This is a genomic window from uncultured Nocardioides sp. (genome assembly GCF_947488025.1).
Lineage (GTDB): Bacteria > Actinomycetota > Actinomycetes > Propionibacteriales > Nocardioidaceae > Nocardioides.
On sequence record NZ_CANKYS010000005.1, the window covers coordinates 1 to 54,896 of the forward strand.

Below are 54,896 nucleotides of genomic sequence, written 5' to 3' on the forward strand. Positions count from 1 at the left end.
TACCTCTTCGACGTACTCCCTGACATGACTCCATCCTTCCCAAGGAACGGAGTCTCCGGACTCGCCGGGGCGGTTCACCAAGATTGGCTGGACCGAAGATGGAGCGCTTGGAGTGATCCAGCTTGAGGTCGTCTCTCCCGGGCACGACGTAGAGCCCCAGATCGTCCTGAACCACAGTGGCTGGGCAGCATACGGGGGACGCCTTCCGACCGGTGTCAGCAAGGCCCGGGTCACGAACTACAGCAAGGACGGCGGCGGGCACGCTGTGATTGTCGAACGCTTCGACGGACTCTCTGTCGCCATCGACGCCGCAGCCACCTGGGGCAACAACGCTGCGCCCGGCTCGCCACCCACAACCGACCTTCCAGGGGTCAAGAAGCTGGTCCAACTCGCAGCAGACCCCGCACTGACCCTCCCGAAACTGTGACCTGACCTGACACCCGAGCCTCCACTGACCCAGGACCGGTCAACGGGTGATGCCCGGCTCGCCGTGGTGCGGCTCGGCCGCGACCTGGTCGCCACCAGCTCAGTCAGCGTCGTGAAGAGCGACCTGTGCCGCAAGCCGAACCGCCACTGGTGAAGCCGCGGGACGGCGCGCTCGTCGCTGCTCAAGGGTCCCGGATGACCCGTCCGGTGAGGTTCTCGGTGACGGCTCCCCATCCGGCACGTGACACGCGATCCCATCGCGGCTTCTCTGAACCTGAGTGTCCGCACAGGCTCAAGGACGTTGCGTATGCTCAGGTTCGTCGCAGAACCGTCAAAATTCGCGCGAACTTCTAAAGAGCGGCCTCGATGGCCTCGTTGGTGTAGTAGAGCTTCTTCTCCAGCGGGTGGAGCACCGTCTGGACCTTGTAGGTCGCGTCTCCGATGCACCACAGCGCGCGACCCTTGTCCTGCATCGCCCATCCGGAGACGAGGTCCTGGGCGATCGGGCCGAGCCCGAGCATGGAGTCGAGCTCGCGGGCGACACGGGGCTTCTGGGCGCCGAGGATCTTGATGTCGGCCAGCTCGAGGAGGTCCTTGGCGATCATCGCGGCCTGGGAGTCAGCGTCGCCGACCGAGAGCAGGTCGGAGGGCTTGTGGAGGTTGCAGAACTGGATGTCGCCGCCCTTGCCGGCCATGCCGCGGGAGAGCCGCAGGTCGGCGTCGAAGCTCGCCACCGCGGCGGTTCCCAGACGCATCTGCTTCCAGACCTCGTCGCGGACGACGATGCGCAGGTCGCCGGGCTCGGCGATCTCTCGCAGCCCGCGGCCCCAGGAGTTCATGCACAGCAGGGCGATGCCCACCGCCTCGTCGCCCAGGCCGTCGAGCCGGGAGAGGCTGAACGACTGGATCGGGGCGCGCCAGTCGACCTCGATGTTCGTGAAGTCGTCGAAGAGGCCGGCCAGGGTGCCGGTGACCAGCTCGCCGAGCGCGTTGCGCAGCAGCCGGGTCTCGTCGACGAACTGGCGGGTGTTCGCGTACTCGCAGGCGCGGACGAGCTCCTCGGTGGGGTTGCGCAGCAGGTCCCATAGCCGCGGGATGGTGGTCTCCTGGAGCACTGTGTGTCCGGCGGCGTAGCCGGTGAGGATCGCCAGGGCGTTGCGGACGACGTCGCTCTCGTCGGGGCCGAACGGCACCCGCCGCTCGTCGTCAATCTTCATGGACCCGACCAGGCCGCGGACCAGGACAAGCCAGCGCTTGAAGATGATCGTGGTGCGCCGCTGGGCCTCCTCGGCCGAGAGCTTCTCCCAGCCGTCGCCGAGCGGGCCCATGGACAGCGGGTTGACCCGGGCCCAGAAGCCGGGGGCGATGACGAAGGGGTCGACACCGAGCGCGCGGCACAGGGACTCGTACTCGTCCTTGACGTCGCCCGTGACCAGGGTGCGGTAGCCGAAGGGCATCATCCGGGTGCAGAACGCCTTGGTAGTGCCGGACTTGCCGCTTCCCGGTTTGGCGAACTGGAAGATGTTCGGGTTGGTCGCCGGCACGTGGTCGCACAGCACCCAGCCGAACGGGTCGCAGTAGAACGAGCCGCCGGAGAGCTGGTCGACGCCCATCTGCGCCCCGGTCGGGGGCAGCGCGGGCGCGGAGACGAACGGCCAGAACACCGGCGCCTGGTCGCTGGTCATCCGCCAGGCCTGTGCCGGGGCTTTCGCGGCCACCCAGCCGCGGCCACGACGGGCGGCGCCGCGGCGGGCGGAGTATTTGAAGATCCGGGGCTCCTTGGCCTCCGGCTCGAGGGCGGGGATCGTGGGCAGGTCGTGACCGAAGTCCGACAGCAGGGCGGCCATGTCGCGGCCGCCACGGCGGTTGCGCCGCGTGGTGGTGGTCATCAGGCGTCTCCGCTCCGGGTCAGGCTCGCGCCGAGCGGGATGGTCGAGGCGGCGAACCCGGTGTCCTGGGCGAGGTCGAGGCGCAGCGGCGCGAACCCAGCGCGGCGGACCGAAGCGTCCAGTCGTCGGCCGAACTCGGTGATCCGCAGCGTCTTGGGGACGGTGACCGTGCACACCGCGTAGGGGCGGCTGAGCGAGTTGCCGCGGGCCAGCTTGGCGTCGAGACCGCGGGCCTTGTGGGCTTCGTCGCGCTGCTTGGCGCGTGTCTTGCGGCCGAGCTTCTCGTTCATGCCCTCGGCCAGGTCGGCGGCCCACTCGGCGTTGCCGGACTGCCGGTCGGCCTTGGACTGGGACACGATCGGGTAGGCGACCACGAACGAGCGCCGCTCCCCCGACTCGCTGGGGGTGAGGATCGGCGCGAGTGCGCCCATCGCCACGCCGCGGGTGGGCAGCTTGATGGTCGCGCTGACCGAGTTCCAGGCGTCGTGGCTGTAGTGCCGCACCGTCGCGTCGGCGCCCGAGGGGCCAGCCAGCGCCCAGGGGACGTCGGCGTTCACGCCCGGGTCCTTCTCGCGCATGGCCAGGGCCTCGACGATGCCGGCCCGGTCGCCGGGAGCGAACCCGGTCCGGCAGGCCAGGGCGAGCTCCGGTGAGGTGAGCCAGCGGACCGAGGTCATCCCGAGCGGGCCGCGCAGCTGGGCCTCGATCTCGGCCATGAGCAGGTAGAGCTCGCGGCAGCGTCCCTCGAAGCCGCCGCCGGACTCCTTGGCCGACCGGGCGATCCGGGTCTCGGGGACGACGATGGTCACGAACGTCTCGGTGCGCACCGACGCCTGGGTGAGGCCGTGGGCCAGGTCGCTGTTGACGACCTCGGACAGTTCGGGGGCGTTGGCCCTGCGGTGCTTGCTGACCCACAGGTCGCGTTCGGCGCCGTCCTCGGGGACGGTGCGGACCATGAAGAGAATCTCGTCGACCTTCTCGGTGCGGCCGGCGACGTCGAGGAGGCCGGCCAGCGCCTCGCCGTAGCGGTTGCGCTCCTCGGTGTCCTTCATGCCGATGCCCGGATGCACGATCGCGGCGGTGACTGCCCACGTCTTGGTCGCGTGATCCTGGATGACCGCGACGCGCTGCAGCTGCGAGCCATGCGGCGGGCCGTCGTGGATCTGGATCCCCTGCAGCACGCCGGGCAGGTCGGGGGTGTCGAGGTCCTCGGCCCGGCCCTGGGTGGCCTTGGCCTTAAACGAGGTCCAGCCGAGCAGCCCGCCGACGGCGTACGCCGTCGAGGCGAACACCCAGCCGGTGGCCGAGCGGCCCCGGACCGGCACCACGGTGATGGCCAGCAGGAAGAGCCAGACCAGGGCGAACAGGAACGCGGAGAACCAGGCTCCGCGGCTGATCGCCCAGAACGCCGGCAGGCTGGCCACCGCCAGGAACATCAGTTGGCCTCCGGAGAGGCCGAAGAACCAGCCGATGCGGTCGCGCTGGTAGTCGGCGTAGACGGTCATCGTCGGCTTCCTTCCGGGTCAATGAGGTCGTTGGGTGTCGTCAGGGGCTCGAGGCGGAGTGGGCGGCGCATCGCTACACCGCCACCGGGGGAATCCCGCCGGCAGCCGCGCCGGCACCACCTGCCCCGCCGGCCGCTCCCCCACCGCCGGCGGCCGGGGTCTTGGGGGCAGCTCCGGCTCCCCCAGCACCGCCCTGGCCACCGCCCGAGCCGCCACCAGGTGCACCGCCGGTGGGCAGTGTCGGAGGTGTCGGCGGAGCCGGTGGGGTCGGCGGGGTCGGCAGCGGCTGGTCGTCGTCGCCGCTGTTCTGCGAGCCGGGGTGCGTGCCGCCGCTCTGCCCGCCCGACTGGCCTCCGGACTGACGTCCACCCATGCCGCTGAAGTCGGGTCCGAAGGTGCTCTGCCCGACACCGGTCTGGTTCGTCTCGTCCGACATCAGCGAGGTGGCCTTGGCGCCGGCGGAGTTGATCCAGCCCATGCCGGTCGACAGCGCCTGCCCGACCGGGCCGAAGCTGCCGAGGAAGCCCTGAGTCGACTTGTTGAACCGGTCGCCGGTCGAGGCCTCGGCGCTCTGCTCACCCGAGGAGCGGCCATTGGCGTCCGTGGTCGACGCGGCCGACGAGCCACCGCTGGCACCGCCGCCGCCGAGCAGGCCCTGGAGGCCGCCCTGGATGGCCATGCCCTGCCGGAACGATGCCCCGCTGGGGGTGCCGGGGTCGACGAAGGCCAGGAGCTTGAACAGCGCCAGGGGTGCCACGACGCTGATCAGGATCGTCATCACCGACGGCAGGGCGGTGCCGAAGGCCTTGGCGGTGCCGTCGGCCAGGTGGGCGGCGACTCCGTTGGCGAACTGCACGCCAATCCCCAGCACCATCACCATCAGCACCGGGGTGAACGCCGCGGCGTGGAACCACCGCAGCGACTTCCAGAACCAGGAGCGGGTGAAGTCCGAGACCAGGCCCGCAGCTGAGAGCGGACCGGTGGCGGTCAGCACCAGCAGCGACGCGGCGCGGGCCAGGTAGACCAGGACGTGACCGATCGCGGCCAGCCACAAGAAGATCCCGAGGAAGGCCAGCGCAGTGGCCACGCCGGCGTCCGTGATGTCGTCGACGCCGAGTCCGCCCAGCGGATCCCAGTCGGGCCAGGTCTGCACCTTGAGCAGCGACTTCATCAGCGCCTTGGTGATCGCGCCGCAGGCCGCGACGATCATCACGCAGTAGCCGAACCAGCACGCACACACCACGACGAACTGGCCGGCGCCGATGAACGCCCGCGCAAGGCCCTTCCCGTCGCGCTTGAAGGCCGCGGCACCGAGCTGGACCGTCGCCAAGATGACCACCAGGGCGAGCGCGAGCCAGAGGGCGAAGGCGTAGACGTCCTTGCCGGGTCCGTCGGCGCGCAGGTCGGGTGTCAGGAACAGCTCGCTGAACGTGAGCACGATGCGCAGCACGAACAGGCCAGAGTTCCAGACCGCGAGCATCGCAGCGGTCCAGGCGTCGGCCGCGGCCTTGGCGATGACGTCCCCGATCGCCTCGAACGGGTTGGGGATGTCCCCAAGGCCGGGGATGCCGCCACCGAACAGGTCCCCCACGTTCGGGAGGCCCGGGATCCCGGGCAGGCCCGGGATCCCGGGGAGGCCGACCCCGGGGAGTCCGCCGTCGCAGATCGCGTCGAGGATGCCGCAGCCGTCCGGGAGCAGCCCGGTGGCGCCGTCGAGGACGTCCCCGGCGCCGTTGAGCAGGTTGCCGGCGTTGTCCTTGACCTCACCGGCGGCGTCTGTGCCGCAGTCGATCGGGTCCTTGGCGCAGTCGGCGGCGTCGCCGCCGAGGTCGCACAGCGCGTCGGGGCCGGGGCAACCCATCTTGACGTTGCGGGCTGGCATCTGGCCGGCGGCCGCGACCGGCGAGACCGCCGCCGAGGTGGCCATGCCTCCTGCCTTGCTGGCGGCCGGCCCTGCGGCCGCCGCGGCGGGCGGCTGCAGCGCGGTGGCGGCACCAAGGAGCGTGGTGAGGACGAGGACCGCCAGCGTGGCGATCCCCAGCCGGGTCAACCGGGCGGCGACGGCGGCGGTCACTGGGGTGCTCCGTTGATCGGGATCCAGCCGGCCTGCTTGTACTCAGGGGTGCCCGGCGCGACCGCCTTGGGTTGGCCCTCGGAGACCAGGTGGTTGATGTCCTCGTCACTGCCCTGGACCAGGCGCCAGTCCCCGACGCCGTCGACCTCGGTCCACCGCATCAGCTGGGTTCCGGCGTAGAGGCCGTCGCTGACCTTGCCGCCGGCGGTAGTGAGGGTGACGTAGCTGAGCAGGTTCACCGCGTAGTAGCCGGTGTCGAGCTGCTCAAGGGTGTAGGCGATCGGCGTCACGGCGTAGGACGCCGGCGGCGGGACGTCGCCTTCCTTCGGTACGCCGGCCTGCTGGCGGCGCAGCGCGACGGCATCGTGTGCGCGCTGCTCGAAGACCGCCTTGTCGTCGGGGTCGGCGTACAGGCCGGCCACACTGACTGCCTGGTCGTAGTCGAATCCGAGCTGTGCCTTGGCGACCTCGACTTGCAGCGCGACGGCGCCCAAGTCGGTCTGCGGGAACCGGGTCGGATGGCCGTCGACCAACTCTGCGCCGGTCGGGATCACGACGCCGTCCGCGGGAGCGGTCTCCGGGGCGACCTGCTCGACCGAGATGTTCTGCGCGCCCTGGCTCGAGGAGTCTCCGGAGGTCACGTCGATGCCGCCGTTGTCGTCGCTGCGGCTGCGCGCTCCGAGCCACACGGCGGTGGCCACCAGGACGGCGATCACCACCAGCACGCCCACACGCAGCAGGGTGGTGCGGGGCTCTCCCATCGGGCCGTGGATCCGGTTGCTCATCTCGTTGCGCATGTCAGCGCTCCCCTTCCGTGTCGCCGGGGTCGATGGGTTCGGTGGTGTCGTCGGCGGACCAGGTGAGCCAGCCCGCCTCGTGGGCGAGCTGGGTGCCGGGCCAGGTCGCGGGTGCGGGTGCCGGCGGGGTGCCGGGGGCGACCATCCAGCGGCCGCCGACCCACTGCATGCGCTCGCAGTGCGCGAAGGCGATCTGGCCCTCCGACTTGTAGGTCGCGCTGACCTTCATCAGCACGCAGACCGTCGTCCAGTCGGGGCCGTCGGTTCCCTTGACCAGCGCGGCGGCCGGCTCGAGGGAGACCGAGGCGCTGGGGTCCTTGACCTCGCCCATGCCGGTGCTGGAGAGGAAGGCCCGGACGCTGGCGGTGATCCACCAGTCCTCGGCGCGGACCCCGCCGGGCAGCGCCCAGGCGTTGTAGACCTCCTCGGCGGTGCTCAGGCTCATCGACTGCAGCACCGCGAGGTCGATCTGGGCGAGCTGGCCGATCGCGCCCTCCGGGGTGGGCGGGAACCCGGTCATCACGAACGCGGGTCCGCTGACGCCGGTCCCGGTCGGGATCTTGATCTCCGGCGCCTTGGCACTGGTGGTCTCGCCCGGGAAGGCGGCGCTCTCGGGCACGGTCAGCATCGGCTCGGCCGCGATGTCGTCGCGGTGCGCGGCACCGCGGGCCACCGTCGAGCGCTCGGTCTCCCCGGTGGCCACGCCGGTGTTCGCCCTGGCCTCGTCACCGATGCCGGCGATCGCCAGGTAGACCGCGTACGCGAGGCCGCCGAGCAGTAGCACAGCCACGGCGACGGCGGCGGCCAGGATGCCGAGCAGCCGGCGCCGGCTCCACTCGCTGGTGCCTTCTGCCTTCTTCGTGGCTGCGCGCCGCATCAGATGCAGCCCTTGCCGAGGATCCCGTTGAGCATCCCGGGGAGCACCAGGTAGGCGATCGCGCAGGCGAACACGACCACCACCGAGATCACGCCGACCTTGGAGGCGTGCGGCAGGGAGAACACTCGGCCGGCGATGATCGCGCCGATCGCGATGATGATGCCGAGACCGAACAGGACGATGACGCCCCACAGCACGTAGCTGGTGATCTCGTTGGTGGGGCCGACAGCACCCGGGGGCGCCTTCGGGCAGACAGCCATCACGGTGGTTGCGGTTGCGGTCATGACCTCCATGGGTGGACTTCCTTTCTGGGTTGCTGACCCCGGGCGGGTCAGGCGCTTTCGCTGGTGTCGGTGGGCAGATGTGCGGGCTCGAGCAGCTGACGTGCTGCCGAGATCAGGGGGGCCGGGACGGGTCGGGAGTCCAGGCCGTTGACCGCGAGCTCGCGGTCCTCGGGGATCTCCACGCACAGGTCCGCGGCCAGGGCGCGGCGGACGGCGGGGCCGCCGGCGTGCTCGAGACCGCGCGGCCACTTCTTGCGGCGGGGCCCGCGGACGGCGAGGACGATCTGCTCGGGCTGCCAGTAGCCGGCCAGCAGGTCCATGGCGACTCCGGCGCGACGCATCCCGGGGACGGTGGCGGTGGTGACCAGGACGATCTGGTCGGCGGCGCGGACGGCTTCGGCCATCCAGCAGTCGGTGGCCAGCAGCTGGCCGGCCTCCCAGCCGATGTCGAGAATGGTCAGCTGGGTCTCGTTCTGTGCCTCGGTGGGCAGCGGGACCTCTTCGACGCCGGCGAGGACCTCGCTGGCGCGCTCGAGCAGGACGTGGTCGCGCTTGCCCTGACGCCACTCCGTCGGGTGCAGGCCGAGCTCGGCGGTGCTCGCCGCGGCGAGTCCGGAGGCGGTGACCGAGCAGCACTCGATGACTCGGACCGGGGCGGCTGCCGCGAGGCCGGTGGCCAGGGCGACGGTGCTCGCGCCGACCGAGCCTGCGGATCCGATCACGGCGATGGTGTGCTCGCCGTCGGCCGGTGACCAGTTGTCCTCGGCGGCGGTGCCGCGGCCGCGGAGGCCCTTGCCGGCGCCGGGAGCGGTGCGGAACTCGCCGGCGTTCAGTGCGTGCCAGGCGCGCTTGAGCTCGTCGACGCCGAGCGGGCGGCTCGGGCTCTGGGTGCTCACTGGGCCTCCCCGAGGGTGCCGCGGCGGAACTCGAGCGCGGCGCGGACCTCGGCCGGGGTCAGGGTCGCCAGCTGCGCCTTCGCGGCCTGGACTTTGTGCAGCTGGGCGACGCAGCCGGTCAGCTGCTCGATCGCCTCGATCTCGCGGCCGGCGATAGCGAACAGCGCGGCGATCTGCTCCGGCGTCCGGGTCTCGCCGTCGTGGGTGTTTGTCATGGGCTTCACCACCTCCAGTCGCCTATGTGTCGCGGGGTGGCGCGTGCGATCACTTCCCGGCTTATTCGTCATGACCGAACTTCCTCGGGGCGGCCGCGGCGAGGGCGCGCACGGTGCGAGATCCGTGGCGACGGACGGTTGCCTCAGAGACCCCGATGCGGGGCGCGACCCGGCTGGACACCTCGTTGCTGAGCAGGCCGCCGTACCCGCGCGCCAGCCTGCGGGTCTCGACTAGGTCGGCCTCCTCGACCAGGCACAGCAGCAGGTACCGGTCGGCGGGGCTGATGACCTTGTGGTCGCAGGCCCACGCAAGTAGCTCCAGGAGCTCCTCGGTGGCCGACGGCTCCTCCTGCTCGGGTCCGGCGTCGGCGAGGATCTCGGGGCGGTGGAACAGTGCGCCGGTGACCCGCTCGGTCGGCATCTCGGCCGAGTAGCCGGCACCGCCGTCCGCGCTCGTCAGGTCGCCGGCCGAGAAGGACTCGACGAGGGTGGTGTTGGCCCAGGTGCGGTCGGCGCGGGACACGTAGAAGAAGTCGCCGACCTCGCAAAGGACACCGACCCGGGTGTTGATCAAGATGTTGGCCGCGACCTTGCGGGTACGGCGCCACTTGAAGGTGCGGACCTCGATCCACAGCTGCGAGGCCACGAGCTCGTCGACCCGCTCGACTGCTGACCAGGTGCCGGCCATGACCGGCTGGCTGTCGCGGAAGACCTCGCGTGGCGGGAGGGTGCTCAGCCAGCCCGCGAGCCGGCAGGCGCCGGGCAGCAGGCACTTGGCCAGAGCGGCCGCAGCGGCGATGTCGTCGCCGCCGTCGGGGGCCGCCAGCATGGCCAGCGCGAGGAGGACCTGGTCGGAGGTTTCGTGGTCCACTGTCGGTAGCCAGGAGCGGAGGTCGTCGAAGTTGTCGACCACACCGAGGCGCGGATCGGCGGCCACCCAGGCCGGCCACTTCTGGCGGGCCTGGTCGAGCAGTTCGCTGTTGTCGTCGAGGCCGAGCTGGTCGCCCACACTCATCGCGCTCGCTCCTTTCGTCCGTGGCTGTGCACGGCAGAAAGGTCGCGAGCGGGCGTCCCCGGATCCGTCCCCCCAAACCCCTGATTTCGAGGGGGGATGCCTGCTCGACGGGGATACGGTCGTTGCGTTTGCGCAGGTCAGAGCGGGGGGACGCCCCCGTCCCCCCGAAAAATGAAAAAGTTCCCAGCCGACCCTTGCGCGGCCTTCTTGTCGAGATGCAGCGAACTTTGACAAGTCGCTGTCAATGTCAAGATCTACCTAAGGGGTAGACATTGGGGTTCGCCCGAGCGGCACGCTTGTCACCTGTGGCGCCACGTCACAGAAGCGAGCCCTCCCAGAAGGGATGGGCCTACGGTTCGATCATGTACCCGCCACCCGATGGGCAGGACCTCACCGAAGAACAGGCTCGCGAGCTCGATGACACGTTCCTCGCTTCGGACCCGTTCCAATACTTCAGCTCGCGCATTGCCTCGCTGCTGACATGGCACGAGGGCGCACCCATGTCGGACGTCCCCTTGCCGGAGCCTGAGCCCGGCAGCATCCGCGCCGAGTTCAACCAGTACCTGCAACGCCCCGCCGCCGACGGACCGTTCAAGGACCTTGACGTGCATGCGCAGGTGGCCGCCGACGCGCTCGCGGTCCGCCACCACGCCGCCGAAGCCCTCTTGCGGCTTGCGTGCGCCCGTCTTGCCCCTTCGATGGGCGCCGCCGTGAGGTGTCTGTGGGCGGAGATCGCCGCGGGACCGACACAGATCGCAGAGGTCATCGAGCGCCTGAATGCAAGTGCCCAGGAAGCGGACCCGGGCGAGCGGATGCTCCGCGCGCTGGTTGAACCCGGCAGACTCGAGACTGCTCGCGACAGCCCTGAGATCGTCGATGCCTGCAACGTCCTCGTCGAGTGGCTCGGCTACGCGGCACGGCTGCTCAGCCCGGCCGAGATCGACCTCCAGGCAGGTCACAACAAGGTCAAGCATGGCCTCGCCGTCCGGGCCAGGTCCGACATGCGGGTCACTTTCCTGACGACACCCCCTAACGCGGACGGCTCGGTTCCACTCAGCGCACTCACCGGACCCGACGCGATCGACATCTTCGACCAGCCCGTCCTCGAGCTCCTCGCTCGCGGCCCCAAGGTCGATGGGCACCGTCAAGGCCTGGAGATCACCCAACTCCGCCTCAAGCCGTCGGCACTGCTCGCCGAGGCCTACATGCTCGCCATGGCGCACGGAGCGCTATTTCATGTCGCGGCCGTGGAGCACTTCAAAGACCGCGACGACCTCCGTGAGTACCAGTTGCCGCCACCGTTCCCCGGCTACCCGGTCGGCGGCCCGAGGCCCAAGAACATCGACGCTCACGCGCCGCTTGGGATGCGCTTCCCGCTGACCACGCCACCCGGAGGCGGCCAAGTCAGACGCGAGGCTGGCATCGGTTTCCGCGACCGCTTCCAGATCCTCGACATCGACCACGCCAACCGCAGCAGCGGTCGCGTCGTCGATGGCTGAGTGAACGACTGTCCAGGCCCGCCTTCCGACGTGAGGCGGCTACCTCCCTTCGTGCCTCCGACGCGCCCGGAACGCAGGGCCACCGACCGGCAGCTCGCCCGCACGATGTCGGGCCGGGAACCGCCAGACGACGACGGCTCGGCACGCGACGGAGAAGTCCTCGGGCTTGTCGGGAGTGCCTGGGAGAATGGGCGGGACGAGGGAGGAGCAGCGTGACCGCCGAAAGTGACGACCAGGACGCGGGCATAGCCGTGCCCGGGGACGAGAGTGCCCAGGACACGACCGACGGGGGCACGCCGGTGCTCGATCTGGACACGCTCGACGACCTCACCGACGACGAGGCCGCCGAGGTCGCCGCAGCTGCGGCCCGTGCCCTGGCCATCACCGAGGGCTCACGGGAACGGCTCGGCGAACTCGTCCAGCAGGCGGTTGCACCGCAGATCGGCGAGACCACCAGGCGCATCAGCGAACTCAACGCCGGCAGTGCCTACAAGTCCATCCTCGCGAGCGGTGCGCTTGCGCAGACCAAGACGCTGAGCGAGCTCGTCGCCGGCAGCGCGTACAAGTCCATCTTGGAGAGCAACGCCTTGGCGCGGACGAACGCGCTGAGCGGATTCGCGGAGGTACTCGGACGGTCCACCGCAGACCGCGCTGCGTTCTCCTTGGCGTCCGGTCTGAGGGCGTCGGACTCGGTCACCTCGGTCATCGGGAAGCTCATGGCTGATACCGAGGGCCTCGGCATTGCCAGGAGCACCCTCGCGGCGACCGTGGGGGAGTCGCTGAAGGGGTTCAGGGCCGCGGATCTCGGTCTGACCGCGTCCTCCACCCTGGCAGCGTTCGCCAAGGACCTCGGCCCGAAGGCCGACGTCTCCGGTTTCCAGGCCGCGCTCGGGCAGTCCGAGGCCGTCCGTAGCATCTTCAACGGGCTCGCCGGCACCGAGATCGCCCGCACCCGCTCCCTGGCTATGCAGCAGCTCGTCGCCACCAGCGGCATCGCCGACCTCATCGGCAGCGACAAGATGGTCGCTTCTTGGCGGCAGTCCCTGCTGTCCGAGGCGACCGTCCGCTCCCTCATCGGCACGATGGCCGTCCCTGAGACCGGCGCGTCGCTCCTGCGCGACATCGTCGCCGCGAACACGGCTACCGCCCGGGTCGTAGGCCGCTATGCCGAACTCAACAAGGCCTCGGTCCTCGCCCCGACGGTCAGCGCCCGCCCGACCCGCGAGCTCCGGTCGTTCCTCGCCGGAATGTCGGTCGCACCCGACCTCGACGAGCTCACCTTCGCTGTCCGGGCCAGCAGGAGCGTCGCCGGCATCGCCGCTGCCGACCTCCTGGTCGCAGACGGCACCATCGAGGACGAAGCCGGCGAGCTGTTCGAGGCCGAGATCGTCGAACCGTGGCTCAACGGCCCCGAAGCGTTGCGCGGCTTGCTGTTCTCCCGTCTCGGCGCGCTCGACCCGCACGTCCCTGACCTGCTCCGCGGCGCCTGGGCACAAGTCGAGCAGGACGGCCCCGCCGCGACCTCGATGGCGTCGCACGCCGTCCAGGAAGCCATCGACCGGACCCTCCGCGCTCTCGCGCCGTCCGACCTCGTCCTGCGGCTCTTCGCCGCAGGGCGCCTCCCGAAGAACTCCGTGCACGAGAAGAACGGCGAGCGCCACCCCACCCGTGCCGGCCGCATCGCGGCCGCGCTCCACGAGCGCCACGCCGGCGAGACCAAGCTCATCGCCGCGCAGGCCAAGGCCATCGCCGCATCGGTGGCGTACCTCACTGAGAGCCTTCAGGGCGGCAAGCACGCCTCCAACGGCACCGTCGGTCTCGTCCGCACCTGGCTGGTCTCAGTCGAGGCGACCTTCACCCAACTGCTTTACGAACCTGGCGACGGCTGAGCGGCGGACTACTTCGACTTCGACACTAGGTCCGTCCCCCGCATTGAGCCGAGCAGGTTCCCGCGCCCGAGCGACCGCCATCCCCGTTCACCTGTGATGGGATACGACCCGTGGTCGAGTCGCACGCCCCGGCGCTGGAGATGTTGTGGGAGGCGCACGACCCCGATGAGGCGCTCGACGGAAGGTTCGGCTTCAGCGATCGCGAGTCAGCGACTCGCTGGGTAGCCGCCATGCTGAACGAGCACTGGGGTGTACGGATCCAGTCCTGCGATCGGATCGTGATGAGCGACCACAACGCCTTGGCCTGGGTTCATACGCCGTCCGGGCGCATGCTCGCGAAGTGGTCGGTCGTGCCTCGCCGTTTCCAGCAGCTGTCGGAAATGGCGCGGCTCACGCGCTGGCTGGATGACCGCGGCCTGCCAGTATCAGCCCCGGTTCCGGCCACGGATGGGCGCCTCCAGGTCGAGGTCGACGGAGTCTCGATGGGCCTCCAGCACGAGATCAGGGGCGACCTACTCGACACCACCGATCAGCGCCAGGTGCGAGCGGCCGGAGCGGTCTTGGCCGAGCTGCACGACGCGTTGGCGGCATACCCCGACAACGACCGCGGCGCTGGGCTCGAACGCCCGTCTGAGCCGCTAACGGCCCGGATCACCAGCTGGCTCGACTCCGGCGCCGAGCACCTACCCGCGACAGCTCGCGACACCCTGCGCCGGCTGGTTGTCTGCGCACCACCCAACCGCCTACCGATGCAGCTTGTCCACGGTGACTTCCGCTCCGCCAATATCCTGTACGCCGGGGCCGAGGTCGCCGCGATCCTCGACTTCGAGGAAGCCGGGTTCGACCACCGCGTCGTCGAGCTGGCCCGGTCAGCGGTCATGCTCAGCACGCGCTTCCGGAACTGGGGACCCGTCTCCGGCGAGGTCCGCGCGGAGTTCCTGTCCGGCTACCAATGCGCACGTCAACTCACTCCCGTCGAGGCCGGCTGGTGGGATGCCCTCGTGCTCTGGCACGCCCTCGCGCTGGTCCCTCCCGGCGGCGACCCCACCGGATGGGGACCGTCGGCGCTGAGCCACCTGGCCGACCTGACGAACCGACAACTTTGACCACGGCCGCCATCAGAGCCGGTTTCGGCCAAGTGCGTCGCCTGCGGTCCGTCAAACCTCGCGGTATCTCGACACTTGTCGAGATGCAGCGAGCTTCTCCAAAACGGCCGCTGTGCTTTTCAACACTGGCTCGCTCGACATTCCCGGTCGTCGCGCGCTGGAGTGCAGCGCGCGAGCGGAGGCAGCGGTGCTGCCCGCGCTTTGGTCAAGCGGCGGCCGGATGAGGGTGCCGGGCGGCCGAGGAACCCACCTCACTCGTGACGTGAGGTCCGGGCACCGTTTACCGGATCAGCCGCAGATAGCGTGCGCTGTGGCCATCCGGAACTGCCGCGATCCGCGCACTTTGACGAGGGGCGTCCGCGGCCCCGGTGTTGTCAAAGTAGCCCGCGTGGGGTTCGCCGATCCTCTTCTGTGCATCTCGACACTTCTTCTCTCATGCGCGGTCGAGCGGCCCCGGCCGGCAGTCGACGCGGCGCCGGTCCGGCGCCGGCGCAGCTTCTCCCCGACCCGGCCGACGTGAGATTCTGGATGTCCTGCGTTGCTCGATCGGCCGTGCTCTACTAGGCGCCGAAGCCCCAGGTGACCCGAGACGCCTGGGGCTTTCCCCTTCGCAAAGGTGGCCCGCGCAGGCCGGATACTCGCCGCCGGCCGGGCTCGATCCGAGGCCCTTAGAACGAGAACAGGTCCCCGTCGTGCTCCGAGGACGGGGACCTGTCTCCTGTGGTCGCTGAGTGACTACCGCCCGCTCACTGGGTCAGCACCTGGGCCTCACCGATTCGGATAGGAAGCGCGTCGGTGGTCAGGTCGAACTCGATGGTTCCGGACTGCCCGCCGCCGGTCCACTCGACGACCCAGTGGCTCGTGGCGGTGACCTGGTAGGCCCCATCGGGCTGGTCCGTCGACATCTTCTCGTAGCGGTGCCCACACGTCGGCGAGTCCTGCTTGCCGTAGTGGTCGGCGTACGGGGTGCCCTCGCCTGTGCAGGTCACGGTGGTCCCGTCGCCCATGTCCCAGACGATGTTGGCGACGCTGGCGGTGGCACTGACCGACACCGACCCCTCGCTGGCCGATGCAGTGATCGGGCCGAACGTGTCGTCCGTCGGGCTGTCGACCCACATCCACACCGGCAGCCCGACAAGGCCAACCCGGTTCGGACCCGATTCGGGGACGATGCCGATCTGGATGGGATCCAGGTCCATCGAGGCGATCGCGCGCTGAGCGAGGACCACAGGGTCGATGGTGACTTCGCCGTTCTGGATCCAGACGGGATCCCACGAGGATCCTGGAGGCGGCCAATAGCAGATGTGCCACGCACCGTCCTGGTTCGTCTGACCGGGCGGCGGCTGAGCGCCCTCGCCACCCGGGTCCCAGACATCGCCCACCCAGCATTGGTGGCTGCTGCTCCACACCGAACCGCCTGGGCCAGTGCACGGGATCTCGGTGCCGGACGAGGTTGAGCACGTCGACGAGCCTCCGTCGTCGCCTCCGTCGTCGCCGTCGTCCTCGTCCTCGCAGTGGACTTCTCCCGTAACTGGGTCCGCCACGCAGTCGGCGCTCGCTGCTGAGGCGGTGACTATCACGATTACGAGCGACCCCGCCAAGGCCACGATGAAGGCCAATAGTCTCCTCAGCATGGCTCGTCCCACAGGAGGTCGGAGTCAGAGACCTTCCACGCACCCTTGTCCTTGACCAGGGTGTACTCGACCGGCGCAGGGTTCCGTAGCGGGTCGCCGTTGGGGTTGGTGAAATCTGGCTGACGGACAGCCCCGTCGTTCTTCCATGTCACGTTCGAGCGGTCCTCGCAATCGATGATCAGGATCGAGGCCCCGCGGCTCCGTGGTTCCGCGAGTGTGTGCCCGTACTGACCGGTGACCGTGACGTTCTCGTTCATCATGCTGGCGACGACGTGCTGCAGCTGCAGGAACTCGTCCCCCGTGGCGACGGGGTTGAGGGTCTTGAAGTTGATGTCGCGCTTTCGGTACGCCAGGTCGCGCACGTCGAGGTACTTCGTCAGCTGGTCCGCCGCCTTCTCCTCCGGTGTCTTCGGAGTCGGCGTGCTGGTGGGTGTCGGCGAGGGGGACTGGCTCGGGGTGTCCTGGACCTTGGGCTCGTTGTCGTCGCCGCCGCAGCCCGTGAGAGTCAGGGCGAGGGCGAGGGCGAGGGCCACTCCCCCGAGTGCGGAGTGGTGCTTCCTCATGTGGTGTCTCCTCCTGTGGTGGGCGACGCCGTGACTGACCGTTGGCTGACGTCGTTGGCAATGTGCTCGAGGTGTTCTTCGGATGCGTCGACGAGCTCCCGCCAGCGAGCCGTTGTCGGCGGGGTCGATGCCGAACTTCCTGTCGGCGTTGTAGAGCGTGCGGATGGTGCCGCGCACGAACACGGCCCGCGCGATACGGCGGGCGTCGAGGTCGGGGCGGTCGCCGCCAGCCGCGACGTATCGGCCGGTGAGTTCCTGGTCGAACGTTGTCATGTGCTGGTGCTCCCTTCCCGAGTCAGCTCGCGAGCCAGCCGTGTGTACGGATGATGGTCTTCGTGCGCTCCGACAATTCCATGGGCGCGTCGCCGTCGTCGGACCGGCTGCAGATCTCCTCGCGCAGGATCCGGTCGGCCTCGAGCTGGTCGCCCTCGGCCTTCATGACGTGGGCAAGGCACAGTCGGGTGCTCTCGCCATCGGGGTCGGCGCGGTTGGCGACGTAGGCGGCGGAGCGGGCCTTGATCAGGTCGCCGGCCGCGAGCGCCTCGGTGACGACAATGAGGGCGACGTCGGCGATCCACCCGCCCGCCATGAGGTCGACGCGGTCAGGCTCGTTGGCGAGCCATGCCCACCCTTCCTCGCGCAGCTGGCTGAACGGCTGGGCCTCCCCGACGAGCTCCAGCGCAGTGCAGAGGTCGGCGACACCCTCGGCCCCGCCTCGGCTCTGCCCGCGCTTGCGGAGGCGAATGAACAGGTCCAGGTCGACGAGCAGGCCGTCGTCGACCTGGTAGACGTTGACCCCGGTGAGCTTGGCCGCCGGTGCCTTGTCCGCGTAGGGCAGGTGGTCCTCGCCGGTGCGGGGGTTAGAACCGAGCCAGTCGCGGACGATGTTGGTGTAGTCGCGCACCTTGCCGTCGGAGATGGAGAAGGCCTCGCGGATCTGCTCGCGGGTGGCGCCGTGCTTGCGGTGCAGGGCGAGGAACGCCAGGAGCTCGGTGAAGTAGGGCTTGCGCTTGGCGAGTGCCTTGCCGTGAGTGCGTGCCGTGACCGGGCCGAGCAGGGTGAGGCGCGGGCGATCGCAGTTGGGCGACAACCAGTCGGCGATGTCTTGGTCGAGGGTGGGGTCCTTCTCCTCGACCTGGGCGCGGACGTGGGCGGGCACCTTCGGTGCCAGGGCCTCGAGGTCCTCCTGCACGATCGCGCTCTCGCGGATGTACTCCTCGTCCTCGCCCTCGAGCAGGGAGGACAGCGGCTCGTCGACGGCTCCCTCGGGGGTGTTGCGGGGCAGGGTGTATTCGCGGCGCAGGGCTCCGGAGGAGTCGGTGTAGGCCTCCCAGCCATCGGTGGCGGTCTCGTCCACGGGAGTGTCGACGTACTCCGGGGTCTCGCTCTGGGCGTAGACCAGCGCGCAGCCGCGGGCCTCGTCGCTGGTGAGGCCGACAGCGATGAGGTTGAGCCCGGCGTGCTTGAGGACGACGCGGCCGGTGTTAGTCATGTGCAGCACCGCCCCGGGGGTGTTGGGGCGCTCGCCGGCGACCACGATGGAGGTCGCGGACTGGCCGACGTGGTCGTTGACCAGCTGCAGCAGCTGCTCAAGGCCCTCGGGGTCTCCGGCCGCGGCGTCCAGCAGCAGCATCCGCGCGGGCCAGGTGTCGTCGTCGACACTGCCGGTGCGGGCCGTGGACACGTCGGTGCCGTGTCGCTTCGCCCGGTCGACCGTGGTGACCGCGGCAGCGAGGATCTCCGCGGTCGCGGGCGTGCCGGCAGCCCCGGTCGGGTAGTAGCTGATCCGCTCGTCCATGGCGACGGTTTCCTCGGCCACGCCGATGCAGTCGACCTGAACGCGGCGCGACCACGGGTTGACGGCCAGCTGCGCGGCGAGGTGGCGGGCGAAGTCGCGGCCGTAGGTGGGGTCGCCGCTGATGGTGAGCGTGGAGAGCTCCTCGCAGTTCAGCAGCCAGGTCTCGCCGGTGTCGCTCATGCCGATGGTGGCCAGCAGCGGGTAGGGCGGCTCGACGTGGCCGGTGTCGGGGCCGAGGTCCTCCACCGCGGTGTCCGTGCTGACGTGCCATTGGGTCTGGTCACGGCTGCCCACCCACGGACCCGGGACGGCGGTCGGGGCGCTCAGGTGCAGCGTCAGCTTGCCCTGCGCGAGCTCGACAGCCGCCAGCGGCGGCATCGTGGTGCCCTGGGCTCCGACCGCGGCCGCGAGGCGCCGCAGGACCTCGTCGGCGAACTCCACGGTGGCGGCCGCGGCGGCACCGGTCGCGTTCAGGGTCATCTCCACCGGCGCCAGCTCGGGCGGCGGGGCGGCGATCGCTCGACCCGGCGGCCGGTTCCGGTAGGCGGAGCGCCGACGGGACCGCAGCGCCATCAGCAGTGCCCCGGACAGCAGCACGCCCCCGCCGGTGAGACCAGCGAGAACCCAGGGCGCCTCGAGGATCGAGTCGTCGGCTTCGTCGACCTGGTCGACGTCAGCGGCCGGCGCCGTCGGCTCCTCGGCCTGCGGGACCTCGGGCGCGGCGGTCTCCGGGACCTCGATCTCGGGGACTGGCGGAGTCTCCTCGGCCGGCGGGTCGACCGGCTGCTGCTCGTCCTTGGGTTCGGCGGGGGTCTCGGGCCCGTCCTCGGGAGGCTGCGGCTGGTGCTGCCGGTCGTCGTGGCCGGCAGGTGTCTGGGCTCCGGGGATGTTGAGCTTCCAGCCGACGTCGATCACGTCGGGGTCGGCGAGGTGGGCGCCGCCGGGCTGGGTGATGCCGGTGGAGGCCTTGTAGATCTCCGGCCACCGGTCGGCGTCTCCGAGCTCGTCGTGGGCGATGTCGCTGAGTGTGTCGTTGGGTTGCACGGTGTAGGCGTGCGCCGGCGCTCCGCCATCCGGGGCTGGCAGCTTGAGCACCCAGCCGGGCTCGAGGAAGCTGGGCCGGGAGCCGAGGAGGTCGCGGTTGAGCTCGGCGATCTCTTTGTAGCGCGCGCCGTCACCGAAGTGGTCCTCCGCGATCGACCACAGGCTCTCCCCCGGCTTGACCGAGTGATCGACCGTCGCGCGCTCCTGCTTCGCCTCGACCTTCACGCCGTGCTGGGCAGGCGTCTGATCGACGGTCCCGGCCTGGACATGGCCCACCGCCGCCGGCGCGGACGCGGCGGCCGGGCCGGCGTTGGCGGCCTGCGCGGCGATCGGCGCTGCGATGAACAGCAGGGCAGCGAGTCCGATCAGTCCGTGGGCCGCGGCCTGCGGGCGACCCAGACCCGGCAGCTTGGGCGCCTCGACTCTGCGGAGCCGGGCGATGGTCTCCACCACCAGGCTGAGAGTCATGAAGGCCCACGCGGCCCAGCCGATCGCCTTGAACAGGCCCAGGATCAGGGTGCCGTCGTCGGGTGCGAGGAGTGCGTCCTTGACGCTCTCCCAGCTCGGCGCCTGGTCGGGGATCGGGTTGGCGCCGATCGCGAGGAAGAGGGCCGGCAGGCCGATGATGATGCCGAGGACGGCGACCGTGGCGAGGAGCCCGGTCAGCCGCTGCCGCAGGGTGGGCGTAGTCATCGTTCGATGCCTCCTTGAGCGCGGACGAGCCGTGCAGACGCCTCCCCGGTGACCCTCATCGAGTCCAGCCCGATGATCCCGAGGAACTTGCTGTCGTAGGTGTCGGTAGTGCGCACGATCAGGGTGTCGCCGTTGACGACGGTGACGCTGCCCTCCACGCCGGCGGCGTTGAGGTAGCCCTGTGCGGCGGACTTGGCGGCGTTGATGTCGACGCGGAGCTCCTCGCCGCGGATGGCGGTCGAGCCCTGGACCTCCTGGGCGCCGGTTCGGGCGGCCTGGGCCGCGGCACTGCGGGCCTGCTGCTGGGCGTGCACCTTGCCGCCGAGGTCGACGGTCATCCCGACGAGGATGATCATCACCATTGATGCGGTGGCGAACCAGACGCTGATGGCGCCTCGCTCGTCGCGCTGTCGCCGAATCGGGTGCCCCATCATCGGCGCTCCCGGTAGGCGTCGACGGGGCTGCTCGCGGTTGCGGTGATCGTGCGGGTGCCGGGTACGCCGGGGATGCTCAGGTCCGACAGGTTGACCGTGCAGGTCACCGTGACGTTCACCTGGGCGGTGTTCCCGATCGGTGCGTTGAACGCCGCAGCGTTGACCGTGATGTTCGTGCTGGTGCAGTTCACGTCCTGGTCGTGCAGGCTGCTTGCGGCCGAGGACCTGCCTGCGGCGATCGCCTCGCTCTGAGTTCGCTCAATCGAGACTGCCCGTGCTGCCTCGTACGCGGCTGCTTCCACGGACTGCTTGGCGATCTCGACGCGGCCGCCGAGGATGATCATCGCCACGAACAGCCCGAAGGCCGGGACGCCGATCGCGGTCTCAATGGCGACCGATCCGCGCTCGTCCCGGCTGCGGTTGAAGGCACGTGCCCAGATGCTCTGCCCCATCATTGGGTGAGTCTCTCGACCGGGACACTGGCGCTCTGGGTGACGGTCACGTGCCAGCCTGGGATCACGCTCATGGACTTGCCGGTGACGGTGATCGTGGCTGTTGTCGTGGTCCGTGACCCGGAGACGCTGGTCGACGTCATCACGTCGGATCCGCCGGCGTCCTGGAGGAAGCCGTTCGCGGTCGCCACTCCGGACTCACGGCTGCCGTTCTCGCTGCCCGCCTCGCGTGCGCCCTCCTGCGCGGCCGCGAGCGCTACTTCGCGGGCGTGGTAGTACAGCGCGCCCTGGACGCCGAGGAACATCACCAGGAAGAGCGCGGGCATCAGGAAGACCATCTGGATGGCCACTGAGCCGCGCTCGTCCCGGCGTCGGCGGCGAGAGCTGGAGAACATGGACGGACCTACTTGATCTTTCCGGCCTCGCTGGTCACGAACGCCCTGATCGCGGCGACGACGATGCCGACGATGAGGATGACCGCGCCGGCCCAGATGACCTGCTCGATCGTGACCGAGCCGCGCTCGTCGCGTCGGTGCTTGACGATGCGCTCCTCCATGCTGGCGATCACGGCGAGGGCCGTCACCTGGAGGGTGATGAAGAGCTTCAACATCGGGTTGTTCCTTTCTGGGTGGTGGAATTCGGGGTGTCCCGGGATTGACGTCGCTGTTAGGTCGCGAATCGGAGCATCGACGGGGTGACGAGGATCGCCATGAAGACGATGCCGAGCAGGCTGGCCGGGATGTACATGCGCTCGGAGACGGCGTTGGCCTTGCCGAGTTCGGCGCTGAGCATCGCCGAGCGGAGTGCGGCGGCGCGGGCGCGGAGGTTGTTGTAGATCTGGGCGCCGTCCTGGCCGGACTGCTGCATGATGTCGGCGAGGTCGTCGAGCTCGGGGACGCCAAGGTCATCGGCGAGCCCGTGCAGGGAGTCCCAGGGGGCGCGGGTCATGTAGCGCGCGCGGCGCAGCTCGCTCTCGATCCGCTTGAACACCCACGTGTCGCCGACCTCGGCCGCGGAACGCAGCGCCTGCTGGCCGCTGGAGCCGTCACGGACTCCGGTGGCGACCATGTCGATGTAGGCACCCAGAGCCCGGCTGAACTCGATGCGGGCCTTCTTGGCGTCGTCAGTGGCGTTGTAGTTGGGCATGAACCAGAACAGTGCGGCGAGCCCGAGCGACCCGAAGGTGGGGATCGCGAACGGGAGCGGGAGCCCGATCAGCGCGAAGAACGCCGCGAACAGCGGCGGCATGGCCAGGCCGAGCAGCGCCCAGACGACCTTCTCGCCGTAGAACCTGGTCTCGCTGATCTGAAGGATGGCCAGGTCCTTGCGGGGCGTGTGTGCCCACGCTCCCCCGGGCAGGTTCTTGATCGCCCACACGCCGATCCGGTCGACGAGCGATCCGGATTCGGTGCTCTCCTCGACGTCGAGCGGGCCGGCGCTGCGGCGGGGTACGACGTGGCCGGGCGAGAGCCGGTCCAGGGCGTCGGTGAGGTCGGGGTCGGACGGGGCCAGGCGCCACACGAGCAGGGCAACGGCGAGCCCGAGAAGGGTGCCGCTGGCGAGCGCGAGCTGGAGGCCGGTCATGCGAGTGCTCCTTCCTTCTCCCCGTGCGCCGCTCGGTGCGCGGTGCGGGCCCGGAGGTCGAGGAAGCGCGGGAGCGGCTTGGCGACCGCCATCCGGCGCATCCACAGCAGCGTGGCCACGTAGGCGGTCAGCAGGAGGGCGAGGATGACCTGGCCGAGGGGGCTGCCGTACGGCTCGATGTAGTCGCCGGTGAGGGCGAGCATGCCCAGGACGCCGAGGGTGATCACGGTGACCGTGCGGGCGGTGGTGCGCGGCTTGGCCTGGTCGGCGGCGATCTGGCGGCGGGCGCGCACGTCGGCGGCGACGGTCTCGGCGAGGGCGTCCAGCGCCTTGGCTAGGCCGGCCTGCCCGCGACCGCTGGCGGCGAGGATCAGCTGGCTGGCCACCACGTCGCCGGTGGAGTCGTTGAGGTCCTCGGCGAAGGCGCGCAGCACGTCCTCGGTGGTGGCGGTGTTGTTCCAGAGCCGGGAGACCATCAGGCCGACCTCGCGCTCGATGGGCGCCGGCACCGACTGAAGCGACTTGATGAGAGCCGAGCGCAGCGACTGTCCGGCGGTCAGCTTGCCGGACAGTGACCGGGTCCACTCCTCGAGCGCCTCGAGCTTCTCGACGCTCGCGGCCGCCGGCGGGGGCGTGAGCAGCAGCGGGATGCCGACGATCGCGGCCGGGACGAGCACTATCGCGATCACCCAGCCGGTCAGCAGCGCGACCAGAAGGCCGGCGACAGCGCCGCCGATGACCAGCACCCGGGTTCGCGGGTTGAGCCGACTGAACCAGCCACCCGCCCGACCGAACGGGGTGACGGTCCGGGCGGGCCGCGGCGGCGGCTTCGGAGGTGCGGGGATCAGCGCGTAGACCATGCCGATCAGGCCGATGACGATGAGCGCCCCGAAGACGGCGGGCAGGAAGGCGGTCATGAGGTCACCACCCCCGGGTTTGCCCCCTCATTCATCGCGGACTCGGCCTTGTACGCCTCGAGGTCGAACCCGTGGCGGGCGAGCTCCTGGGCGAGGAAGTTGTCGAGCTTCCCGGTGGCGACGGCCTGGCCGAGCTGGTTCGGAGCGAAGATCGGGGTGGTCGCATACCCGCGGGCCGCGTCGATGCTCGGCTGGACGACCAGGACCTCCTCGACCCAGCGCTGCTTGCGGAAGGTGCCGTCGCCGTTGGGGACGACCTCGGACCGCAGGTACACCACGATGTCGATGGCCGCGGCGAGCTTGCTGATCGCGAGCTCGCGGGTCACCTGCGGGCCCTTCTCCATCGCGCAGGACACGAGCTTCTCAATAGTGTGCTCGGCGCTGCGGGCGTGGGTGGTGCTGATCGAGCCCGGGCCGGACTCCATGGCCTTGAGCATGTTCCAGACCTCCGGGCCGCGGACCTCGCCGACGATCTGGCGGGCGAGGTTGAACCGGAATGAGTGGTGGATGGCCTCCTCGAGGCTGAACTCACCGGCCTGGCGGCCGTCGATACCGACCTCGCCGGATCCGGGCCGGTGCTCCCAGGCGTGGACGATCTTGTGCCGGTCGACCAGCTCGTGCAGGTGCAGCTCGAACTCGGTCTCGAAGGTGCCGATCATCTCCCAGGGCGGGATGCACGAGCACAGGGCGCGGACCCAGGTCGTCTTGCCGGAGCCCTGGACGCCGGAGACGACGATGCTCTTGCCGGCGCGCACGCAGGCGGCGAGGAAGTCGGCCAGGACCGCGGTGCAGGCCTTGCGGTCGTAGACCATCTCGTCCATGGAGACCTCGCGCATGCCGTGGCGGCGGATCACGACCGAGGTGTAGGCCATCACCCAGGAGCCGGCCGCGAGCCGCGCTCCCCCGGGCAGCCGGAGGTCCAGGTGCGGGCGGGCCTCGGTGAAGGGCCGGTTCTGCCGGGCGCCGAGGTCGGCGAGGAACTCGCGCAGCTCGTCCTCGGAGTCGGCGATCGGGTCAGCCTCGACCAGGGTGCCGTCGACCAGCTCCAGCCACACCGCGCAGACTGGGCCGCGGGCGATGACGATGATGTTCTCGACGTCCTCGCGCTCGACGAGGGGCTGCAGGCGGCCCAGGCCGAACAGGGCGGCGTGGAGGGCGGACTTGAGCGCCTTCTCCTGGTCCTTGGTCCACGGGGGCCGGCCGGTGGAGACCAGCGTCTCGGCCTCGGACTTGATGAGCTCCTCGATGACGTCGAGGCCCATCTGCTCGCGGTCCTCGTCGGTGACGCGGCCGCCTTCCTTGTCGAGCCGGGCGGTCAGTCGCGAGGAGATCTCGGCGCGGTACTGCGCGATCAGCTCCCAGTCCAGCTCGACCCGGCCGTCCGCGCCGTGGCTGGGGTGGTGCTCCTGCGGTGCGGGCGCCACGAGCGGGCGCAGGCTGAACTCCGAGCGCGCGCGGCCCGGAAGTTCCTGCTCGTTGGTCCAGGCGCCGGCGAAGATCGGCAGGGAGATGGGGTCGTGGTCCTCGACGACCGGCGGCGGGGGCGGCGGGGTGCCGTTGGTGCTGCGGCCGCGCGCGAAGGGCGAGGTCTGCTCCCGGGTCGCGGCGTGACGGGCCTCGAGCCACTCGTCGGCGCGCAGCGGGTCGCGGCCGTTGGGGTCGGGGTGGTGTCCGTTGGTGGTCATGCGTGGCCTCCGTTCGTGGGAGCGAGGGCGGCCTGGTTGGCGTCGACGATGGACTGGATGGCCGCGGCGCTGGCCCGGTAGCCGCGCAGCAGCCCGGAGGACTCGAACTTGCGGGGCTTGCGGGCGCCGTGTGAGTAGACCTCGGCCACCTCGGGCTCCCATTCCACGGAGGCGACGACGGGGATCTGCAGGGCCTTGGCGATGTGTCGGGCGCTGTAGGGCCGGACTCGGGCGCCGGTGGGCATCGCGGGCCAGCGGCGCTCCTCGTCGACGAGGAGGACCCCGAGCCGAGACAGGCCACCGACCCCGGCGAACTGTGCCCGCAGGGTCTTGGCCCAGCTGGTGGCGCCGGCCAGTGCCGGCAGCGAGCTGCGGGTGACGAGCAGGGTCAGGTCGGAGGCGGCGATCAGCGGCTGGGGCCAGCCGGCGAGGCCAAGCCGTCCGGCGTCGACGATGACGTCCTGGCCGTTGCGCCCCAGGGCGCGCAGCTGCTCGGTGAGCGGCTCCCACAGGGGCAGCAGGCTGGGTGCCTGCTCGTGGGCCCGGATGCCGGGCAGGAACCACGCCGAGCGCTCGGCCGGGGCCTCGGGGTCCAGCAGCAGCGTCTCGCGCGGCAGTGCCTCGGCTAGCGTTCCCTCGCGCAAGGAGAGGGCGAGGTTGATCAGCCCGCCAGTCGGCTCCTGGGTGCCGTGGAAGAAGCCAGCGAACACCGAGGAGGAGCCGGTCGGGTCGGCGTCGACCAGGAGCACGGGTCGGTGCCAGTTGAGGGTGAGCCCGAGCGCCGTGGTGGAGACGCCGGGCGCACCGCTGGCGGAGGCGAGGACGATCAGCGCCATCGGTCAGCGCTCCCGAGCGTCCAGGACCAGTGCGACCCGCCCGGTCGCGGCACGGGCGGCCAGGTCAGCGGCATCGCCCTCGGGGACAGAGACGTCAACAACGGTCTCGCCGGTCTCCTGCACGCGGCTAACACCAACGACGACTGCCTCGACCGTGACCGGGTCCTCGTTAGTGATCTCGCCCTGGTCGCCGGGCGTGGTGACGATCCGGACCGAGTCACCGGAGTAGAGCGGCTCGGACGGCATCTGCGCCGGGGTGAGGCTGATGCCCACCAGGGACTCCCCATCCCCCGGCACCAGGCTGTCGGTGACGGCCTCCTCGGTGAGCAGGGTGCCGGCCCACAGGTCGACGGCGGCGCGGCTGCCCTCGAGTTCGCCCTTCTGACTCCCGGCGACCGGGGTCAGCGCTGGGTCGACGCTCACCCGCACCACCGAGAGGTCCCCGGCCTCGATGGTCGCGCCGCGCTTGATGTCACGGCTGACGACCAGGACCTCTTGGGTGTCGTTGACCGAGGTGAACGCGAACGCGGTTCCCAGGGCGCCGGCGGCGACAAGGGCAGCACAAAGTGCGAAGACCCACGGCCTGCGGCGCCGCTTGAGCCGTGGACTGTTGTTGAGATTGGGCGCAGGTCGACTGGCGGAGGGCGCCTCGCCCGACGCACTTTGAGCGGTGTTCAGCGACATGGATCCCGAGTCCTCTCGTGTCTCGATCACCTACGTGTCAAGACGGGCCCTCGGCGATCACCACGAGCCCAACTCGATACTTGCACACTAGTGCATTTCTATCGAACGGCTCGGTTTCCACAGGTGACCGATTCCAAGATGACATCGCCCAGTCCTGACCGGAAGGGTTGCGCAGCTCATTCCCCCGATGGAATTAGCGTCAACGCCTCCGAATGATCCGGAGTCCATGGGACCACAGATCGTCCGCTTCTTCCGGAATCAGTTTCTCGCCTGTGGATAGCGTCCAAAACCCGGCTGCAGTTGCGCACTCGTCAGGCCGAAGTGTCTCCGCGCCGCTGGCGCTGTCGCTGGGACTCACGGAAAGCCGCGACCACCGCATCGACGACCACCCCGCAAGCGCGGGCGAGCGCTTCAAGCGACTCACGTGCAGGGAGTCTGGCCCAGCGCCCTTGCTCCCAGGCGTAGTAGGTCGGCACAGCTACCTTCACGGCCATCGCGAGCTTCGGCGCGGTGAGCCCTGCCTGCAGGCGCAGCGCCCTGAGATCGGGGACCTCACCGTCGATCTGGATCAGCCGAAGCGTCGGGATGTCGAGGGCGTTGGCGAGTCTCACCAGGAAGTCGGGGCGCGGAGATGACGTGCCCAACTCCCAGCGAGAGATGCGCTCACCCCCAGCCGCTCCCACCAAGCGCGCCAACTCATGCTGAGTCAACCCCGCTTCCTCGCGAGCAGCCCTCAACGCGTTGGGGTCGATTCCGGAGGCCATCGCCCACGAACACTAGCGGTACCGATCGCCTGCGGGATCGGTCAGGCTGGGCTGCCCCGGACCGACGACCTGGGACCGCGGAGCCCGACCGTCTCTCAGTGAGTGCGCCGCTGGCGACGCGGACACTCCTCGCCGCACGGCGAATGACCTTGGGCGCGAGATCGCGCCCAGCCTCGGTGTCACCCTCGGTGGCCTTGCCCCCGCTGGCCACCCGGTGCAAGCCCCACACAGGGCCGTGAGTTCTCCCGCGCGATAGCCGCCGGATTCCCTTCGTGTCGCAGATCGGGCTGATCGCCTACCGACCTCGTTCGCACCTAGGTGACCAGAAAGCGAGGTGGACCATGAGCACTCCCCCAGCCGAGAACCCGGTCCCCGGTGTCGTCACCTTCACCGCCCGCGGAGACGCCGCCCTCGATCGTCTGGCCGAGGCCCTGGTGGCCGAGTGTGACGGCTCGCCAGGGGGCATCGCCGACATCCTCGAGCGGGTCCTGGAGGCCGACGTCGAGGACCTAGCCGAATGCCTGAGCGAGACGACCCGGCCGCACGCCGATCGACCTGGCCGCGGCGTCGACGAGGTCGGTTCCGCGGGAGAGAGCCCCGACGATGCCGCCCGTCGTCGACTCGGAGCGCGCACGCCAGGCGCTGCCAGCACGCCTGGGACACGCAGCATCAACGTCGGGCGCTGATCCCGATCGACGGCATACACGTCGTTACACAAGCCCGCTGTGTAACAGAATGTATGGGAGACCTCTGATGCTGCCCAACCCCTACGCACCGGGCGAACTGCCGCGGGTCCTGGCCGGGAGGGAACAACAGCAGGACAGGATCAGAGGCTACCTGAGCCGGATCGGCACCTACGGCGAGATGGGCGGCCCGCTCCTGGTGTTCCTAGGCCCGCGCGGGGTCGGCAAGACCTCCCTGCTGCGCGAGGCCCAGCGCGACGCCGAGGCCCACGGATTCATCACCGCATGGGTGGCCTGCCGCCGCAACGCGCCGTTCCTGCCCGACCTGGTGAGCCGTGTCGGCAAAGCGATCGAGACCGCGGACATCCTGCCCCGGGGCGAGAAGGGCTCCTGGAGGCTCCGCCTGGAGAGCATCGCCCTGGAGTTCGGGCTGCCGAGCGGGGTGAAGGTGAGCGCGACGGCGGCGGCCGAGCGCTCCGGGGCGGACGCGCCTCCGCGCGGGGCGCAGATCTCGGCGATGGAGGACCTGCTGCACGAGACCAGCTCGCAGGTCCGCGCACGTGGTGGCGCTGGCCTCGTGGTCTTCGTCGACGAGCTGCACGCGGCCGCCCGTGATGACCTCGCCGTCCTGCTCAACGCGATGCAGAACCTGGCTGGACGGCGCGAGCACAACCCGCTGGCCATCATCGGCGCCGGCCTGCCCTCGACTCCGGGAGTCCTGGTCAACGCAGCCACTTTCGGGGAGCGCAGCACGTTCCTCACCCTGCCCCGACTCGAGCCGGCCGCCGCGGCCGCCGCGGTGGCCGGGCCGGCCGCCGAGCTGGGCGTGACCTGGACACCCGCCGCGCTGCAGGCGATCGCGGCCGAGGCGCAGGGTTTCCCGTACCTGCTGCAGGTCCTCGCCCACGCGACGTGGGAGGTGGCCAAGCCCTCGGGAACCGGTGAGGTGCTCGACGTCGGCGAGGTCCAGGCGGGCCTGCCGCTGGCCGACGACCAGCTGACCTCCATGTACGCCGCCCGGTGGGCGGCCGCGACCGAGCTGGAGCGGCAGATCATGGCCGTGATGGGGCAGGTCGGCACGCCCACGGTGACGAGGGCGGAGATCGCCGAGCAGCTTGGCCGATCCACGCAGGCCCTGGGCGTTCCCCGCGAACGGCTGATCGACAAGGGGATCATCGAGCCCGCCGGGCGCGGCGAGGTGCGATTCACCATGCCCGGCTTCGACCGCTACATCCGGGAGACCCTGGCCGGCGAACCTGCGGACGCCGACCAGGGCACCGGCCAGCTGGCTACCGGGCGCCGCCGGCGTGAACTGCCGCCGGCCTCCGATCCCGGCCGCGGCCCCGCTCGCCGCTAAAGCTGCCGGCGAGCCTGCCGCCGCAGGACGGCCTCGAGGTCGGCAACGCCCTCGCCCAGCGGCGTCGGGCGCGACGTCCGCCAGGTCGTCGAGCAGCTCGTCGACGTCGACGTTCTCCAGCTGCGGGGCGCTGTAGGCGTTCCACCCCCCACCGCGGCTGCGAGCCGACGGTAGGCCTCGACGTCGGCCGGAGCGTTTAAACAGGCGGCCGCCACCATGGCCACGCGTCGCGCGATCAAGGCCGCCTGGTCGTCCATGGCCAGTCAGTCTCCCGCCTGGACGCGACGGAGGGAACCCCTGCGGCCTATCCACAGCCCGCAGGCAGCGGCCGCGCGTACGCCGTCAAGATCCGCGAGACTCAACGCGACGAGACACTCGGCAGGAAGGGGCGCACTGGTGGACGACAATGACGAAGTCGAGGCGAGCGGGCACGCGACGGCGGCCCGCGAACACATCTACGGCTTCAACCGCGCCACGATGTGGGAACGCGACCAGATCCCGGCCGAGACCTCGGATGAGCTCGCGGAGTTCGCCGACCTCGCGGCCGCGCTCCCCCAGGCGTTCTCGCAACTGTCGAGCACGCTCGAGCGGGCACTGGCCGACCAGGTGCTCAGCATGGATGCGATGACCGACGAGTCCGACCCCGCCATGTCGATCGGCGTCGCGCGGCTCCATCTGGAGGAGGCCCGAGGCCTGGCGGTCGACCTCCACAAGCACCTGAACGCCGCTCGCAACGCCACCTCGCACATCATCAGCCAGGGCGTCGACGACGGGCAGGAGTCGATGCCCTGGGACCAACCCTGACCTCGTGCTCCAGCGACCCCCGGTGAACCGGGGTGCCTGAGGCCCGCGAGATTTCCTCGCGCTCGGTGATCGCTCGAGCGGGTCGGTCTTCCTTTGGTGACTGAGAGATGACCCCGGTCAACCAAGGAGCTGCCCGTGCGCACGCCCACCGATTCCCCTTCCGACGCACCCGACCGTGACCCGGTTCAGGAGGCCCGCGAACACCTCGAGCAGGCGCTGGCCGCGCTCGACCGCCTCCGCGACGTCCTGCCCGCATCGAGCAGCACGCCCCCGCCCCGACACGGGAGGCGGTGAGTCTGCATGAGGACCGACACCGCTCTGCAGGCCGCCGACGCCGTCTTCATGGCCGAGCAGGCCGTGGGACGCGCCCGCCGGGTCGTCGACGCGCTGCACAACACAATCAGCTCCGCACTCCGGGTGCTCGATGACGCCGAGCTCGACTCGGCCAAGGCCCGCCTCAGCGACCGCGGTGACTACTACCTCGAGGCCGCCGGCGAGCACATGAGCCGCCTGCAGCGGCGCTGCAGCGACAACGCCGAGCTGGCCGACGAACTCACCGGACACCTGGAGCATGCATCGCAGGTAATCGCCGATGCCCACGATCTCCTCCAAGACGCCGACACCTCCGATCCCGAGATCGCCACCGAGGTCGCGCAGTTGAAGCCACGCCTCACAGTCGTAGGCGAGATGATCGACCTGGCCAAGCCGATGGCCCGGTTGACCGCCCAGCACGTCGACAGCGCGCAGCTGGCGACACAGCACGTGACTCCGGCGTCGCTGCTGGAGCCGGTCACCCTCGAGCGAAGCATCGCCACCGCCGGCAAGGAGCTCGGCCGCGCCGACGAGGACGTGCGCCTGCTCGAGAACATCGTCGACCACGCCGCGGCCAACGCCCGACAGTCGGCCGGCATCGCCAGCGACATCACCGACAACGCCCGCCGGAGGATGGCCGAACAGAGACGCGGCCAGGTGCCCCGCCAGGCGGCCCCGGCCGGCGGGTCGCCGGCGCGGTAGGCAGGAGGGGACGGTCATGGACCTCGATCAAGGCGGCCGCCAACTGGCAGGCCTCATCCTCGATGCCGCCGGCCGCGGGCAGCACGACCAGGTCGCCGACCTGATCGCGCCGCTGGACGCCGACCAGCTCCGGTCACTGGTGGCCGTCCTCGCCGTCCAGGTCGACCAGACCCTGCCGTCGGCACCGGCAACCGGCCCGGCAGCGGTGTGCGAGCTGGCCATCAACGCCGCAGCCCCGATGTTCGGCACCACCCCGGAGGCGATCCTGAGCGCCGAGCGCAGCCGCCCGGTCAGCGACGCCCGCGCCGTGGCAATGACCGCCGCCCGCGAGGTCGGCCTGTCCCTGCCGGCGATCGCCGAACACTTCAACAAGGACCACGGCTCGGTGATCCACGCCGTACGCCGCACCGCCGAACGCCTCCGGCTGGCCGACGCCGCAGCCCGGGTCACCGAGCACGTCAACGACCGCTACACCGCCCGGTTCCCCCGCCCCGAGGCCACCGTCGTCAGCCTCCACCAGGACCAGCCCGCGTCGACCTTCGAGCCCGATGGCCCGGTCGAGCATGCCGTCGTGGCGGCCGCGGAGGCCTTCGGCACCACGCCCGAGGTCCTCCTCGGCACCGACCGCAGCCGGGCGGCAGCGGACGCCCGTGCGGTGGCGATGACCGCGGCCCGCATCCACGGGCACAGCCTGCCGACGATCGCACGTCACTTCGACCGCGACCACACGACCGTGCTCCACGCGACCCGGCGCATCGAGAAGACCCCACCGCTGCGCGACCTCGCCGCGAAGATCGCCGCCGAGCTCCCCGAGGAGCCGGCCGGCGCCGGCACGAGCGGGGCAGAGGTCGTCGAGCAGATCCCCGAGCCCGGCTACCGCTCCCCCGGCGCCCGCGTGCAGGAGCGCGCGGTTCCCGGCGCCGGCGAGCGTCCCCAGCTGAGGGTCGCCCGATGAAGGCCCTCATCGGCCTCGCCGCCGCCGCGATCGCCGTGCTCACCGCCGGCGGGATCAAGGCCGCCCTCCCCGGCACCCCCGCAGGCCCCGACCCATCCGAGGGCAAGGCCACCCAGGTCCGGGTGACGGCCGTGGTCGACGGGGACACCCTGCGCGTCGAGGACCTCGGCGGCCGCGAGCTCGGCCGAGTCCGCCTGCTCGGCATCGACGCCCCCGAAGTCGCCCACCCGCCGACGCCGGCCGAGTGCTACGCCGACCAGGCAACAGACCTGCTCGAGGAACTCGCGCCGGTCGGCAGCACCGTCCAGCTCGTCACTGACAGCGGCCAGCCCGACCGCGACCGGTACGACCGGTTGCTGCGCTACGTCGACCACGACGACGTCGACGTAGCCCACGAGCTCCTGGCCCGCGGCGCCGCACGCCGCTACGAGGCAGCCCAGGACCTCGCCCGGGAAGACTCGTACGCCGCGGCCGCCGACGATGCCCAGGAGGCCCCCCGTGGCCTGTGGGGGACCTGCTAAGGGACGGCCGGAGATGGATGAGCAGCCGATGACGGCCGCCAAGACACTGGCCCGATGGTGCTACGGCCGCGGCGTCGACGAGCGCATCCTCGGCTGCGGTGAGCAGCTGCTCAAAGCGGCGGTCGACCAGGCGCTCGGACGTCCGGCGCCGGCGCACCTCGAGCATGCGCCGTGGCAACAGACCGCCACGGTGCTGCGCCAGCGTCGCGACCGGGACCGCGACCACCAGATCACTCCTCCGCCGCCCGCCCCGTGTCTGCCCTGCGCCGTGGCGGTCGACCAGTGCCCCACCCACGCCGGCCGGCCCTGACGTGCCTGCGGTGGCCAGCTGCACCGCATCGTCGTCGACGAGGGCTACGACACCCATCCGTGTTGCGACCGCCCGGACACGACCGGTTCCCAGGCCGTCCTCGAGCACACGGCACAGATGCTCGCCGCCACACTGCTGGCCCAGCCGGCCTGAGCACCGGCCAGGCCCCGCGTTCAACCCAGTTCGGCCGCGGTGATCGCCCGGGCCCTCGGTCCGCACATAGGTGACCAGGAGGACCGGCGCAGCTGGTGCCGGTCCACAGGATCCATAGGAGTTCACATGAGTGACGCCCCTCGCGAGGAAGCCGCGCTCGATGAAGAGGCGCGACAGCGCGCCGAGGAGATCGGGGCCAGCGAGGAAGCATGCGCCCAGGCCGCGGCTGCCGACACCGGCCCCTCCCCCGACGCCGAGATCGCACAGGTCCACCGGTCCGACCGCCAGCACGACCACACCGACACCGCCGCCTACCAGCGGCCCCAGCTCAGCCGCCGCCGCGGCCCGCGCCGATAGGAGGCCGCGATGGCTACCGCACTCGCGCCGACAGCCGGACCCTCGACCGTCCGCTGGGTCGACTGCTCACACAAACTGGGCTCGCTGCCCTGCATGAACCACAAGCCGCACGAGGGCGACGGCCGCGGCTGCGTGCACCACTCCACGTCCGGCTTCGCCGACGACGAGTAACCCGCCGCCGGCCGCCGCACCGCCAGAGAACAGCCTCAGCCATGCACCAGGTGAAGCCGCGGACGCTGAGGCTGCTCGACGGCCGTTTGCAGGCGCTGCATCCGCTCGAGGGTCATCGGGTGCCCGTAGCGCCGCAGCAGACCTGCCAGCACGGGACCGAGGCCGAGCGAGAGCACGAACCGGTCGGCCTCGGCCTCCGCGTGGAGCTCGATCCGCCGGCCGGCCGCCGGCACCAGGTAGGTCAGCGCGACAACCGCGCCCCCAAGCAGACCGGCCCAGGCCCGGTCCTCAACGACCGACTGCACCGCGCAGATAACCCCCACGACGCCGCGCAGCGTCCAGGCCAGCCGCATGAACGGAAGCCAGGCGAAGGCACGGCCGACGCCGCGGAACGTCGCCACCATCAACCGCCACGGCGTCGTCGCCGCCAGCACGGCCAGCTCCAGACGCGGCCGGATCGCCTGGCGCCGGCCGACCGCATGAGCCAGCGCGGCGGCCGCCTCCGCGCCGGTCACACCGCCGCGGTACGTCGCCTCGACCAGCCCAGGGCTGACCACCACACTGCGCCGGCCGATCGCCACCGCCACCGGGGTGCTCGGTCGCTGGATCCGGCGCACGAACAGCGCGCCGACGTCGACACCGCGGCCGCCCAGCTCGACCAGCACCAGCGCCACCACCCGGACCTCGCCCTCCGTCGCCGGCCGCGACCTGGTCAACGCCGCGACCGCAGGCTCCTGCAGCTGCCCCAGCGCCAGCGCGACCAGCAGTCCGCCCGCAGCCATGAACACCACCAGGCCCAGCGGCGGCGGGAGCAGAGCGCACACCACCACGGTGAGGACGAAGCTCACCAGCAGTGCCGGCCCCAGCGTCACCACCCTCAGCACGGTCATCGGGAACCTCATCTCGCCCCTCCTCCATCTTGCGCCCCTAGTGCGGATCTCTTGACTTTGCTCGCGGTGATCGTCCGGCAACCACCGAACGACATAGGCGAACGAGACCAGTTTGTGCCCAGGTGCCGACCGCACCCCGAGTTATCCACAGCCCGCCGCTCGGCGCAGCGGGCCGCGGCCGGGACGTGGGTTCATGGGCCAGCCCGACCTCCAATCGAAAGGAACACGCGTGGACACCCCCAACGCTGACGCCACCTGGGGCCGCCTCGGCTCGATCGCCCAGCTGCTGCACCAGGCCGCTGCCCAGGTGTGGAGCGACGCCGAGGACGCCGCCCCCGACTCCCCGCTCCACGACCTCGGGCTGGGTGTCTACCTCGCCCACTCCCAGGTCAGCGCCCTGCTGCCCGACGACTACGAGCTACCCGACGTCGACCCGCTCCCCGACCTCGAGGAACGAACGCCCCTGCAGCTGCTCACCGAGGCCGAGGAGCTGACCCGCCCGCTACCGCTGCACCAGCCGGACCTGGTCCACGGCTCGCAGCTGGTCGTCGACCTGTGCGACCTCATCCGGGAAGCCCGCGGCCTTGGCTACTGACCTGCGCCCGGCGTACGCCGACATCGACGAGGAGCTCTTCGACGTCGACCAGATCCCGATGACCTCGCGCGACGTACGCACCGTCGGCGAGATGCTCTTCGACGTCGACTACCAGGCGCGCCAGCTGCTCATGGACGTCGACGGCGATGACGCCGGCACGCTCCTGCGGAGCTGGCCGACGATAGTCGCGGCCGCGGAGGACCTGTGGGCCTCCCTCCCTGGCCGGCGACCGGGCGTCGACGAGCGCGACCGCCCCATCACCAGCCTCTCCGCCCAGGCCGCCACCATCAAGTCCAGCCTGTCCGGCCGGAAGGCCTGGCCCGGTCAGGGCCCGACCAACCCCCGCGTCGACCAGATGACCCAGACCCTCCTCAACGCCGCCGCCCTGGTCCGCCGCTACGGCGCCGAGATCCCGCACGAGCAGACCGAGGCCCACCGCGACCTCGAGGCAGCCCGGACCAGAGTCATGCACGGTCTCTACCTGACCGCCCACGCCGTCAACGTCGCCCTGCACGACAACGGCCGCGACCGCGTCAACGACGCCCGCGGCTCCGGCCGCCGGGTCCAGCTGGCCCAGCACCACTCCCCCTACGCGATCGCACCCACCGGGGTCTGGGTAGACCGGATGTCTGCGTGCGAGAACACCGCACGCAGCTACCTGACCGACCGGTTCGCCCAGACACTCGCGGGCGAGGCGATCCGGCCCGTCGACGACCCCGGCCGCCTGGCACAGGCCCTGGCCAACTGGGACATCCAGTCCCACCGCGCGCTGGCCCGCGACCTTGAGCCGTCCAACATCCTGCTCATCACCCGTACCCAGGGACTCGTCGCCGGCGCCAGCATGGTGCTCGTCGACGCGGCCGCCACCGCCGGCATCCTCGAGCCCTCGGACCGCCTGGTCCCCGCGATCGCCGACGCAGGCCGCTCCTGGAGCAATCTAGCCGGCCGCTGGGGAGACCTCGCTCCCCCGGGCGCTCGCCTCGACGAGCGCTTGGCTCGCGCGGCCGCAGAGGTCCGAGCCGCGTACCGCCAGATCACCCACAACACCACCACGCTCGCGGCGCCGGAAGTCATCGCCACCCGGCCAGGACTCCCCCAAGCCACCCTTGCGACCCTCCGTGCGATCAGGGCCGGCGCCGAGCTCGCGCACGTTGTCGCCGAGAAAGGCAACACGGCAGGTCTCACCGGGCCTGCACGGGCACTCTCGATCCGCGCCCACAACGACATCGAAGCCGGCTTGGTCGTTAATCCGCCGGAAGGCGACGTCGTCTGGGTCAGCCCGGCCGACATCCTTGCCCGCCGCAACGTACCGATACCGCGACCAGTGCGGGAGTCCCTGCGTACAGCGAGTGCAACGACGGTATCCGCCAGTGCAACGGCTGCAGCAACTGCTGACCTGACCATCGCCAACGGCGCCGACCGATCGCTCGATGTCGCGGCAACTTCCCCGGCCCTGAACCCGCTGCCCACGCGTCGACGGTCGCTGCTCGAGCCGGCCTTTACACCCCTACAACGGTTCGGCGGTGCCCAATCACGATGAGGAACCTATGTCCGAGACCACCTTGCCACGGCTACCAACTCCACGCGGAGGCGCCGGGCGATCCGTCCAGCGGCATCGCACAACCGCTGCGCATGGGTCACTTCCGACCCGTTCCTCCTGCGTTGATCGCTGCGGGCGCCTTCCTTCCCCTAGGTGACCGTAAGCAGTCACCGGCGAGACAACGGAGTGGATGCACGATGGCACGACCGACAGCAGCACAGAAGCAAGCACGTGAAGCGGCAGAACGCGCTCGCAAAGCCCGCGATACAAGCGCCGACCGACAGGTAGAAACCCCGGCGTTGTCGATGGCGACGGCGGGCTACGACCCGCTCCTGACCATCGAAGAGGTCTCAGAGTGGCTCGGGATTCCCAGAGGCACGCTCTACCAGTGGCGCACCCGCAAGCAGGGCCCTCGGGCCATCAAAGTCGGCGGAGCTCTTCGCTACCGACGCACCGAGGTGGAGACCTACCTGGACCAACACACAGATCCCCGCACTGCCTAGCACGCATACCCTCTAGCGAACGACCGCACAACGCGCCATCCGGAAGGCCCGCATGATCGGCAAGTACCCGTTCGGGATCGACCAGCCCGCATCGAGTGAGGCCGGCTGATGCCGCGCCCGCCGATGCCGCCAGGCACCTGGGGCACGATCGGCGTCTCCAAGACCGCCGCCGGCACCCATGAGGCCTCCGCTAACTATGTGTACTTCAGTGGCCGAGTGGCACGCGTCCGCGCCCGCGCTGACAGCGCCCAGGCTGCTCGCACCGCTCTGATCCGGAAGCTCCAAGAGCTCAACGGCGCCGAGGCCAGCGAGAACGAACTCACACCGCTGACCACGGTGGCTGAACTCGCTGTCTTCTGGCTGCGAGAGAAAGAGGCGCAGCAGGTGGCTACGAACTCCCTCAAGGCATACCGCAGCACGGTGAACAACCAGATCGTGCCCGTGATCGGAGAGCGACGGCTGCGCGATTGCCGGACGAGCACCCTTGACCGCGTCGTCAAAGATCGAGCCGCCCTTGGCTTCAGCCCCACCATGCTCCGCAAGGTCCTCCACGGAATGTTCGCCGTGGCCGTCCGTCACGACGTCATGGCCTCGAACCCGGTGCGGGACGTCGCGCGTATATCGAAACCGCGACGCGAGATCGAGTACCTCGACATGGACCAGATCCAGGACGTCCGCAGCCTCGTCGCAGAGTCGACCAGCAGCAAGCGACCGGGCCCACGGCCGACCACCGATCTCATGGACGCTGTCGACCTCATCCTGGGTACCGGCTGTCGCATCGGCGAGATCGGCGCGCTTATCTACTCCGAGATCGATCTGGCAGCCACACATCCCACACTTACCGTGTCCGGAACCATCATCACCGAGACCGGTGTGGGCACCTTCCGGCAACCGTGGACCAAGTCCAGCGCCGGCTACCGCACCCTGTTCCTACCACCGTTCGCCGTCGGGATCCTGCTACGGCGCCAGGTCGAGAACCACGCCAACCCGCACGGCGCTGTGTTCCCGACCCGCCGCGGAACCTGGCGGCAGATCTCAAACTGGGAACGGATGTGGAACCAGGTGGTCGACGACACCGCCTACGACTGGGTCACCTTCCACACCTTCCGCAGGTCGGTGGCCACCCTCATCGACCGTGAAGTGGGAATCGACGCTGCCCAGGCCCAGCTCGGTCACGAAGACAGCGACATCACCCGCGACTTCTACGTTCACAAGGCCACGGTCGCGCCCGATCTGACCGTCCATCTCGAGAAGTTCCGGCCCTCTACCTGACGGTCGCCCCACGAAGTCCCCCGCACGGGAGCGCTCGATACCCGGCGTGCACTCTGCCCCGCGCAGAGCGCTCTCGAGGTCTTGGCCGCGAGCGTTACTGGCCTGTTTCTGGACAGTTTCGTCATCAGATTCAAATCTCAGAGGGCCCCTGCCTGGACGTTTGCCCAGGTCAGAGGCCCTCTTCTGGCTCCCCCGGTTGGACTCGAACCAACAACCCTCCGGTTAACAGCCGAATGCTCTGCCAGTTGAGCTACAGGGGATCGCTTGTGCAGCGAGGCGAAACCTTAGCAAGCCTCCACACCGCGGGTGAAATCAGGGCAGGCCGACATCGCGCTGCGCCAGCTCGAGGGCATCACGGGCCGCGGCGCGGACCTCGGGGTCGTCGGGGTCGACGCCCTCGTCGTACTCGTAGACCCACTGGACGCCGCCCGCGCCCGAGGGTGCGCGGCGCGCGATCACCCGCAGACCGCGCCGGCGGCCCAGGCTCACGTGGCGCTGCAGGACGACGCTGGCGGTCACCCGCTCGTGCACGAGCTCGAGCAGCCGGCCGGGCTCGTCGAGGATCGCGGTGTGCACGGGGCGCTGCTCGCCCCACGCGCCCACCTCGGAGAGCTGGAAGGTGTCGGTGTCGCGGTCCCAGCCGGCGGCCTCCACCTGCTCCCACGCGACCCGCCGGGTCTCGCCGTCGCGGACGACGTAGAAGGCGTCGCGGGTGCCGGCGAGCACGGTGCCGTCGGCTGCGGTCGCGCTCGCGAGCACCCGCTCCCCGCGACGTACGTCGACGCGCGGCATCGTCGCGCGGCCGAAGAGGCGGCTCATGCGGGTGCTCATGCCTGACCACCCGGCTGGCCGACGGCACCCTCGCGCAGCTTGCGCCGGTGCTGCTCGAGCACCACCAGCTCGCCGAACATCCGGTTGTAGTCGAGCGCCTGCTCGACGGGGTTGGTGCGCTGCAGGCGGGCCTTGACGTCGGCGATGCGGCGGGACGTGGTGAGCTCCTGGAGGCGGTAGACGTAGGCCACGGCGAACGTCGGGTTCGGGTCGGTCGTGCCGCGGACCGGCTCGACGGCGAGCTCGGTGACCGCCGCGGCGACCGCGGGATCGGTGGCCGAGCCGCGCACCTTGGCGGCCCAGCCCTGGTCGTCGACCCCGGCGACCGGCCCGCCGGCCGCCGTCACCGCCTCCCAGACCCCCTGGAAGGTCGGGTGGGTGAAGTCGGCGGTCGTCACGTGGGTCGTCGTGCGACCCACGCCGCCCGGGTGCTGGATGACCAGCTTGAGCAGCTCGCGCTCGATGAGGAAGCGGGGGTCGGACAGGCTCGGCAGGGCCGGACGAGCCGGCTCGGGCGTCTGCGCCGCCTCGGCTCCGCGGGCGGGCCGGCGCTCGTCCCTGGGGCCCGGGGTGGGCCGGTCGGCTGCGCGGCGCACCTCCGCGCGCACCTGGTCGAGGTCGACCCCCACCATGTGCGCGAGCTCGCGGGAGAACGTCTCGACCTTCGTCCGGTCACGGATGCTCGCCACCAGCCCGGCGGCGTCGCGCAGCGCGTCGACGCGGCCGTCGGCCCGGTCGAGGTCGTAGCGGGTCAGCACGTTGTCGAGGGCGAAGCGGTAGAGCGGCTGCCGGCTCGCGACCAGCTCGCGCACCGCCTCGTCGCCCTCCTTGAGGCGCAGGTCGCACGGGTCCATCCCCTCGGGGGCGACCGCGACGTAGGTCTGCGAGGCGAACACCTGGTCGCTGTCGAGCACCTTCATCGCCGCCTTCTGCCCGGCCGAGTCGCCGTCGAAGGTGAAGATCACCTCGCCGCTGGTCGTGCCGTGGTCGCCGAGGAAGCGACGCAGCACCCGCGCGTGGTCGGTGCCGAAGGCCGTGCCGCAGGAGGCCACCGCTGTCTTCACACCGGCGAGGTGGCAGGCCATCACGTCGGTGTAGCCCTCCACGACCACGGCCTGCTGACTGTCCTTCATCGCGGTGCGCGCCAGGTCGATGCCGTAGAGCACGTGGCTCTTCTTGTAGATCGCGGTCTCGGAGGTGTTGAGGTACTTCGCCTCGATGCGGTCGTCGTCGAAGATCCGGCGGGCACCGAAGCCGATCGTGTCGCCGTTGGCCTCACGGATCGGCCACACCAGCCGACCGCGGAAGCGGTCGTAGTGGGAGCGACCGAGGGCGACGAGGCCCGCGGCGACCGACTCCTCGTCGCTGATCCGCCGGCCGCGCAGGTGGCGCAGCAGCGCCTCGCCGTCACGGGGGGCGAAGCCCACGCCGAAGGTCGCCGCCGCGGCCTGGTCGAAGCCACGCTCGTGGAGGAACTGCCGCGCGACGACGGCGTCGCGGCCGCTGAGCTGCTCGGCGTAGAACTCCTGGGCGACCTTGTGCGCCTCGATCAGTCGGCCACGGGCCGGACCCCGCGGTCGTACGGGCTCGTCGTCACCGTCCTCGCGACGCAGCTGCACGCCGAACTTCTCCCCGAGCCGCTCGACGGCCTCGGTGAAGGTGAGGCCGTCGACCTTCATCAGGAAGGAGATGACGTCACCGCCCTCGCCGCAGCCGAAGCAGTTTCCGGTGAGGATGTTGTCCTCGAGTGTGAACGCGTGCGTCCCCGGAACCTCGGCGCAGAACACCTCTTCCACCCGATCCGTCGACTCGACTGATCTGACCACCCAGCCGCGACGGGCGTAGTTCTTGTCGGCTGACACGAAACGCTCGCGGTGCTGGTCCAGCAGGAAGAAGTTCTCGCGCAGGTCCTCGTTCACGAGATGGATGCGAAACAGGTCGGACGGTTCTCGGCCGTCGAAGCCCACGCGGCTTTGAACCGTGACGCCATACGTCCCGATCCCCAGTCGCGTGCAGACGTCACGCACGAACTCCAGGTTCTCGCGGGTCGCGGAGCTGAGGATGACCGTGCCGTCTGCCGCCACGCAGCCGTCTGCGGCGAAGTAGCCGGCGAGCCAGCCGTAGAGGTAGGACGTCGACTCGTCCAGGGGCGGCGTCTTCTTGAAGAACGCCGGGAGGTCAAGGACGATCATGTTGTCGTCCTTCATGGCCGTGTGGCTCTGCGGGAACCACTTGAGCATCGCCATGTCCTTGGGTGGGCACAGCTGGGCCAGTGATCCAGTGCCGTGCCTCGTACCGTCACCGAAGGTGAACCCGTGGGCGATACCGAAGGGAGAGGGCCGCGTGCGGCCGATCGTTGTCCGCGGGAAGACCGAGGCAAGACGATCGCCTGGCTTGAGGTCCTTCGTCAGCACTTCGCGTCGCGACGTGCGTCGGCGTCCGCTTCGGACGAACCAACGGTGCTCGTCGGTCGCGAAGATCTCCTTCACCTGGCGGTTGCGCGTGACCGTGAGCTTGAGGAGCGGCTGCGTGCCGTACGAGCGGAACGGTGCGTCGACCCATCTGCCGTCACCTCCGAGCACTCGATGCACCCCGCCGGCCAGATCGGCGATGGCCGTGACACCGCGGTCGGTGACGACGCGTGTCTCGCCCGCCAGGCAGTGGAAGAACTGGCGGGCGGGGTTGACGTTGAACGACGGCGTCTTCTCGTCGTGGAACGGGCAGAGCCCCTTCAGCGACCCGCCGCCGGCACGCTTGAGCGTGACGTAGCCCGACACCACGTCGTCGATCCGCGCCTTCTCGCGCACCTCGGCGATGTCGTCGTCGCGAATCCGGCCTGCCACGTCGGGGAGTCTACGGGCGCCCTCCCACGACCACCGGGGAGTCTCCACAACGGCCTCGACCACCCCCCGTGCTGGGGTCCAGCCACCCCTTGGGGCGTACGTCGCTGGTGCCCCGCCCGCGGGTCTGGGAAGGTCGAAACATGACTGCTCAGCACGGCGCGCCAGAGAGTCAGACCCTCGGCGCTCTCGTCCACCAGCTCACCCAGCAGGTCCCCGAGCTGATCCGCTCGGAGATGCGCCTCGCGCAGGCGGAGGTCGCCGAGAAGGGCAAGCGCGCAGGAGTCGGGGTCGGCATGTTCAGCGTCGCCGGCCTGCTCGCCTTCTTCGCGTTCGGATCGCTGGTGGCCACCGCCATCCTCGCCCTCGCGCTCGTCGTCGATGCCTGGCTGGCCGCCCTCGTGGTGGCGCTCGTCCTGCTCGCCGGCGCTGCCGTGGCCGGTCTCGTCGGCCGGAACAAGGTGGCCGAGGCCGGCCCTCCGGCTCCGGAGCGGGCCATCGAGGGCCTCAAGGAGGACCTCGCCACCGTGAAGGGAGACCACCATGGATGACCGGACGCCCGGCACCGCCCCGGACGGGGTGGCCAGGGAGCCGAAGACCCCCGAGCAGCTCGAGGCGGAGATCGCCCGACAGCGCGAGCAGCTGGCCGGCACGGTCGACCAGCTCGCCGCCAAGCTCGACGTGAAGTCGCAGGCCCAGCAGAAGGTGGCCTCGCTCAAGGACGCTGCCACGACCGACGACGGCAAGCCGCGCACCGAGGTGCTCGCCGCCGCCGGCTCGCTCGTCGCGATGGCCGTGGTGCTGCTGCTGTGGCGGCGCCGCGGCAACGGATGAGCCGACCGTTCATCCGCACCGAAGCCAGAACAGGGAAGGGAGACCCCATGAAGAAGCTCATGCTGCTCGTCGCCGGAGGTGTCGGCTACGTGCTCGGCACCCGTGCCGGACGGGAGCGCTACGAACAGATCAAGAAGGCGGCCACCCGCGTGAAGGAGGACCCTCGGGTCCAGGAGAAGGCGCACCAGGCCGCCGACCTCGCCAAGGACAAGGCCCCGGTGGTGAAGGACAAGGTGGCCTCGGCCGCCAGCACGGCTGCCGACAAGGTGACCCCGTCGGGCAACGGTGACCACCGCTCCGACCTCGAGGAGCAGCTGCACCCCGACAGCACGGCGCGGCAGGACGACCCCTACCCCCAGGGCAACCTGCCGTAGGTCGTCACCTGCACGCCTCGTCGACGGGGTCCGCGCCTTCGGGCCGGGCCCCGTCGTCACGCCAGCGCAGCGTGGCGCGCGACGGCGCTGGCGTCGGTCAGTGACGCGACCTGGTCGATGACCACCCGTCGCCGGCCGGCGTCGTCGCCTGCGCGCTCCCAGTCCTCGACGAAGACCGGGTCCAGGGCGTCGACCCCGCGCGCCCACAACCCCTCGACGAGCTCGGCGACGAGCTGGCGCTGTCGCTCCATCAGGGCAACCCGGTCGTCGGCCTGCATGACGTAGTGGGCGGCGATCCCCTTGAGCACCCCGATCTCGACCTCGGTCGCACCCGGTACGACGAGGTCGGCGCGGTGCCGCACCGGCGGCTCCCCCGCCGTCGCGGCGAACGTCGCCTGCTGCACGCTGCCGCAGAAGCGGCCGATGAGGTCGCTGGTGAGGTTCTTGATCGCGGCGAGGCTGCGCCGGCTGCCGTCGTAGGACGACCGGGGCCAGCTGCCCACGGCCCGCAGGTCGGCCAGCGCCGCGTCGAGCGCGTCGTCGTCGATCCCGGGCAGGTACCAGGAGCGCACGGTCTCCCACAGGGCGTCGCGGTCGAGCCGGGTCAGGTCGAGGCGTCCGGCGACGATGCCGTCCTCGACGTCGTGCACCGAGTAGGCGACGTCGTCGGCCAGGTCCATGACCTGGGCCTCGAGGCAGCGCCGGCGCCCCTCGACCCCGACCCGCACCCAGTCGAAGACGGGTCGGTCGTCGTCGTAGACGCCGAACTTCACGACCACCCGTGGGGTGCCGTCGGCGTGCACGCCGTGCGGGCCGGTGGCCTCTGCGCGCGCCCAGGGGTACTTCGTGCAGGCGTCGAGGGTCGCGCGGGTGAGGTTGAGCCCGACCGATCGACCCTCGGCGTCGAAGGTCTTCGACTCGAGCCGGGTGAGCAGGCGCAGGGTCTGCGCGTTGCCCTCGAAGCCGCCGCAGTCGACGCTGAGCCCGGCGAGCACCCGCTCGCCGTTGTGGCCGAACGGCGGGTGCCCGAGGTCGTGCGCGAGCGCCGCGGTCTCGGCGATGTCGGGGTGGGTGCCGATGGCACGGGCCAGGTCGCGGGCGACCTGGGCCACCTCGAGGCTGTGGGTGAGGCGGTTGCGGACGAAGTCGTCGGTCTGCGGACCGACGACCTGGGTCTTGGCCGCGAGCCGGCGCGACGCCGCCGCGTGGACGACGCGCGCCCGGTCGCGCTCGAACGCCAGGCGCACCGGCGCCTCCACCCGCTTGGGCGGCTCGGCGACGATGCGCTCGCGCGCCGAGTCGTCGTACGGGTCCTCGATGCTCATCGGCCGGTCAGCCTAGCGAGCGCCGCGGACGCAGAGGACGTCCCCGGCTCAGTAGACCGAGACGTGCACGTGGTCGTAGTGGTTCGCCGTGCTCGAGCCGCGGTCCGGCATTGCGCGCCAGCCCTCGCCGGAACGCTGCACGGACCAGATGTTCTGGGCGTGGATCACGTAGTTGACCCCCAGCGCTGCGGCGTTGGCGCGAACGAACTCCGCGACGGCCCAGCCGGTGGCGCCGCTGACCATGATGTCGACCGCGCGACCGAGGGGATGATCACCGCCACCGCCACGGAGAGTGCCGTAGGTGGAGATGCTCGGCCAGTTGGCGCACACGGCCTCGTGCACCTTCTGGATGTTGACGCCGGCACCACCAGCTGAGGTGCCGTTGCTGCAGGCGCCGCCCAGGCTGGGGCCCGCAGACTTCGCCTGGACCTCGGGCTGGGCCTCGGGCTCGGGCTTCGGCTTCTTGGCGCTGAGGTAGTCGGAGGTGACCCAGCGGGACTGGCCGTCGATGACGACCTGGGTGCGACCCCGCTGCTTGCGACCGGTGACGGACACCTGCTTGAGGGCGTCGATGACGCCCAGCTTGTCGGCCTTGTCGGTCGGGCCGTCCCAGAGGTTGAGCAGGTCGGTGGTCCAGACCTTGTCGTCCAGCTTCTTGGCGAGCTGGCGGGCCTTCTTGTCCACGCTGATGTCCTTGCGCGCGGCGGACTCGGCCTTCGCGGCGGTGCGGATCTGCGAGCGGGACACAGTGGTGCCCTCCGCGCGGCGGCGCAGCGTGGTGTCGTCCACCGTGCTGTCGGCGGACGTGCCGGTGACCGGCTGCGACGTGCCGGACGAGGCCAGCAGGTTGTCGTTGGTCGCCGGCTCTGCGGCGAGGACGCCCATGGTCACCGCGGACAGCGTCGCCACGACGGCGAGCGGTGCGGAGACGAGGACGGAACGGGGGATCCGAGACGGACGGGGGGTGGTAGCAGGGGCTTCCCGCTTGTGGCGATGCTGAGCCACAGCGCTGATCCTTTGCGGTTGCTGTCGGGGGACGTTGCGCCGAACCACGAGCCCGGAAACGGGGGAAGAACTCATGCCCACGTCGACGCGATCCACGAGTGAAGCACAGGATTCTCGGCCTGTCCCAATCTCCCCCGGTAAATTTCGGCGTGTTCCGGCTCACCCGACGACGGATACCTGCGGACGACGCGCGGCGTGCCGCTCAGCCTCCGGTGGTCTCGTCGACGTCCTCGCGCAGGTGTGCGCCCCGGCCGTCGGTGTCGTCGAGCCACCCCTCGGGGAGCACGACCTTCTTGCGCGGGGCGCCCTGCCGCCCGCGCGGGGTGCCGAGCTCGCGCTCGGGGAACGGCGCGTCGTCGTCGAGCCCGGCCAGGAGCTCGTCGAGGGAGGCCAGGGAGTCGACGAGGGCCAGCTGGTGGCGCAGCTCGCCACCCGCCGGGAAGCCCTTGAGGTACCAGGTGATGTGCTTGCGGAACTCCTTGCAGCCGCGCTCCTCGCCCATGTGTTCGGAGAGCAGCTCGGCGTGGCGGCGCATCATGGCCTTCACCTCGCCGAGGGTCGGCAGCGTGGCGACGTCCTCCCCGTGGAAGGCCGCGGCCAGGTCGCGGAACAGCCACGGCCGACCGAGGCAGCCGCGACCGACGACCACACCGGCAGCGCCGGTCTGCTCGACCATGCGCAGGGCGTCGGACGCCTCCCAGATGTCGCCGTTGCCGAGGACGGGGATGTCGACGTGGTCGACGAGGGCCGCGATGGCGTCCCAGTCGGCCTCACCGGAGTAGGCCTGCTGGACCGTGCGTCCGTGCAGGGCGATCGCGGCGACGCCGCTCTCCTGGGCGATGCGCCCGGCGTCGAGGTACGTCAGGTGGTCGTCGTCGAGGCCCTTGCGGGTCTTCATCGTCACCGGGACGTCGTACGGCGCTGCGGCGGCGACCGCGTGCTCGAGAACCTCGCCGAGGAGCCCCCGCTTCCACGGGAGGGCTCCCCCGCCGCCCTTGCGCGTGACCTTGGGCACCGGGCAGCCGAAGTTGAGGTCGACGTGGGCGACGCCGTGGTCGGCGCAGAGGATCTCGACCGCCTTGCCGATGTAGACGGGGTCGGTGCCGTAGAGCTGCACGGAGCGCACCGACTCCAGCTCGTCGAAGACCAGCATCTTCTTCGTGGTCTCGTCGCCCTCGACGAGGCCGCGGCTGGTGATCATCTCGCAGACGTAGAGGCCCGCGCCCTGCTCGGCGCAGAGGCGGCGGTAGGCAGCGTTGGTGATGCCGGCCATCGGCGCGAGGACGACCGGGGTGTCGACGCGCAGCGAGCCCAGGGTGAGGGAGTCGGGCACGACGGTCATGGCTCCATTGTCGAGCCCCCGGGAGAGTCGGCCCAAATCACCGTCCGGGGCCCTGGCGGACCCTGGGCGGACCCGACACGTCGCCGGCCCAGGTGATGGGGTCGTAGCCCTCGGTGGGCTCGAAGACCATGTCCTCGATGCGAGCACCGTCCGGCGCGAGGTAGACCAGGCACATCTCCGCGCTCGCTCCGGCCTCGAACGGCTCCGGCAGCGGTCCGCTCTGGCAGGGCGTGAAGTCGCCACCCACGGTCCAGGGTGCCCCCAGTCTCCCCCGGTCGTCGCGGAGGTAGAGCGGGACGGCCTGTCCGGCGAGGTCGGTCCCACCGACGTTGGTCACCGCCACGCTGACGAAGTAGGGACGGGCTTCCTGCATCGAGTCGCCGAGCGCCCAACCGTCGAAGACGGATGCCCGCCGCTCCTGCACGGTCTCCACCGTCAGGTCGAGCGCGCCGGTGAGGTCGCTGGCGGGCTTCCACACGAGCGTGGCTTCGTCGCCGTGCTCCAGGGCCGTCCCGGGCTCGGTGGCGTTCACCCCGTCGGGCTCCTCCGCCGCAGCCGGCGCCGGACGTGGTGGCGCCGGACGTGGCTCCGCGTCACCGCCGCCGCAGGCCGCCAGCGCCGCAGCCAGGCCCGTCGCGAGGAAGGTCGCGAAGACCACCGAGCGCAGCATGCCGCCATGGTGGCACGCCGCGGCGTCAGCAGCCGAGCAGCTTCTGGGCGAAGTAGGCGCTGATGCCGTCGAGGCCGACCCGCTCCTGGTGCATCGTGTCGCGCTCGCGCACGGTGACCGCGTCGTCGTCGAGGGTCTCGAAGTCGACGGTGACGCAGAACGGCGTACCGATCTCGTCCTGGCGGCGGTAGCGGCGGCCGATGGCGCCGGAGTCGTCGAAGTCGACGTTCCAGTTCTCACGCAGCTCGGCGGCAAGGGCCTTGGCCTTGGGCGACAGGTCGGCGTTGCGGCTCAGCGGCAGCACCGCGACCTTGACGGGCGCGAGGCGCGGGTCGAGCTTGAGCACGACGCGCTTGTCGACGCCGCCCTTGGTGTTGGGGGCCTCGTCCTCGGTGTAGGCGTCGATGAGGAACGCCATCAGCGAGCGGGTGAGGCCGGCCGCGGGCTCGATGACGTAGGGCAGGTAGCGCTCGTCGGCGGCCTGGTCGTAGAAGGACAGGTCCTTGCCGGAGAACTCGCTGTGCTGCTTGAGGTCGAAGTCGGTGCGGTTGGCGACGCCCTCGAGCTCCTCGAAGTCACGGCCGGAGAACCCGAAGCGGTACTCGATGTCGGTCGTGCCCTTGGAGTAGTGGGACAGCTTCTCCTGCGGGTGCTCGTAGTGGCGCAGGTTGTCGGGGTTGATGCCGAGGTCGACGTACCAGCGGGTGCGCTCCTCGATCCAGTAGCGGAACCACTCCTCGTCCTCGCCCGGCTTGACGAAGAACTCCATCTCCATCTGCTCGAACTCGCGGGTGCGGAAGATGAAGTTGCCGGGCGTGATCTCGTTGCGGAAGCTCTTGCCCATCTGGGCGATGCCGAAGGGCGGCTTCTGTCGGCTCGAGGTCACCACGTTGGCGAAGTTGAGGAAGATGCCCTGCGCTGTCTCGGGCCGGAGGTAGTGCAGGCCGGACTCGTCCTCGATCACGCCGAGGTAGGTCTTGAGCATCATGTTGAAGTTGCGCGGCTCGGTCCACGCGTTGCGCGTGCCGCAGTTGGGGCAGGCGACCGACTCGTTGATGTCGACCGTGTCGGGGTCGTCGATGCCCTTCTTGGCGGCGTGGTCCTCCTGCAGGTGGTCCTCGCGGAACCGCTTGTGGCACGACTGGCACTCGACGAGCGGGTCGCTGAAGGTGCTCAGGTGGCCCGAGGCCTCCCACGTGCGGGTGGGGAGGATGATGCTCGAGTCGAGCCCGACCACGTCGTCGCGGCGGGTGACCATGAACTTCCACCACTGGCGCTTGATGTTCTCCTTGAGCTCGACCCCGAGCGGGCCGTAGTCCCACGCCGAGCGGGTGCCGCCGTAGATGTCACCGCTGGGGTAGACGAAACCTCGGCGCTTGGCGAGGGAGACGACGTTGTCCAGGGCGGTCGGAGCGGGCTTGGGCACGGTGCGGGTCCTCAGGTGTGGGCAGGTCGGGCCGGCTGGCTGCCGGCTCGCGCGAACGAGCGCTCAGCCTAGCGATCGGGGCTGGGGCTCGTTGAGGTCGGTCCCCTCCTCGACCACCTCGTAGGCACTGGGCTCGTCGAGCGCGTGGACCATCAGCGGCTGGATGTGCATCTTGCCCTCGTACGACCCCAGCGCGCGTCGGTAGGAGCCGACGTTCTGCCAGCGCGTGGTGAGCACCCACAGCGTCGGGTCGTCGACGTTGCGGCCCACGTCTCCCCCGACGTACCCGGGCTTGGCGGCGAGGATGCCGAGCGCCTGCAGCAGCCCGCGGCGCAGCTCCTCCCCGTCCGCCTCCCCGGATTCAGGGTGGGGGCCGGGGGCGCGGAGACGGGTCACGACGAGCACGGGCTCACCCTACCCAGCGAGTTTGACAATCGTTCTCAACCGCGGTGAGAATCGTTCTCATGTCGTCCGTCACCCGACCGATCGCCCTTGGCGCCGCCCTCGCCTCTGCCGCCCTCCTTGCCGGCTGCGGCGGGTCCGAGGACGCCGCCGGGACTGGTCGCTCGGCCGTCGCGGCGTTCTACCCGCTGGCGTGGGTGACCGATCGGGTGGCGGGCGACGACTGGGAGGTCACCAACCTCACCCAGCCCGGCCAGGAGCCACACGACCTCGAGCTCACCATCGCCCAGACAGCCGCGCTGGAGGAGGCCGACCTCGTCGTCCTCACGCACGGCTTCCAGCCCGCCGTCGACGCCGGGGCGGAGACGGCCGAGGCCCGCGTGCTCGACGCCGCCGACGTGGTCGAGCTGTTGCCCGCCGACGCCTCGGAGCACGAGGGCCAGACCGAGGAGGAGCACGACCACGGCGGCAGCGACCCGCACTTCTGGCTCGACCCGCTCCTGGTCGCAGACTTCGCCGACGCGGTCGCCACCGAGCTGGGCGACGTCGATCCCGACGCCGCGCAGGCCTACGCCGACAACGCCGCCGAGCTGCGCACCGAGCTCGAGGCGCTCGACCAGGAGTACACCGACGGCCTCGCCACCTGCGAGCGCGACACGACCGTCGTCAGCCACCAGGCCTTCGCCTACCTCGAGCGCTACGGCCCGCAGTTCGAGCCGATCGCCGGCCTGTCCCCCGACTCCGAGGCGACGGCCGCGGACCTGGCCCGCCTCCAGGAGCTCATCACGCAGGACGGCGTGACCACCGTCTTCTCCGAGCGGCTGGTGAGCCCGAAGATGGCCGAGACCCTCGCCGACGACCTCGGCGTCGAGACCGCGGTGCTCGACCCGATCGAAGGGCTGTCGGACGACACGGCCGACGAGGACTACCTTTCCCTCATGCGAGAGAACCTCACCGCCCTCCAGCAGGCCAACGGCTGCTCGTGACCTCGCCCGACCCCCGCCTCGCACCACCCGTCGTCCTCGACCGGGTCTCCGTCGCCATCGGCGGACGGCCGATCCTGCGCGACGTCGACCTCACGGTGCGCCCGGGCGAGGTGGTGACGCTGCTCGGCCCCAACGGGTCGGGCAAGTCAACGCTGGTGCGCGCGGTCACCGGGCTCCTTCCCCACACCCGCGGGGACGTACGGCTCTTCGGGACGCCGATCGAGGACTTCACCGACTGGCGGCGGCTGGGCTTCGTCCCCCAGCGGTCGACCGCCTCGGGCGGGGTGCCCGCCACGGTGCGCGAGGTCGTGGCGTCGGGGCGGGTCGGACGCCGGCGCCTGTTGCGCCCGAGCGGTCCCGCGGACCGGCGGGCGGTGGAGGCCGCGCTCGACGTCGTCGGCCTCGCCGACCGGGCGTCGTACGGCGTCTCGCAGCTGTCGGGCGGCCAGCAGCAGCGCGTCCTCATCGCGCGCGCGCTCGCGGGCGAGCCCGACCTGCTCGTCCTCGACGAACCCACCGCCGGCGTCGACCTGCCCCACCAGCAGGCCCTCGCCGACGCCCTCGGGCGCCTCAAGGCCAGCGGTGCGACGATCGTCCTCGTCGCCCACGAGATCGGCCCGATGATGCCGCTGATCGACCGGACCGTGGTGATGCGCGACGGCCGGGTGGCCTACGACGGTCCGCCCCTCACGCAGGAGGTGGCGTCGCACACCCACCACCACGACGACCACGACGTCCCGACCCGGCACGACCACGCCCCGCACGTCGCGTCGCCGTTCGACTGGGAGCGGAGGTCCAGTCAGTGAGCTTCATCGACCTGTTCTCCCTCGGCTTCATGCAGCGCGCGCTCATCGCCGCGCTGCTGACCGGGCTGGCCGCACCGGCCATCGGCACCTTCATCGTCCAGCGACGCCTGGCCCTGCTGGGCGACGGCATCGGCCACGTCGCGGTCACCGGCGTCGCCCTCGGCCTGCTGACCGGCACCTCCCCCACCTGGACGGCGGTCGTCGTCGCGGTGCTGGGCGCCGTGCTGATGGAGCTCATCCGCGAGCGTGGTCACACCAACGGCGACGTCGCGCTCGCGCTGCTCTTCTACGGCGGCCTCGCCGGCGGCGTGCTGATCACGGGCATCGCCGGGCAGGGCGCCGCGACGCTGCAGGCCTACCTGTTCGGCTCGCTCAACAGCATCTCCTCGGCCGACGTGTGGTCGACGGCCGTGCTGGCCGTCGTGGTGCTCACCGTGGCGCTCGGGCTCTCGCCGCAGCTGTTCGCCGTCGCGAGCGACCCCGACTTCGCCCGCGTGGCCGGACTCAGGGTGCGCGGCTACAACCTCCTGATCGCGGTGCTCGCCGCGGTCAGCATCACCGTGGCCATGCGTACGGTCGGCCTGCTGCTCGTCTCGGCGCTGATGGTGGTCCCGGTCGCGACCTCGCAGCAGGTCGCTCGGTCCTTCCGCACCACCCTGCTCGGAGCGATGCTGGTCGGCTGCGCGGCGTCCGTCGGCGGCCTCTTCCTCAGCGCCTGGCTGTCCTTCCGGGTGTCCGTGGCCCCCGGCCCGACGATCGTCCTGCTCGCCCTGGCGATGTTCACCGCCACCTGGCCGCTCGGGGTGTGGCTGCGGCGCCGCAGCCGGTTGATGGCGCCGTTCCCCGAGGTCAACGCGACCCCGCACCGCTCCACCGACGACCACCCGCACGACCACGGCCAGGACTGCGGCCACCCAGCAGTGCCCCACGGGGACCACGTCGACTACGTCCACGACGGCCACCGGCACGCCGTACACGGAGAGCACTATGACGAGCACTGACCCCACCTCGCGCCCGTCGGTCCGTCCCACCCGCCAGCGTCGCGCCGTCGCGGCCGCGCTCGCGGGCTTCGACGACTTCCGAAGCGCGCAGGAGATCCACGACCTCATCTCGCAGCAGGGCGAGTCGGTGGGGCTCGCCACCGTCTACCGCACGCTGGCGACGCTCGCCGACGCCGGTGAGGTCGACATGCTGCGCAACGAGGACGGCGAGGCCATCTGGCGCAGCTGCTCCGACACGCACCACCACCACCTCGTGTGCCGCACGTGCGGGGCGACCGTGGAGGTGGAGGGGCCGGCCGTCGAGCGGTGGACGAGCGCGATCGCGTCCGAGCACGGCTATGGCGACATCAGCCACACGCTGGAGATCTTCGGGACCTGCCCGGCCTGCCGCTGACCTCAGGTCTGCTGGGGCGTCTGGTTGGGGACCGCGCCGCCGTAGCGCCGGTCGCGGCTGGCGTACGTCTCGATCGCCGACCACAGGTGCCGTCGGTCGACGTCGGGCCACAGCACGTCGGTGAAGACCATCTCGCTGTAGGCCGCCTGCCACAGCATGTAGTTGGACAGCCGCTGCTCCCCCGACGTGCGCCAGACGAGGTCGGCGTCGGGCAGCTCGGGCACGTAGAGGTGGCGGGCGAAGACCTTCTCGTCGATCTTGTCCGGGTTGAGGCGGCCGGCCGCCACCTCGCGTCCGATCGCCCGGGCGGCGTCGGCGAGCTCGGCGCGGCCGCCGTAGTTGACACACATCGTGAGCGTGAGGACGTCGTTGTCCCTGGTCAGCTCCTCGGCGACCTGCAGCTCCTTGATGACCGACTTCCAGAGGCGCGGCGCGCGGCCGGCCCAGCGCACGCGCACGCCGAGGTCGTTCATCTCGTCGCGGCGGCGGCGGATCACGTCGCGGTTGAAGCCCATCAGGAAGCGCACCTCGTCGGGTGAGCGCGACCAGTTCTCCGTCGAGAAGGCGTAGGCCGAGATCGCCTTCACGCCGATCTCGATCGCGCCCTCGACCACGTCGAAGAGCGTGTGCTCGCCCTGCTCGTGGCCCTTGGTGCGCGGAAGCCCGCGCTCCTTGGCCCACCTGCCGTTGCCGTCCATGATGATCGCGACGTGCTCGGGGACGAGGTCGCGCGGCACCGGCGGCGGGGTCGCGCCGCTCGGGTGCGGGGTCGGCTGCTTCACCTGTCGCTTCACGGTGCCCAGCGTAGGCGGGACCGCGCCGGCGGTGACCACGACAGCAGGCGACTCACTCGAAGACGAACGCCTCGAGGAGGGCGACAGCGGCGACGACGGCCGGGAACGTCACCAGCGGCAGCAGGAGCTCCGACCACCGATGGCGCCGCAGGCCGGCGTACACAGCCATGAGCAGCGCCAAGAACGACCCGGTCAGCCCGGCGAACAGCGCCACGACCACCGACATGCCGACCCAGTTGTCGGAGACCGCGTCCTCTCCCCCGATCGCCCAGGCGGCTCCGAACAACCCGGCGCCGACCGTCAGAACGGCCAGCGAGACCACCGCCAGCTGCCACGCTGCTCCCGCAGCCGCCCCGGCGCCGCGGCGCGAGTGGCTGCCGGACGTCTCATCCATGCCTCCATCCTTCCGCCGCCCGCGGGTGGGCCCCAGTGCCGAAGGTCCGCCGTCGGTGCCCCACACGTCCCGTGGACCGGACCGGGGCTCCTGTCCGGGGCGCCGCCTGCCCGGGCGACCGGGAGGTCAGCCGTCAGGCGAGGGACGCGTCCAGGCCCGCGACACCCACGGCGCGCCTCACCGCTCGACGTAGGCCATCGAGCGCAGGCCGCGCTCGAGGTGCCAGGCGAGGTAGGCCGAGACGAGGTTGCTGGCCTCGCGCAGGTGACGCGGCTCGGCGGCGTGGACGACGGGCCAGTCGCCGACGAGGAGGGCACCGAGCAGGAGGACCGTCTCCGAGGCGGGGGTGGCCGATCCCGGCAGCTTGTCGGAGACGCACAGGACGCCGCCGGCCGACGGGTTGAAGAAGCGGTGTGGTCCCTCGACGCCGCACTGCACGCAGTGGTCGAAGGACGGCGCGTAGCCGGCGACGGACAGCGAGCGGAGCAGGTAGGAGTCGAGGACCTGCTTGGCCGGGTGCTCGGCGCCGGCCATCGCGCGCAGGCCGCCGACGAGCAGCAGGAACTGCTGGACCGCGGGCTCCTTCTCCTCGGTGACGAGGCGTTCGGCCGTCTCGAGCATCACCGTGCCGGCGGTGTAGCGGTCGTAGTCGAGACCCAGCCGCGCGTTGAACGGGTCGAGCGTCTCGGCCTGCGTGATGACGTCGAGGCTGCGACCCTCGGCGAGCTGGAGGTCGACGTGGGTGAACGGCTCGAGCCGCGAGCCCCAGCGCGACGTCGTACGACGC

Annotated in this window: 59 protein-coding genes, 1 tRNA gene and 1 pseudogene (1 of these 61 running past the window's edge); 25 read left to right on the plus strand and 36 right to left on the minus strand. The window is 70.7% G+C overall.

What is annotated here, in order from left to right:
* Positions 1-112 precede the first annotated feature (112 nt).
* Positions 113-427 carry a hypothetical protein gene (locus Q1B24_RS10030; protein ID WP_299927226.1) on the plus strand — a complete coding sequence of 105 codons (315 nt, stop codon included), beginning with the start codon at positions 113-115 and terminating at the stop codon, positions 425-427.
* Positions 428-776: 349 nt separating this feature from the next.
* On the opposite strand, the gene Q1B24_RS10035 is transcribed toward Q1B24_RS10030, so the two are convergent.
* The 9 genes from Q1B24_RS10035 to Q1B24_RS10075 form a co-directional block, all read right to left on the minus strand.
* Entirely contained in the window at positions 777-2,315 is a 1,539-nt protein-coding gene (locus Q1B24_RS10035) for an ATP-binding protein (RefSeq protein WP_299927229.1), read from the minus strand.
* A complete protein-coding gene (locus tag Q1B24_RS10040; protein WP_299927232.1) occupies positions 2,315-3,820 on the minus strand; it encodes an SCO6880 family protein in 1,506 nt (501 codons plus the stop codon). Before Q1B24_RS10040 ends, Q1B24_RS10035 begins: the two co-directional genes overlap by 1 nt.
* A 73-nt stretch (positions 3,821-3,893) precedes the next feature.
* On the minus strand, positions 3,894-5,894 hold the full coding sequence (locus tag Q1B24_RS10045) for a type IV secretion system protein (protein ID WP_299927236.1): 2,001 nt from the start codon (positions 5,892-5,894) through the stop codon (positions 3,894-3,896).
* On the minus strand, positions 5,891-6,691 hold the full coding sequence (locus Q1B24_RS10050) for a hypothetical protein (RefSeq protein WP_299927239.1): 801 nt from the start codon (positions 6,689-6,691) through the stop codon (positions 5,891-5,893). The genes Q1B24_RS10045 and Q1B24_RS10050 overlap by 4 nt, the downstream gene beginning before the upstream one ends.
* Position 6,692: 1 nt before the next feature.
* The gene (locus Q1B24_RS10055) at positions 6,693-7,568 is read right to left on the minus strand and encodes a hypothetical protein (protein WP_299927242.1); all 876 of its coding nucleotides are present in this window, start codon (positions 7,566-7,568) and stop codon (positions 6,693-6,695) included.
* Positions 7,568-7,852 (minus strand): hypothetical protein, encoded by a 285-nt coding sequence (locus tag Q1B24_RS10060; protein WP_246056794.1) that lies wholly within the window; start codon positions 7,850-7,852, stop codon positions 7,568-7,570. Before Q1B24_RS10060 ends, Q1B24_RS10055 begins: the two co-directional genes overlap by 1 nt.
* Positions 7,853-7,899: 47 nt before the next feature.
* Positions 7,900-8,748: a hypothetical protein gene (locus Q1B24_RS10065; protein WP_299927251.1), complete on the minus strand. Its 849-nt coding sequence runs from the start codon at positions 8,746-8,748 to the stop codon at positions 7,900-7,902.
* Entirely contained in the window at positions 8,745-8,963 is a 219-nt protein-coding gene (locus Q1B24_RS10070) for a hypothetical protein (RefSeq protein WP_299927254.1), read from the minus strand. The genes Q1B24_RS10065 and Q1B24_RS10070 overlap by 4 nt, the downstream gene beginning before the upstream one ends.
* A gap of 61 nt (positions 8,964-9,024) precedes the next feature.
* Complete coding sequence (locus Q1B24_RS10075) at positions 9,025-9,978, minus strand: hypothetical protein (protein WP_299927257.1); 954 nt, start codon at positions 9,976-9,978, stop codon at positions 9,025-9,027.
* Positions 9,979-10,340: 362 nt separating this feature from the next.
* On the opposite strand from Q1B24_RS10075, the gene Q1B24_RS10080 reads away from it, so the two are divergent.
* From Q1B24_RS10080 to Q1B24_RS10090, 3 genes are all read left to right on the plus strand, one after another.
* A complete protein-coding gene (locus tag Q1B24_RS10080) occupies positions 10,341-11,477 on the plus strand; it encodes a hypothetical protein (RefSeq protein ID WP_299927260.1) in 1,137 nt (378 codons plus the stop codon).
* 212 nt (positions 11,478-11,689) lie between these two features.
* Positions 11,690-13,366 (plus strand): hypothetical protein, encoded by a 1,677-nt coding sequence (locus Q1B24_RS10085; RefSeq protein WP_299927264.1) that lies wholly within the window; start codon positions 11,690-11,692, stop codon positions 13,364-13,366.
* A 110-nt stretch (positions 13,367-13,476) separates the two neighbouring features.
* The gene (locus Q1B24_RS10090; protein WP_299927267.1) at positions 13,477-14,472 is read left to right on the plus strand and encodes a phosphotransferase; all 996 of its coding nucleotides are present in this window, start codon (positions 13,477-13,479) and stop codon (positions 14,470-14,472) included.
* A 746-nt stretch (positions 14,473-15,218) separates the two neighbouring features.
* Here Q1B24_RS10090 and Q1B24_RS10095 read toward each other — a convergent pair.
* The 13 genes from Q1B24_RS10095 to Q1B24_RS10155 form a co-directional block, all read right to left on the minus strand.
* The gene (locus Q1B24_RS10095; protein ID WP_299927270.1) at positions 15,219-16,091 is read right to left on the minus strand and encodes a hypothetical protein; all 873 of its coding nucleotides are present in this window, start codon (positions 16,089-16,091) and stop codon (positions 15,219-15,221) included.
* A gap of 8 nt (positions 16,092-16,099) precedes the next feature.
* Entirely contained in the window at positions 16,100-16,669 is a 570-nt protein-coding gene (locus Q1B24_RS10100) for a hypothetical protein (RefSeq protein ID WP_299927299.1), read from the minus strand.
* A 295-nt stretch (positions 16,670-16,964) separates the two neighbouring features.
* Entirely contained in the window at positions 16,965-20,204 is a 3,240-nt protein-coding gene (locus tag Q1B24_RS10105; protein ID WP_299927302.1) for a LysM peptidoglycan-binding domain-containing protein, read from the minus strand.
* The gene (locus Q1B24_RS10110) at positions 20,201-20,635 is read right to left on the minus strand and encodes a TadE/TadG family type IV pilus assembly protein (protein WP_299927305.1); all 435 of its coding nucleotides are present in this window, start codon (positions 20,633-20,635) and stop codon (positions 20,201-20,203) included. Before Q1B24_RS10110 ends, Q1B24_RS10105 begins: the two co-directional genes overlap by 4 nt.
* Positions 20,635-21,093 (minus strand): TadE/TadG family type IV pilus assembly protein, encoded by a 459-nt coding sequence (locus Q1B24_RS10115; RefSeq protein ID WP_299927309.1) that lies wholly within the window; start codon positions 21,091-21,093, stop codon positions 20,635-20,637. Before Q1B24_RS10115 ends, Q1B24_RS10110 begins: the two co-directional genes overlap by 1 nt.
* Positions 21,090-21,485, minus strand: coding sequence for a TadE family protein (locus Q1B24_RS10120; RefSeq protein WP_299927313.1), 396 nt, complete (start codon positions 21,483-21,485; stop codon positions 21,090-21,092). The genes Q1B24_RS10115 and Q1B24_RS10120 overlap by 4 nt, the downstream gene beginning before the upstream one ends.
* Positions 21,486-21,493: 8 nt before the next feature.
* The gene (locus tag Q1B24_RS10125) at positions 21,494-21,700 is read right to left on the minus strand and encodes a hypothetical protein (protein ID WP_299927316.1); all 207 of its coding nucleotides are present in this window, start codon (positions 21,698-21,700) and stop codon (positions 21,494-21,496) included.
* A gap of 56 nt (positions 21,701-21,756) precedes the next feature.
* Positions 21,757-22,674, minus strand: coding sequence for a type II secretion system F family protein (locus Q1B24_RS10130; protein ID WP_299927319.1), 918 nt, complete (start codon positions 22,672-22,674; stop codon positions 21,757-21,759).
* Positions 22,671-23,591 carry a type II secretion system F family protein gene (locus Q1B24_RS10135; RefSeq protein ID WP_299927322.1) on the minus strand — a complete coding sequence of 307 codons (921 nt, stop codon included), beginning with the start codon at positions 23,589-23,591 and terminating at the stop codon, positions 22,671-22,673. The genes Q1B24_RS10130 and Q1B24_RS10135 overlap by 4 nt, the downstream gene beginning before the upstream one ends.
* Positions 23,588-25,276 (minus strand): CpaF family protein, encoded by a 1,689-nt coding sequence (locus Q1B24_RS10140; RefSeq protein WP_299927324.1) that lies wholly within the window; start codon positions 25,274-25,276, stop codon positions 23,588-23,590. Before Q1B24_RS10140 ends, Q1B24_RS10135 begins: the two co-directional genes overlap by 4 nt.
* Entirely contained in the window at positions 25,273-26,112 is an 840-nt protein-coding gene (locus tag Q1B24_RS10145) for a hypothetical protein (RefSeq protein WP_299927327.1), read from the minus strand. The genes Q1B24_RS10140 and Q1B24_RS10145 overlap by 4 nt, the downstream gene beginning before the upstream one ends.
* Before the next feature lie 3 nt (positions 26,113-26,115).
* A complete protein-coding gene (locus Q1B24_RS10150) occupies positions 26,116-26,796 on the minus strand; it encodes an SAF domain-containing protein (RefSeq protein WP_299927330.1) in 681 nt (226 codons plus the stop codon).
* 311 nt (positions 26,797-27,107) lie between these two features.
* On the minus strand, positions 27,108-27,560 hold the full coding sequence (locus tag Q1B24_RS10155) for a helix-turn-helix transcriptional regulator (protein ID WP_299927333.1): 453 nt from the start codon (positions 27,558-27,560) through the stop codon (positions 27,108-27,110).
* 341 nt (positions 27,561-27,901) lie between these two features.
* Here Q1B24_RS10155 and Q1B24_RS10160 point away from each other — a divergent pair, with 341 nt between their 5' ends.
* From Q1B24_RS10160 to Q1B24_RS10205, 10 genes are all read left to right on the plus strand, one after another.
* Complete coding sequence (locus tag Q1B24_RS10160; RefSeq protein WP_299927336.1) at positions 27,902-28,246, plus strand: hypothetical protein; 345 nt, start codon at positions 27,902-27,904, stop codon at positions 28,244-28,246.
* A gap of 67 nt (positions 28,247-28,313) precedes the next feature.
* Positions 28,314-29,600, plus strand: coding sequence for an AAA family ATPase (locus Q1B24_RS10165; protein WP_299927339.1), 1,287 nt, complete (start codon positions 28,314-28,316; stop codon positions 29,598-29,600).
* Between the two features lie 396 nt (positions 29,601-29,996).
* Positions 29,997-30,404, plus strand: coding sequence for a hypothetical protein (locus Q1B24_RS10170; protein WP_299927342.1), 408 nt, complete (start codon positions 29,997-29,999; stop codon positions 30,402-30,404).
* 135 nt (positions 30,405-30,539) lie between these two features.
* Positions 30,540-30,698 (plus strand): hypothetical protein, encoded by a 159-nt coding sequence (locus Q1B24_RS10175; protein WP_299927344.1) that lies wholly within the window; start codon positions 30,540-30,542, stop codon positions 30,696-30,698.
* A gap of 6 nt (positions 30,699-30,704) precedes the next feature.
* Positions 30,705-31,418 carry a hypothetical protein gene (locus Q1B24_RS10180; protein ID WP_299927347.1) on the plus strand — a complete coding sequence of 238 codons (714 nt, stop codon included), beginning with the start codon at positions 30,705-30,707 and terminating at the stop codon, positions 31,416-31,418.
* 16 nt (positions 31,419-31,434) lie between these two features.
* A complete protein-coding gene (locus Q1B24_RS10185; protein ID WP_299927350.1) occupies positions 31,435-32,373 on the plus strand; it encodes a helix-turn-helix domain-containing protein in 939 nt (312 codons plus the stop codon).
* On the plus strand, positions 32,370-32,894 hold the full coding sequence (locus Q1B24_RS10190; protein ID WP_299927353.1) for a thermonuclease family protein: 525 nt from the start codon (positions 32,370-32,372) through the stop codon (positions 32,892-32,894). Before Q1B24_RS10185 ends, Q1B24_RS10190 begins: the two co-directional genes overlap by 4 nt.
* Positions 32,895-32,907: 13 nt before the next feature.
* Positions 32,908-33,204: a hypothetical protein gene (locus tag Q1B24_RS10195; protein ID WP_299927356.1), complete on the plus strand. Its 297-nt coding sequence runs from the start codon at positions 32,908-32,910 to the stop codon at positions 33,202-33,204.
* 279 nt (positions 33,205-33,483) lie between these two features.
* On the plus strand, positions 33,484-33,714 hold the full coding sequence (locus Q1B24_RS10200; RefSeq protein ID WP_183593698.1) for a hypothetical protein: 231 nt from the start codon (positions 33,484-33,486) through the stop codon (positions 33,712-33,714).
* A gap of 9 nt (positions 33,715-33,723) precedes the next feature.
* Positions 33,724-33,885 carry a hypothetical protein gene (locus Q1B24_RS10205; RefSeq protein ID WP_299927361.1) on the plus strand — a complete coding sequence of 54 codons (162 nt, stop codon included), beginning with the start codon at positions 33,724-33,726 and terminating at the stop codon, positions 33,883-33,885.
* A 35-nt stretch (positions 33,886-33,920) separates the two neighbouring features.
* On the opposite strand, the gene Q1B24_RS10210 is transcribed toward Q1B24_RS10205, so the two are convergent.
* Positions 33,921-34,760: a hypothetical protein gene (locus Q1B24_RS10210; protein WP_299927363.1), complete on the minus strand. Its 840-nt coding sequence runs from the start codon at positions 34,758-34,760 to the stop codon at positions 33,921-33,923.
* 244 nt (positions 34,761-35,004) lie between these two features.
* Between Q1B24_RS10210 and Q1B24_RS10215 the strand changes: the two genes are divergently transcribed.
* The 4 genes from Q1B24_RS10215 (at position 35,005) to Q1B24_RS10230 (ending at position 38,685) form a co-directional block, all read left to right on the plus strand.
* Positions 35,005-35,370 carry a hypothetical protein gene (locus tag Q1B24_RS10215; protein ID WP_299927365.1) on the plus strand — a complete coding sequence of 122 codons (366 nt, stop codon included), beginning with the start codon at positions 35,005-35,007 and terminating at the stop codon, positions 35,368-35,370.
* Positions 35,360-36,910, plus strand: a complete 1,551-nt coding sequence (locus Q1B24_RS10220) for a hypothetical protein (RefSeq protein WP_299927367.1) — start codon at positions 35,360-35,362, stop codon at positions 36,908-36,910. The genes Q1B24_RS10215 and Q1B24_RS10220 overlap by 11 nt, the downstream gene beginning before the upstream one ends.
* 305 nt (positions 36,911-37,215) lie before the next feature.
* The gene (locus tag Q1B24_RS10225; protein ID WP_224130907.1) at positions 37,216-37,413 is read left to right on the plus strand and encodes a helix-turn-helix domain-containing protein; all 198 of its coding nucleotides are present in this window, start codon (positions 37,216-37,218) and stop codon (positions 37,411-37,413) included.
* 108 nt (positions 37,414-37,521) lie between these two features.
* The gene (locus tag Q1B24_RS10230; protein WP_183593694.1) at positions 37,522-38,685 is read left to right on the plus strand and encodes a tyrosine-type recombinase/integrase; all 1,164 of its coding nucleotides are present in this window, start codon (positions 37,522-37,524) and stop codon (positions 38,683-38,685) included.
* Between the two features lie 184 nt (positions 38,686-38,869).
* On the opposite strand, the gene Q1B24_RS10235 is transcribed toward Q1B24_RS10230, so the two are convergent.
* The 4 genes and pseudogenes from Q1B24_RS10235 to Q1B24_RS10250 all read right to left on the minus strand — a co-directional run.
* Positions 38,870-38,945: transfer RNA gene (locus tag Q1B24_RS10235), tRNA-Asn, on the minus strand.
* Between the two features lie 52 nt (positions 38,946-38,997).
* The gene (locus tag Q1B24_RS10240) at positions 38,998-39,516 is read right to left on the minus strand and encodes a hypothetical protein (RefSeq protein WP_299927372.1); all 519 of its coding nucleotides are present in this window, start codon (positions 39,514-39,516) and stop codon (positions 38,998-39,000) included.
* Complete coding sequence (dnaG, locus tag Q1B24_RS10245; RefSeq protein WP_366916472.1) at positions 39,513-41,762, minus strand: DNA primase; 2,250 nt, start codon at positions 41,760-41,762, stop codon at positions 39,513-39,515. The genes Q1B24_RS10240 and dnaG overlap by 4 nt, the downstream gene beginning before the upstream one ends.
* Before the next feature lie 411 nt (positions 41,763-42,173).
* Positions 42,174-42,359 (minus strand): annotated as a pseudogene (locus Q1B24_RS10250) (CHC2 zinc finger domain-containing protein); the annotation flags it as partial.
* 140 nt (positions 42,360-42,499) lie between these two features.
* On the opposite strand from Q1B24_RS10250, the gene Q1B24_RS10255 reads away from it, so the two are divergent.
* The 3 genes from Q1B24_RS10255 to Q1B24_RS10265 are packed head-to-tail and all read left to right on the plus strand — an operon-like array spanning position 42,500 to position 43,564.
* The gene (locus Q1B24_RS10255; RefSeq protein ID WP_299927375.1) at positions 42,500-42,907 is read left to right on the plus strand and encodes a phage holin family protein; all 408 of its coding nucleotides are present in this window, start codon (positions 42,500-42,502) and stop codon (positions 42,905-42,907) included.
* Positions 42,900-43,190 (plus strand): DUF3618 domain-containing protein, encoded by a 291-nt coding sequence (locus tag Q1B24_RS10260; protein WP_299927378.1) that lies wholly within the window; start codon positions 42,900-42,902, stop codon positions 43,188-43,190. Before Q1B24_RS10255 ends, Q1B24_RS10260 begins: the two co-directional genes overlap by 8 nt.
* A gap of 47 nt (positions 43,191-43,237) precedes the next feature.
* A complete protein-coding gene (locus Q1B24_RS10265; protein ID WP_299927381.1) occupies positions 43,238-43,564 on the plus strand; it encodes a YtxH domain-containing protein in 327 nt (108 codons plus the stop codon).
* A gap of 56 nt (positions 43,565-43,620) precedes the next feature.
* Here the strand turns inward: Q1B24_RS10265 and Q1B24_RS10270 are convergent, their stop codons facing one another.
* The 6 genes from Q1B24_RS10270 to Q1B24_RS10295 form a co-directional block, all read right to left on the minus strand.
* Complete coding sequence (locus tag Q1B24_RS10270; protein WP_299927384.1) at positions 43,621-44,889, minus strand: deoxyguanosinetriphosphate triphosphohydrolase; 1,269 nt, start codon at positions 44,887-44,889, stop codon at positions 43,621-43,623.
* A gap of 48 nt (positions 44,890-44,937) precedes the next feature.
* Positions 44,938-45,798 (minus strand): hypothetical protein, encoded by an 861-nt coding sequence (locus tag Q1B24_RS10275; protein ID WP_299927387.1) that lies wholly within the window; start codon positions 45,796-45,798, stop codon positions 44,938-44,940.
* Positions 45,799-46,096: 298 nt separating this feature from the next.
* Positions 46,097-47,236 carry a tRNA dihydrouridine synthase DusB gene (gene dusB / locus Q1B24_RS10280; protein ID WP_299927390.1) on the minus strand — a complete coding sequence of 380 codons (1,140 nt, stop codon included), beginning with the start codon at positions 47,234-47,236 and terminating at the stop codon, positions 46,097-46,099.
* Between the two features lie 37 nt (positions 47,237-47,273).
* Complete coding sequence (locus Q1B24_RS10285) at positions 47,274-47,906, minus strand: hypothetical protein (protein WP_299927393.1); 633 nt, start codon at positions 47,904-47,906, stop codon at positions 47,274-47,276.
* Between the two features lie 25 nt (positions 47,907-47,931).
* Positions 47,932-49,332: a glycine--tRNA ligase gene (locus Q1B24_RS10290; RefSeq protein ID WP_299927396.1), complete on the minus strand. Its 1,401-nt coding sequence runs from the start codon at positions 49,330-49,332 to the stop codon at positions 47,932-47,934.
* Positions 49,333-49,395: 63 nt separating this feature from the next.
* Complete coding sequence (locus tag Q1B24_RS10295) at positions 49,396-49,737, minus strand: antibiotic biosynthesis monooxygenase family protein (protein ID WP_299927399.1); 342 nt, start codon at positions 49,735-49,737, stop codon at positions 49,396-49,398.
* A gap of 59 nt (positions 49,738-49,796) precedes the next feature.
* Here Q1B24_RS10295 and Q1B24_RS10300 point away from each other — a divergent pair, with 59 nt between their 5' ends.
* Genes Q1B24_RS10300 through Q1B24_RS10315 form a run of 4 tightly spaced genes read left to right on the plus strand, consistent with a single transcriptional unit; the run spans position 49,797 to position 52,921 of the window.
* Positions 49,797-50,720 carry a metal ABC transporter substrate-binding protein gene (locus Q1B24_RS10300; protein ID WP_299927401.1) on the plus strand — a complete coding sequence of 308 codons (924 nt, stop codon included), beginning with the start codon at positions 49,797-49,799 and terminating at the stop codon, positions 50,718-50,720.
* Positions 50,717-51,526, plus strand: a complete 810-nt coding sequence (locus Q1B24_RS10305; protein ID WP_299927404.1) for an ABC transporter ATP-binding protein — start codon at positions 50,717-50,719, stop codon at positions 51,524-51,526. Before Q1B24_RS10300 ends, Q1B24_RS10305 begins: the two co-directional genes overlap by 4 nt.
* Positions 51,527-51,531: 5 nt before the next feature.
* On the plus strand, positions 51,532-52,527 hold the full coding sequence (locus Q1B24_RS10310) for a metal ABC transporter permease (RefSeq protein ID WP_299928067.1): 996 nt from the start codon (positions 51,532-51,534) through the stop codon (positions 52,525-52,527).
* Positions 52,514-52,921 carry a Fur family transcriptional regulator gene (locus tag Q1B24_RS10315; protein ID WP_299927407.1) on the plus strand — a complete coding sequence of 136 codons (408 nt, stop codon included), beginning with the start codon at positions 52,514-52,516 and terminating at the stop codon, positions 52,919-52,921. The genes Q1B24_RS10310 and Q1B24_RS10315 overlap by 14 nt, the downstream gene beginning before the upstream one ends.
* Positions 52,922-52,923: 2 nt before the next feature.
* Here Q1B24_RS10315 and Q1B24_RS10320 read toward each other — a convergent pair whose 3' ends face one another.
* The 3 genes from Q1B24_RS10320 to recO all read right to left on the minus strand — a co-directional run.
* On the minus strand, positions 52,924-53,715 hold the full coding sequence (locus tag Q1B24_RS10320) for an isoprenyl transferase (RefSeq protein WP_299927410.1): 792 nt from the start codon (positions 53,713-53,715) through the stop codon (positions 52,924-52,926).
* A 52-nt stretch (positions 53,716-53,767) separates the two neighbouring features.
* Positions 53,768-54,109 carry a hypothetical protein gene (locus Q1B24_RS10325; protein ID WP_299927413.1) on the minus strand — a complete coding sequence of 114 codons (342 nt, stop codon included), beginning with the start codon at positions 54,107-54,109 and terminating at the stop codon, positions 53,768-53,770.
* A 177-nt stretch (positions 54,110-54,286) separates the two neighbouring features.
* Positions 54,287-54,896: the 3' portion of a DNA repair protein RecO gene (gene recO / locus Q1B24_RS10330; RefSeq protein WP_299927415.1), read on the minus strand. It continues 119 nt past the right edge of the window; the window shows 610 of its 729 coding nt (coding positions 120-729); the start codon falls outside the window, past its right edge; it ends in the stop codon at positions 54,287-54,289.

Bases quoted from the DNA above. Each gene is read 5' to 3' on its own strand.
- Q1B24_RS10035 (WP_299927229.1), bottom strand. From the start codon at position 2,315: ATGACCACCACCACGCGGCGCAACCGCCGTGGCGGCCGCGACATGGCC.
- Q1B24_RS10040 (WP_299927232.1), bottom strand. From the start codon at position 3,820: ATGACCGTCTACGCCGACTACCAGCGCGACCGCATCGGCTGGTTCTTC.
- Q1B24_RS10050 (WP_299927239.1), bottom strand. From the start codon at position 6,691: ATGCGCAACGAGATGAGCAACCGGATCCACGGCCCGATGGGAGAGCCC.
- Q1B24_RS10055 (WP_299927242.1), bottom strand. From the start codon at position 7,568: ATGCGGCGCGCAGCCACGAAGAAGGCAGAAGGCACCAGCGAGTGGAGC.
- Q1B24_RS10060 (WP_246056794.1), bottom strand. From the start codon at position 7,852: ATGACCGCAACCGCAACCACCGTGATGGCTGTCTGCCCGAAGGCGCCC.
- Q1B24_RS10070 (WP_299927254.1), bottom strand. From the start codon at position 8,963: ATGACAAACACCCACGACGGCGAGACCCGGACGCCGGAGCAGATCGCC.
- Q1B24_RS10075 (WP_299927257.1), bottom strand. From the start codon at position 9,978: ATGAGTGTGGGCGACCAGCTCGGCCTCGACGACAACAGCGAACTGCTC.
- Q1B24_RS10080 (WP_299927260.1), top strand. From the start codon at position 10,341: ATGTACCCGCCACCCGATGGGCAGGACCTCACCGAAGAACAGGCTCGC.
- Q1B24_RS10100 (WP_299927299.1), bottom strand. From the start codon at position 16,669: ATGAGGAAGCACCACTCCGCACTCGGGGGAGTGGCCCTCGCCCTCGCC.
- Q1B24_RS10105 (WP_299927302.1), bottom strand. From the start codon at position 20,204: ATGACTACGCCCACCCTGCGGCAGCGGCTGACCGGGCTCCTCGCCACG.
- Q1B24_RS10110 (WP_299927305.1), bottom strand. From the start codon at position 20,635: ATGGGGCACCCGATTCGGCGACAGCGCGACGAGCGAGGCGCCATCAGC.
- Q1B24_RS10115 (WP_299927309.1), bottom strand. From the start codon at position 21,093: ATGATGGGGCAGAGCATCTGGGCACGTGCCTTCAACCGCAGCCGGGAC.
- Q1B24_RS10120 (WP_299927313.1), bottom strand. From the start codon at position 21,485: ATGTTCTCCAGCTCTCGCCGCCGACGCCGGGACGAGCGCGGCTCAGTG.
- Q1B24_RS10125 (WP_299927316.1), bottom strand. From the start codon at position 21,700: ATGTTGAAGCTCTTCATCACCCTCCAGGTGACGGCCCTCGCCGTGATC.
- Q1B24_RS10130 (WP_299927319.1), bottom strand. From the start codon at position 22,674: ATGACCGGCCTCCAGCTCGCGCTCGCCAGCGGCACCCTTCTCGGGCTC.
- Q1B24_RS10135 (WP_299927322.1), bottom strand. From the start codon at position 23,591: ATGACCGCCTTCCTGCCCGCCGTCTTCGGGGCGCTCATCGTCATCGGC.
- Q1B24_RS10140 (WP_299927324.1), bottom strand. From the start codon at position 25,276: ATGACCACCAACGGACACCACCCCGACCCCAACGGCCGCGACCCGCTG.
- Q1B24_RS10145 (WP_299927327.1), bottom strand. From the start codon at position 26,112: ATGGCGCTGATCGTCCTCGCCTCCGCCAGCGGTGCGCCCGGCGTCTCC.
- Q1B24_RS10150 (WP_299927330.1), bottom strand. From the start codon at position 26,796: ATGTCGCTGAACACCGCTCAAAGTGCGTCGGGCGAGGCGCCCTCCGCC.
- Q1B24_RS10155 (WP_299927333.1), bottom strand. From the start codon at position 27,560: ATGGCCTCCGGAATCGACCCCAACGCGTTGAGGGCTGCTCGCGAGGAA.
- Q1B24_RS10160 (WP_299927336.1), top strand. From the start codon at position 27,902: ATGAGCACTCCCCCAGCCGAGAACCCGGTCCCCGGTGTCGTCACCTTC.
- Q1B24_RS10165 (WP_299927339.1), top strand. From the start codon at position 28,314: ATGCTGCCCAACCCCTACGCACCGGGCGAACTGCCGCGGGTCCTGGCC.
- Q1B24_RS10180 (WP_299927347.1), top strand. From the start codon at position 30,705: ATGAGGACCGACACCGCTCTGCAGGCCGCCGACGCCGTCTTCATGGCC.
- Q1B24_RS10185 (WP_299927350.1), top strand. From the start codon at position 31,435: ATGGACCTCGATCAAGGCGGCCGCCAACTGGCAGGCCTCATCCTCGAT.
- Q1B24_RS10190 (WP_299927353.1), top strand. From the start codon at position 32,370: ATGAAGGCCCTCATCGGCCTCGCCGCCGCCGCGATCGCCGTGCTCACC.
- Q1B24_RS10195 (WP_299927356.1), top strand. From the start codon at position 32,908: ATGGATGAGCAGCCGATGACGGCCGCCAAGACACTGGCCCGATGGTGC.
- Q1B24_RS10200 (WP_183593698.1), top strand. From the start codon at position 33,484: ATGAGTGACGCCCCTCGCGAGGAAGCCGCGCTCGATGAAGAGGCGCGA.
- Q1B24_RS10205 (WP_299927361.1), top strand. From the start codon at position 33,724: ATGGCTACCGCACTCGCGCCGACAGCCGGACCCTCGACCGTCCGCTGG.
- Q1B24_RS10225 (WP_224130907.1), top strand. From the start codon at position 37,216: ATGGCGACGGCGGGCTACGACCCGCTCCTGACCATCGAAGAGGTCTCA.
- Q1B24_RS10230 (WP_183593694.1), top strand. From the start codon at position 37,522: ATGCCGCGCCCGCCGATGCCGCCAGGCACCTGGGGCACGATCGGCGTC.
- Q1B24_RS10240 (WP_299927372.1), bottom strand. From the start codon at position 39,516: ATGAGCACCCGCATGAGCCGCCTCTTCGGCCGCGCGACGATGCCGCGC.
- dnaG (WP_366916472.1), bottom strand. From the start codon at position 41,762: ATGGCGATGCTCAAGTGGTTCCCGCAGAGCCACACGGCCATGAAGGAC.
- Q1B24_RS10255 (WP_299927375.1), top strand. From the start codon at position 42,500: ATGACTGCTCAGCACGGCGCGCCAGAGAGTCAGACCCTCGGCGCTCTC.
- Q1B24_RS10260 (WP_299927378.1), top strand. From the start codon at position 42,900: ATGGATGACCGGACGCCCGGCACCGCCCCGGACGGGGTGGCCAGGGAG.
- Q1B24_RS10265 (WP_299927381.1), top strand. From the start codon at position 43,238: ATGAAGAAGCTCATGCTGCTCGTCGCCGGAGGTGTCGGCTACGTGCTC.
- Q1B24_RS10270 (WP_299927384.1), bottom strand. From the start codon at position 44,889: ATGAGCATCGAGGACCCGTACGACGACTCGGCGCGCGAGCGCATCGTC.
- dusB (WP_299927390.1), bottom strand. From the start codon at position 47,236: ATGACCGTCGTGCCCGACTCCCTCACCCTGGGCTCGCTGCGCGTCGAC.
- Q1B24_RS10285 (WP_299927393.1), bottom strand. From the start codon at position 47,906: ATGCTGCGCTCGGTGGTCTTCGCGACCTTCCTCGCGACGGGCCTGGCT.
- Q1B24_RS10300 (WP_299927401.1), top strand. From the start codon at position 49,797: ATGTCGTCCGTCACCCGACCGATCGCCCTTGGCGCCGCCCTCGCCTCT.
- Q1B24_RS10315 (WP_299927407.1), top strand. From the start codon at position 52,514: ATGACGAGCACTGACCCCACCTCGCGCCCGTCGGTCCGTCCCACCCGC.
- Q1B24_RS10325 (WP_299927413.1), bottom strand. From the start codon at position 54,109: ATGGATGAGACGTCCGGCAGCCACTCGCGCCGCGGCGCCGGGGCGGCT.